This is a genomic window from Sabulicella glaciei (assembly GCF_026183895.1).
In the GTDB taxonomy this organism is placed as follows: domain Bacteria; phylum Pseudomonadota; class Alphaproteobacteria; order Acetobacterales; family Acetobacteraceae; genus Roseococcus; species Roseococcus glaciei.
Genome location: NZ_JAPFQI010000021.1, coordinates 1 through 53,608, shown reverse-complemented (window position 1 = coordinate 53,608; position 53,608 = coordinate 1). Strand labels below are relative to the sequence as shown.

Here is a 53,608-nt window from a genome sequence, read left to right as displayed (position 1 = left end):
GGTCGGTGCCGGGCAGGGAGGCGCAGCCGAACATCAGCCCGATGCGATGCGCGAAGACATAGGCCGCGATGCCCTGCCACAGCAATTGCAGCGTCCCACGCGTGCGGTAGGCGGCATCGGTGCAGGAACGGCCGAGCTCCAGCACCTCGCCCGGGAAGTCGAGCACGGGGCGGATATCGTACTCGTCCTCGGAATAGAAGCGACCCACCTCGGCCGCGGCCGCGCGGCGGATCAGCCGGTAGGTGCCGACAACGGATTCTGGCCCTTCGCCGCGGTCGTGGTCCAGCACCAGCAGGTGGTCGGCCACCGCGTCATAGGAATCGGCGTCGCGGCCGCTCTCGGCCGTCGCGGCATCGGGGCGGGCGCCCATCTCGCCGAAGAAGACGCGGAAGCGCAGGGCCTGCGCCGCCTCCACCTCCCGCGCGTCGCGGGCCAGCCGCACCCCGAGATTGCCGGCGCGCAGCTCTTCGAAGGGAAGGTCGTTCATCCGCGTTTTGCCGGTGCCTTGCGCCCGAAGATCTCAAGACGGAGCTGCACGAGGTCGAAGCCCAGGCGCCGGGCGATGGTGCGGGCCAGTGCGTCGTGCTCCGCATCGGCGAATTCGATCACCGTCCCGGTGTCCACGTCGATCAGGTGATGGTGGTGGCCGCGATCGGCCGGGTCGAAGCGGGCGCGGCCGCCGCCGAAGTCGCGGCGCTCCAGGATGCCCTTCTCCTCCAGCAGCCGGACGGTGCGGTACACCGTGGCGACGGAGACGCGGGCATCCAGGGCGGAGGCGCGGCGGTACAGCTCTTCCACGTCGGGATGGTCTTCCGCCTCGCTCAGCACGCGGGCGATCAGGCGGCGCTGCCCCGTCATCTTCAGACCGCGCTCGATGCACATGCGCTCGATCCGCGAGGGATCGGGGCGCTCGGCGGCAGGGCGTGCGGTGGCGGCGCGCAAGCTCAGCCCTTGGCGCCCTTGCGGCCCTGGGTGCCGAGCCCGATCTTCTTGGCCAGCGAGGAGCGATGCTTGGCGTAGTTCGGCGCGACCATGGGATAGTCGGGCGGCAGGCCCCACTTCTCCCGGTATTGTTCAGGCGTCATGCTGTAGGCGGTCTGGAGATGCCGCTTCAGCATCTTCATCTTCTTTCCGTCCTCCAGGCAGATCAGGTAGTCGGGCGTCACCGACTTCTTGACCGGCACGGCGGGCGTAAGCTTTTCCGGCTCCGGACGGGGCGCGGGACCAGAGCCGAGATGCAAAAGCGTGCGATGGACTTCAGTGATCAGGTTAGGGAGATCGGTCACCGAGACGGAATTGTTGGAAACATGCGCCGAGACGATTTCGGCCGTCAATCCGAGCAGGTCTGCGCCGGCCGTTGTTTCGGACATGATCAATCTCCCTCCGTCGTAGGGGGAAGGGATATTCACTTTCAGCGCCGATCCGCAAGCCTCATCTTGAGAAATTCAGCGCGATTTTCATGGGAGTTCAAATGAAAGCACCGGATCACTGCCTCGACATCACGCGCGAGACATGCCCGATGACCTTTGTGCGCGCCCGGCTGCAGCTGGACCGCATGGCGTCGGGCGAGGTGCTGGAGCTGCGCTTCGCCGGGGAGGAGCCGCGCCGCAACCTGCCCCGCACCCTGCGCGAGCAGGGCTACGAGCTGCTGGAGGAGGGCGAGGACGTGCTGTGGGTCAGGAAGCCGTGACGGGCTTCAGCGGCAGGCGCAGCACCGCCGCGTCGCGCCCCGCGCCGTAATAGCCCGGCCGCCGCCCGACGCGCCGGAAGCCCAGCGCGGCATAGAGCGCGAGGGCGGGGGCGTTCCCCTCCTCCACCTCCAGGAACAGCGCCTCCGCCCCCAGCGCCGCGGCGAAGGCGGCCGCGTCCTCCACCAGCCGGCGCCCCAGCCCGCGCCGACGCGCCGCCGGCTGCACGGCCAGGGTGATGATCTCCGCCTCGCCCCCCGCCGCGCGGGCCAGCACGAAGCCGCCCTCCGCGCGCAGGGCGAAGCAGCCGGGGCTCCCGAGCAGGCTGGCGAAGGCGTCCTCGTCCCAGGCATCGCCGGGGGGAAAGGCCTCGTGATGCAGCGCAGCGAGCAGCGGCGCTTCCTCCGGTCCGGCGAGGCGTGGCGTCACGTGGTGGCCGGCGGCTCGACATAGAGCGGTTCCGCCATGCGGGGCGCGACATCGCCGCGCAGGCGGCGCAGCGCCACGCGCGCCAGCCCCGGCGCGCCGGGCCGCCGCACCGGCGTCAGCAGGACCCGCGCCCCCCGCGCCAGGAGGCGGGCAGCCGCACGCGGCGCCGCATCCCCGGCGAGGCGTACCGGCCCCTCCGGCATGGGCAGCGCCGTCTCCGCGAGGGCCACGGCCTCGCCCGGCCCTTCCAGGAAGAGCGCGCCGCGCCGGTTGTCCGTGGCGCTCCAGACCGGCCAGCCCGGGCCGCACTCCGCGGCCATCGCCTCGCCGGCCGAAACGCCGCAGAGCGGCAGGTTCCGCGCCAGGGCGAGGCCCTCCGCCAGGGCCAGGGCGGCGCGGATGCCGGTGAAGGAGCCGGGGCCGACGCAGACCGCCACCGCCTCCGGCATCCCGGCCTCTTCCAGCACCGCCTCGACGAGCGGGGGCAGGGCGGCGGGCTGGCCGTGGCGTCCCGCCAAGCTCCGCTCGGTCAGCAAGGTTTCCCCGTCGCAAAGGGCGGCGAGACAGCGATCGCCGGCGGCGTCGAGGAGGAGGAGGCGCATCGCGCCCCGCTTCGCACCCGCACCGGCTCAGGGCAAGCGGCGCAGCCAGGCGCGCAGCGTCAGCCGTGCCGTCAGCCAGCCGATCGCCGCGGCGGCGAGGGGCAAGGCCGCCAGCCCCGTCCAGGGCAGGTCGTCCCAGGCGGCGGGGCGCGACAGGGCAACCGGCACCGCCGCCCCGGCCAGGAACCACAGCGCCAGAGCCGCGGCGGCCGTGCCCGCCGCCGCCCCGCCCAGGCACAGCACGGCCAGCCGCGTCGCGAAGCGTCCGGCGATGTCGGAATCCCGCGCGCCCAATTCGTGCAGGATCACGATGGTTTCGCGCCGCGCCGCGATGCCGGCGCGCGTCGCCACGGCCACCAGCGCCGCTGCCACCGCCGCGATCACCAGCAGCAGCAGCAGGGACAGGGCCCGGAGCCCGGCGGCCAGCGTCACCGCCTGGGCCACGCTTTCGCCGCGCCCCTCCAGCCGGGCGCCGGGCAGGGCGGAAACCGCCGCCTCCAGCCCCGCCCGGTCGGTGGGCGTCACCTCCAGGATGCGCGGCAGCGGCAGGCCCGGCACCTCGCCCACCCAGGGCGCGAGGAGTTCGCGCATCCGCGCCTCGGGCACGGGCGCGACCTCGGCATGGGGGGAAAGCGCCGCGGAGGCCGCCGCGAGGTCGGCCCCGGCGGGCAGCGTCACCAAGGCAGGGCCGGCGGCACCCGCCTGCCAGCGCTGCGCCAGCTGCCCGGCGCCATGCGCCCCGGCCAGCGCCAGGGCGGCGAGCAGCGCCATGGCCGCCACCAGCGCCGGCAGCAGCCGGTCGGCGAAGGCGCGCCGCAGTCCCAGCGGGTCGCGGCCGCGCAGCCCGCGCAGCGCGCCCCTAGCCATGCGACACCAGCCTTCCCTCCTCCAGCCGCAGGGCGGGGGCGGGGTATTCCACGGGCAGGGTCTCGCTGTGGGTGGCGACCACGACGGTGGTGCCCATGCGGTGCAATTCCCGCAGCAGGGCGATGACGCGCCGCGCCTGCGCCTCGTCCAGGTTCGCGGTCGGCTCGTCAGCCACCAGAAGGGAGGGTCGCGCCACGATGGCCCGCGCGATGGCGAGGCGCTGGCGCTCGCCGCCCGACAGGATCTCCGGCGGCTCCTCCGCCCGGTGCTCCAGCCCGACCCAGCGCAGCATCTCCCCCACATCGGCGGTGAGACGCATCTCCGTCACGCCCTGGATGCGGAGCGGCAGGGCCACGTTCTCGTAGGCCGAAAGATGCGGCAGCAGCCGGTCATCCTGGAACACCACGCCGATCCGCCGCCGCAGCCCGGTCAACGCCCAGCGCGACAGCCGCGCGACATCCTCGCCCAGCACCTCGACGCGGCCTTCCGTGGCGCGCAGCGACAGGTGCATCAGCCGCAGCAAGGAGGACTTGCCCGCGCCCGAGGGACCCAGCAGCCAGTTGAAGGAGGCCGGCGCCAGCTCGAAGGACACGCCCAAGAGCCCCCAGGCCGCCCGTCCGCGCGGCCCCCCGTAGCGCATGCCGACCCCGGTGAAGCGAACCAATCCCCTGCCCCTTTCCGTCCAGCGCCCCTTGTAGGCCACGGGGCGGGCTTGGCACATTCCGTCCCACGATGGACATCACCTGCCCGCAATGCGGCGCCGCCTACCGCGTGCCCGAGTCGCTCCTGGCGCCGGGCAAGAAGCTGCGCTGCGCCGCCTGCCGGCAGGATTGGGTGCCCGCGGCGGCCGACCCCGCCCCGCCGCCCGAGGCGGCCCCGCCCAGCCCTGCCCCGGCCGCGCCCCCAGCGCCGCGCCTGGAGGAGGCGCCCATGCCGCCGCCCGGGCTTCCGCCCCTGCCGCGCGGCCGGACGGAACTCGGCTCGCTTCCGCCGCCGCTCATGCCGGTGGCCGGGCCGCGCCCCATGCGTGACGCGCGGGAGGAAGCTCCCCGGCGGCGCGGCGGGGCGGGGCTTGCCCTGGCCTGGATCGCCAGCCTCGCCGTGCTGGCGGCGCTGGGGGCCGCGGTGGTGCTGCGCCACGGGGAGATCGCGCGCGCCTGGCCGCCCTTCGAGCGGGTGAGCCAGTTGCTGGGCGGCTGAACGCGAAAACCCCCGCGCGGCGGGGGCCACGCGGGGGTTCCGGAGGATCGGACGCTCAGGCGGTCCGGGGCAGCGCCGCCGGGCGGCCGACCGGAAGCCGCAGGGCGAAGGAGCCCGCCCCCAGCCCGGCCTGGGCCAGCGCCAGGACGGAAAGCAGGGCCGGGAACTCCCAGCCGCCGCCGGGGGAGGTGAAGAGCCAGCCCTGCCCGGCATGCTGCCAGGTGGCGCCGAGCAGGATAGGCAGCACAAGGAGGCTGGCCGGGCGCACCAGCACGCCGGCGATCAGCGCCAGCCCCGCCGCCGTCTCGCCCAGCGCCACGACGGCGCCGAGGATCGGGGGAAAGCCGAGCGAGCCGAAGAATTCCATGGTCCCGCCGAGGCCGAAGCCCAGGATCTTCAGGACGAAGCCATGGGCGAGCAGCACGAGGCCGAGGGAGATGCGAAGAAGGGCGATGGCATGGGACTGGGTGTTCATGGGGAGAAGTCTCCTGTTCCGTTGCCCAGAAGCTGACGCAGCGCCGCGAACCCTTCCAATGGGAAAGGCGAAGCTTCATCATCACCGGCGCGAATGACCGACCTGTCCCAGCTCGACCTCAACCTCCTGCGCGTCTTCGACGCCGTGGCGCGCGAGCGCCACGTCACCCGCGCGGCGGAGCGGCTGGGCCTGTCGCAGCCGGCCGTGTCCAACGCCCTGTCGCGGCTGCGCGCCGCGCTGGGGGATGAGCTGTTCCTGCGCCGCCCCGGCGGGGTGGAGCCGACGGCCTTTGCCCTCGCCCTCGCCGCCCCGGTGGCGGAGGCGCTGGACCGGCTGGCCGAAACCCTGGCCGCCCAGGCGCCCTTCGACCCCGCGACCAGCCGCCGCGTCTTTCCCGTCGCCTTCAGCGAATACGCGGAGGCTGTGCTGGCGCCGCGCCTCCTCGCCCGGCTGGGGCAGGAGGCGCCGGGCTGCCTGCTGGCCATCCGCCATGGCGACCGCACCAATGCCGAGGCGCTGCTGGAACGCGGCGACGCCATCCTCGCCGTCGCGGTGCTGCCAGAGCCGGGCGCGCTCTACACCCGCATCCGCCTGGTGCCCGAGGATTTCCGCACGTTGATGCGGCCCGACCATCCATTGGCGGAGGGCGGGCTGACGCTGGACCGCTTCCTGTCCGCGCCGCAGCTTCTCCATTCCCCCAACGGCTCGCGCGACGGGGCGCTGGACGTGGCGCTGGAGGGGACGGGACGGCAGCGGCGGCTGGGCGCGGTGGTGGCGCACCTGTCGGCCGTGCCGCAGATCCTGTTGCAGACCGACCTCCTCATCACCCTGTCCGCCCGCCTCGCCGAGGCGATGGCGGCGTCGCACGGCCTCGTCACCCGCCCGACCCCGGTGAATGTGCGTCACACGCGCCTGTCGCTGGTGTTCCACCGGCGGCTCGAGGCCGATGCCGGCCATGCCTGGCTGCGCCGCCTGATCCTGGCGGAGGCGCGGGAGGTTTGACGCTCCCACGAGAACGCCGCGCGTTTTCCGAGGGGTGCCGGTTTCTGCGCGGTTGCGCTCCTGGTGAACGCTAGGGGGTGCGTGCGGCCTTGAGAAAGGCCGCAAAGGCCGCGAGGGCGCCGGCGGCCGCGGCTTCGCGCCAGGCGGGGCCGGCGTCCTCCGCCTCCAGCAGCGCTATCACTGCGCGCCACAGCCCAGGCGGCGCGGGGGTCCGGAGAAAGGCGCCCGGCCATTCCGCCGGCACCTGCCGCGCCAGCATCGCCCCGCCGAGGCGCGAGCCCTCCAGCACGTAGATCGCGCCCAGCCGCGCCGCCTCGCCCGGCGGCAGCGCGAGGGGGGCGGGGGGCGGCATCGCCTCGCCCAGCGCCGCGAGGTCGGCTTCCAGCAAGGGCCCACGCCCGCGCCAGGGCGGCAGCAGGGCGCTAGGGTCCAGGTCGTGCTCCATCGCCGGCAGGACGCTGGCTTGGGCGCGCAGGAAACGGGTGTAGCCGTCGCGCCCGGCCATCGCGTAGGCGCCGAAGGCCTCGTCCACCGCGTCATGCGCCGCGCGCGTCGCCTGGCGCAGGAATTCGCGGCTTCCCGCCTCGGCCACGGTCACGGGCGCGCCGTGGTGGGCGTCCCGAGACGGGCGAAGGCGGCCAGCAGGCTGTCCGCCTCGAAGGGCTTCTGCAGCACCGGCACGTTCTCCATCGCGTCGGAGATGAAGGAGGCCTCGCCATAGCCCGTGGCGAAGACAAAGGGCACGCCCATCGCCTGCAGCCGCTCCGCCACCGGCACGGAGTTGCCCCGCCCCAGGTTGAAGTCGAGGATGGCGAGGTCGGGCCGCAACTCCTGCAGCAGCCGGAACGCCCCTTCGGCCGAGGCCGCCGTCTCCACCGAGCGCGCGCCGAGATTCATCAGCAGGTCCTCGGTTTCCAGCGCGATGATGAGGTTGTCCTCCACCAGCAGCACCGTGTCCGGCAGCCCGGCTCCGGAGGCGGCGGGCGCGGCGGCGGGAAGGGGCTGCGGCGTGCCCTCGCCCGTGCCGTCGCGCAGGTGCTGCGCCGGCAGGGTGAAGCGCGCCACCAGCCCGTCGGGCCGGTAGTCCAGATCCGCCGTGCCGTTCAGCTCGTGCGGGATGGTGCGCTCGATGATGGTGGAGCCGAAGCCGCGCCGCGACGGCGCCTGCACCGGCGGGCCGCCGCTTTCCGTCCAGTCCAGCACCAGCGCGCCCAGCGCGTCGCGGCCGATGGTGATGCGGATCAGCCCGTGCGAGCCGAGCAGCGCCCCGTACTTCGCCGCGTTGGTGATCATCTCGTGCAGCACGAGGGCGAGGGTGGCCACGGCGCCCGGCTCCACCGTCACGTCGCCGCCCTCGATGATCAGCCGCTCGCGCGACACGCCCAGATAGGCCTCCGCCTCGCGCAGGATCATGCTGCGCAGCGACACCGACTCGCCGCTGCCGTCGTTGATCTGGTCATGCGCGCGCGACAGCGCCTGGATGCGCTGGCTGACGATGCGCGAGAACTCCGCGACCGAGTCCGCGCCGCCGCGGCTCTGCGCGACGATGCCGCGCGTGAGGCTCAGGATGTTGCGGACGCGGTGGTTCAGCTCCGCGATCAGCAATTCCTGCCGGTCCTGCGCGGCGTGGAAGGCGCGCTCCGCGCGGTCGGCGAGGCGCAGCGCCACTTCCAGCAGGGTGACGCGCAGCGATTCCGCGAGCGTCGTTTCCGTCAGGCCCCAGGGGACCGAACGGCCGCGCACCGTTTCCTCCCAGGCCTCGAAGCTCTTGCGCGGCGACAGGCGCAGCCCGTCCGCGCTCGGCTCCAGCGCCTTGGCGGGGCGGCCGGCCCAGGTGACCTTGCGCGCCGCCTCCTTGCGGAAGAACAGGATCCAGTCGCGCGGGGAGCGCGGCAGCGGCACGGCCAGCATCCCGCTGCCGATCGCCGCGAAGGCAATGGCCGGCGGATGGATCGCGCCCAGCGAGTCCATCGCCAGCACTCGCCCCTCCGAACGCGTTTCCAGCAGGGTGATCAGCGAATGCAGCGCCTCCTGGGAGGGCACGTCGCCATCCGCCGTCACCCGCCCGCCCAGGCACAGCGCCAGCCCGTCCGCCTCCATCTGCGCGCGCAGCGGCGCGAGGTGATCGGCCAAGCCGGCCAGGCCGGAGCCGCGCGACAGCAACGCATCGGCCAGGCGGGCATGGGTCTCGTAGGCCACGCGCTCCGCCGCGCGTCCCGCCTCGCGCTCGCGGCTTTCCAGCAGCCAGGACAGCATCTGGCCGAGGAAGTCGATCGCGGAGCGCTTGGCCAGAGAGAGGGTGCAGGGCTTCAGGTTGTGGCAGGCCAGCAGGCCCCAAAGCCGTCCCTGCCGCAGGATGGACACGGAAAGCGAGGCCGCGACGCCCATGTTGCGGAGATATTCGAGATGCACGGGCGAGACGGCGCGCCCCACGCTCATGGACAGGTCGAGCGGCAGCCCCGAGGCGTCCAGCGCCGGAACGATGGGGACGGGCAACGCCGTCGCGTCGGCGATGACGCGGATGGTGTTGCGCTCGTACAGCGCCCGCGCCTGGCGCGGGATGTCGGAGGCGGGGAAGCGCTGTCCCAGGAAGGAGCCCAGCCCGGCGCGCGCCGCCTCCGCCACCACCTCGCCCGAGCCATCCTCGTCGAAGCGGTACATCATCACGCGGTCGAAGCCCGACAGGGCGCGCAGATGGCGCGTCACCGAGCGGCACAGGGCGGGGTAGTCGGCGATGTTCTGCAGCCGCCCGATCGCGTCGCGCACCGCGGCGGCGGCGCCCGCATCCTCCGGCGCGTGGCGCTCGAACTCCAGCACGAAGCCGTCGGCCGCCATGTGCACCGCCACGTCCACCGGCGCGCGGCCGGGAAAGGCGTGCAGGCCGAAGAGCGACTCCACATGCGCCGTGCCCATCAGCATCTGCAGGCGCGAGCGGATCTCGTGCACCGCCTCGCCATCCAGGATGTCGCGCGCCTCCGTGCCGATCAGCGCCTCGGGCGCGATGCCGGTCCATTCGGCGGCATTGGCGGAGGCGCGGCGAATCTCCCAATCCGGCGAGATGGCGAGCAGGAAGCCGAAGGGCTGGATGCCGCCAAGCAGGTGGATGGGTTCGCGGTCGCAGGCCGAAAGATCGGTCTGGTTGGGGGCGCCAGGGCCGGTTTCTCGCATGATCCAGCCTCCGGCGCAGCGCCGCGCGCAGGATGCGCGACGTGGCCGAATGCAGCAGAGATTCCATGCCCCGTCAAAAAAGGCGGGACCGGGGCGAAGCCTCCGGCGATGTCACTCCGCCGGCTGCACGCGCGGCCCCGAAGGCTCCGTCCACAGCTCCGGCCGCAGCTCTTCCGGGCGGTTGGGGAAGAACAGGGCGCAGAGCAGCGTCACCGCCGCCACCCCGGCCAGCACCAGCATGGTGAGGGCGAGGTTGCCCGTCGCCTCGTGCAGGAGGCCGACCAGCGGCGCGGCCACGGCGGCGCCCATGAAGCCGACCGTGAAGCGCACCGAGTACAGCTTGGCGCGCAGTTCCGGCGCGACGTAGCGCGCCGTCATCGTCTCGTTCACCGTCACCTGGCCGAAGATCGCGGCGGCGACGATCGCGGAGACGGGCAGCACCGCCCAGCCCTGGAGGAAGGACAGCGCGAGCAGCCCCGGCACCAGCACCAGTGCCAGCGGCATGAAGACAGATTTCAGCGTGCGCCGATCGATCATCCGCCCCACCGTGTACTGGGTGACGCCGCCGCAGATCGTCGCCAGGAAGGCGAGCATGCCCACCACGGGCAGGAGGTCGGGGCTGTCGGCCAGCCGCTCCTCCATCAGCTTGGGCAGCAGCAGGGTGAAGGCGTTGAAGACGAGGCCGGACACGGCGGCGATCAGCAGCAGCGTGGTGACGGCGCGGCGCACCACCGGCTGCGGGATCACCGGGAAGGGGCGCGTGGAGACGCCGGCCTTGCGGGCGTCGTAGGCCGGCTCCCGCATGTAGAGCAGCCCGATGGCGACGGAGAACAGCCCGGGCAGGATGAAGCCCCAGCGCCAGCCCAGCGCGGCGGCCAGGAAGGCGGTCACGACCGGCGCCAGCGCCACGCCGAGGTTGCCGAACACGCCGTTGATGCCCATGGCGCGGCCCACGCGGTCGCCCCCCGCCTCGGCCACGATGGCGGTGCCGATCGGGTGGTAGATCGCCGCGAAGGCGCCGAACCCGGCCAGCCCGAGCGCCAGCGAGACCGGCCCCGTGGCGAGGCCCGCCAGCACCAGCGAGGCCCCCGCGCCCAGGAAGAATGCCACCATCAGCGCCTTGCGCCCCCACCTCGCCGCGAGGTGCCCCATGGGCAGCGCCCCGATCCCGTAGACCACGAACATGGCGGTGCCGAGGGCGAGGATCGGCCCATATTCGCCCCCGAACCGCCCGGCTTCCTGCTGCGTCATCGCGAGCACGGCCGTGGCGAGGATCAGCAGCCCGTAATGGGTCAGGCTGTGCGCGGCATTGATGAAGGCGATCTGGCGGGTGGTGGCGCTCATGGGCGCCAGTCTATGCTGTCCACCTCGCGACGTCCGGACGGATCATGTCGGCAAACGGACAGAACCCGCGCACCCTGGCGCAGGAACAGGTGGACCGGCCCCTGGCCGCCTTCGCGCGCGACTATCGCGGCGGCGAGGTGACGGGCTGGCACCACCACGCCCGCGCCCAGCTCCTCTACGCCACGCGCGGGGTGATGCGCGTCGGCACAGAGGCGGCGGGCTTCACCGTGCCGCCCGGCCGCGCCCTGTGGGTGCCCGCCCGCATGGGGCACGAGGTCCGCACGGAGGGCGAGGTGGCGATGCGCGCCCTGTTCTTTCGCGAGGATGCGGCGCGGGTGGGCGAAAGCCGCGCCGCCGTGCTCGGCGTCTCGCCCCTGCTGCGGGAGCTGATCCTGGCCGCCTGCGCCGAGCCGCTGGAATGGGACGAGGCGGGACGCGGCGGCCACCTCGCCGCGCTGATCGCCGAGGAGGTGGCGCGCGCCCCGCGCCTGCCCCTCGCCGTGCCGGCCCTGCGCGACCCGCGGCTGCGGCGCCTGGCCGAGGCGCTGCGCGCCGACCCGGCCAGCAAGCTGACGCTGGAGGAGCATGCGGCGCGCTGCGGCGCCAGCGCCCGCACCCTGGCGCGGCTGTTCCGGGGGGAGACGGGGATGGGCTTCGCGCGATGGCGCCAGACGCTGCGCCTCGCCGAGGCGGCGGCGCTGCTGTCCCAGGGCGCGACCCCGGCGCGGGCCGCGGCCGCGGTGGGCTACGACAGCGCCCCGGCCTTCGGCGCGGCCTTCCGCGCCGCCTTCGGCGTCACGCCGGGGGCGGGTCGCTGACGGGCTCCAGCAGGCCCATCCGCCAAAGCTTCTCCGCCAGGGCACGGTCGGCCGGGACCGCGCCCTCGGCCAGGGCCACCACCGACTCCGCCTCCTCCGGCGTCAGGGCGAGCCGGCCGCCGCTCCAATGCAGCGAGGCCGCGCCATCCGGCGCCTGGGCCAGATGGTGATGCATCCCGTCGGAAAGCCGTAGCGCCCCCTCCGGCATGGGGGCGAAGAGGCCGCGCGCGGGTAGGGGCTGACGGTCGCGCGACAACTGCTCCAGCAGGAGGTTGGCCAGCCGCTCCGCCTGTTCCGCCCCGGCGAGCCGCGCCAGCTTCGCCGCCAGCGCCGACTCGAACTCGGTCTCGCCGATGCGCCAGGTGGGCACGGCCTCGCGCAGCGCCGGGTCGTCCAGCTCCGCCGCGTCCACCAGGGCGCGGATCGCCTGCGCCCAGGACGGCTCCAGCAGCCCGATCGTGATGTGCAGGGAGCGCTCGCCCGGCTCCGTCGCCGCGTCGTGCATCACCCCGCGCGGGAGGTAGAGCGCGTCGCCCGGCGCCAGCGACACCAGGTGCGGCTCCCCCTCGGGCGCGAGGTGGCCGGGCCAGGGGGTGCGGCGCGTCGGCCGCTCCACCCGCTCCCCGTCCCAGACGCGCCAGCGCTTGCGGCCTTCGACTTGCAGCACCAGCACGTCATGCGTGTCGTAATGGGTGCGGAAGCCCTGAGCCCCAGGCGGGGTCAGGTAGATGTTGGCCTGCACCGCGTGGAGGAACAGCTTCTCCAGCCCGCGGCAGAAGCGCTGCAGGGGCGGGTGCGTCTCGTGGAACTGCGACAGGACGAGCGACGCCCCGGCATCGAAGCGGCCAAGCAGGCGCGGCAGGTCCACCCGCCCATCGGGCAGGGCGAACTCGTCCTCCGGCACGCCGGCGCTCCCCTCGCGCGCCTCGTCTGCCATGGAAACGCGCGGCGAGCGGGCGCCGTCCGTCCGCAGATGCGCGTCCAGGTCGGAAACGGACAGCAGCCCGGCGAAGCGCGCCGGGTCGTTGCCGCGGAACAGGCGCCAGTCCCGGCCTTCGCGCAGCGCCAGCACCTCCTCCACCGCCAGCCCGGGAAAGGCGGTGGCGAAGGCCTCCTCGGCGAGGCTCACCAGCCGGTCCGGCCCCGGCCTGGGGCGTCGCGCGGGTCGCTGTCGGTCCGGCCGGTGCGGTAGGGGACGGTGACCCCGCGCCCGCGCCCCGGCGCGTCGCGCGGATCGCTGTCCGAACGTCCGCTGTAGCCGCCGCGCCCCTGGCCCACCCCGTCGCGGGGGTCGCTGTCCGTGCGGCCGGTGGCGTAGCCGAGATTGCCGCGCCCGGCGCCCACATGGTCGTTCGGGTCGCTGTCCGTCCGGCCGGACCCGTAGCCATAGCCGCGCCCCTGGCCGACGCCGTCGCGTGGGTCGCTATCCGTGCGGCCCGTGCCCACGGGACCGATCGGAACCGGCACGGGCACGGCATAGACCGGCTGCGGCTGGACTGGCACGCAGCCCGCCAGCGCCGCTGCCCCAGCGGAAAGCTTCAGCGCCAGGAGGCGCCGCCCCAGCCTGCCCTTTCCGGCCTCATCCTCCGCCATGGCTCAGCGCCTCCCCCGGCCGACCCCGTCCGACGGGTCGTTGTCCGTCCGGCCGGAGCGGCCATAGCCCGCCGCGTCGCGGGGGTCGTTGTCGGACCGGCCGGTGCCGGCGCCACGCCCGCGTCCCACCCCATCCGTCGGGTCGTTGTCGGTGGGGCCGCGCGCTCGGGCACGGCCGCGTCCCGCCCCGTCCGTCGGGTCGTTGTCGGTGCGGCCCGAACGGCCATAGCCGGCGGCGTCGCGCGGGTCGTTGTCGGACCGTCCGCTTTGCGCCGCAGCACCCCCCGCCACCACCGCCCCGGCCCCCAGGCCGAGCGCCGCGCGCGTCACGAGGAGGCGCCGCCGCAGGCGCGGGGAGCCGGAACCGGATGGATCGGAATCGCTGGACATTTCGTGCTTCTTCGAGCTTGCCTCGATGGGCAGGATGCGCCGATCCGTTGTGCTCCCGCAAGGGAGGGCTATGGTCCCCGCGCCGAATTTCCGGCAGGAGTCCCCGATGCCAGACGCCGCCGCGCCGCCCGTGATCCGCCTGCCGCCGCTTTATTCGCGGATGGAGCCGCTGAACCCGGCCGCCCACGGCAAGCTGCGGCTGCGCGACGCCGGCCACCACTTTGCCTCCGAACTGGCGGCCGTGCCCGTGGCGCTGGAGGAGTTCGCCCACGCCGCGCGCCACATGGCGATCGTCTTCGCCTCCGACGTGCCGCACATGCCGGTCGCCGTGACGGGGCTGCGCGCCAACTCCAACCACTTCGTGCAGGACGGCAAGTGGCGGGAGGGCGGCTACGTCCCCTCCTATCTCCGCCGCTTCCCCTTCTTCCTCGTGCGCATGAACGAGCAGGGCGGCGACCTTGCCTTGTGCCTCGACCCCTCCGCGCCGCAGATCTCCGAAACCGAGGGCGAGCCCCTGTTCGACGCGAAGGGCGAGGCGACGGAAACCGCCCGCCGCGCCTTCGAGTTCAGCCGCGCCGTGGAGAACGCCTTCGTCCGCACGCGCGAGATGGCGGAGGGCCTCGCGAAGATGGGGCTGCTCGGCCCCTCCTCCATCGAGTTCATCGTGAACGGGCAGCAGCGGCGCATGGACGGGTTCCATGCCGTTCAGCGCGACGCGATGGCGAAGCTTTCCGCCAAGGACCTCGCCACCCTGCGCGACAGGGGATGGCTCGAGGCCATCTACGCCCACATCGTCTCCATGGGCGGAATCCCCGAACTGGCAAGCAAGGTGACCTGACCGATGATCCCGACGCGCCGCGCCCTGCTGGGCGCCTCCCTCGCGCTTCCCGCGCTTCCCGCCGCGGCGCAGACGCGGCTCAACACGCTGCACATGTTCATCCCCGCCGGCCCCGGCGGCGGCTGGGACGGGCTGGGCCGCGCCATCGAGCAGGTGGCGCGCGGCGCCAACATGGTCGGCACCATGCAGTTCGAGAACGTGGGCGGCGCGGGCGGCACGGTGGGGCTGCCGCGCTTCGTGTCGCAGCGGCGCGGGCGCGGCGACGCGCTGATGGTGGCGGGCTCCGTCATGGTGGGCGCGGTGCTGACCAACCGCGCGCCGGTCGGGCTGAAGGACGTGGTGCCCATCGCGCGCATGACGCAGGAAGTGGGCGTCGTCGTGGTGCCCGCCTCCTCCGACATCCAGGACATCGCGGGGCTGCTGGCGGCATTCCGCGCCAACCCGGGCGGCGTCGCGGTGGCAGGGGGCAGCGCGGGCGGCACGGACCACATCACCCTCGGCCTCATCCTCAAGGCGCTGGGCCGCAACGCGCGCGAGGCGAGCTATGTCGCCTTTGCCGGCGGCGGCCCGGCCCAGGCGGCGATCCTGGGCGCGCAGGTGCGCGCCGGCATTTCCGGCTATTCCGAGTTCGCCGAGCAGATCAAGGCCGGCCGGATGCGCGCCCTGGCCACCACGGGCGAGACGCGTTCCGACCCCGCCATTCCGACGCTGAAGGAAAGCGGGCTGGACGTGGTGACGGCGAATTGGCGCGGCGTCTTCGCCCCACCGGGCATCCGCCCCGAGGCGCGCGAGACGCTGACGCGCTTCATGACGGAGATCCACGCCCTGCCCGCCTGGCGCGACCTGCTGCAGACGCGCGGCTGGGACGACGCCTTCCTCGCGGGCGCGGATTTCGAGCGCTACCTCCAGGCCGACATCGCCGCGACGGAAACGGTGCTGAAGGAACTGGGCCTGGCGTGATTTTGGGACGCGCTTGAGGCGGAGCCTCAAGCGCCCCTCAGACGCCGGGCGCGCCGCATCCGCGGCGCTTGGCTCCGCCGCGCCCCGGGTGCGTGGGTTGGCCAGTCAGTCTGGCGGCGCCAGCCGCATTGCGGCCGGTGGTGGCACGGGTGCACTGGAATAGCGGCTGACTCGCCTTTCTGTGCTGCGCGGCCTGGAAGACCTGGCCTCTCCACGCCCCATGAAGGCTGCGGCACCGGTTTCGCAGGGAGCTACTCCAGGCTGATGCCGCGCCTTTGCACCACGCCGCTCCAGCGCTCGCGCTCCGCGCGCAGCATCGTCGCGATCGCCGCTGCGTCGCGCGGCGGTTGCACGACAAGGCCGAGCGAGTCGAAGCGCTGGCGGAACCCGGCGTCGCGCTGCGCCGCGGCCAGCGCCTCGCGCAGCCGCGCCTCCACCGGCGCGGGCAGCCCGGCGGGCGCCGCGACGCCGAACCAAGTCGAGGCCTCGTAGCCGGGGTAGCCGCTTTCCGCGAGGGTCGGCACCTCGGGCAGCACCGCCAGCCGCTCCCGCGTCGTCACCGCCAGCGCGCGCAGCTTATTGTCGCGGATGAAGGGCAGCGAGGTGAGCACCACGTCGAACATCACCTGCACGTCGCCCGACAGCAGCGCGGTCAGCGCCGGGGCGCTGCCCGGGTAGACGATGTTCTGCAGCTCCACCCCGGCCGAAAGCGCGTAAAGCTCCGCCGCGAGGTGGATGGGATTACCGATGCCCACCGAGGCCACGTTCATCGGGCGCTGCTTCGCCAGCGCGGTGAACTCGGCCACGTTGCGTGCCTGCACCTGCGGTCCCACCACCATCACCAGCGGCGTTTCCACCGTGACGGAAAGCAAGGACAGGTCCCGCTCTGCGTCATAGGGGATGCGGCGCATCACCAGCGGGTTCAGGATCATGCTGGCGCCCGAGGCCATCAGCAGCGTGTGCCCGTCCGGCGCCGCCTGCGCCACGGCCTGGGTGCCGATCACCGTGTTGCCGCCCGGCCGGTTCTCCACCACCACGGGCTGACCCAGCTCGCGCGACAGCAGCTCGGCGAGGGAGCGGCCAAGCTGGTCCGTCGTGCCGCCCGGCGCATAGGGCACGACGAGGCGCAGCGGGCGCGAGGGCCAGGATTGCGCCCGCGCCTCGGGCAGCAGGAGCGGCGTGGCCAGCAGGCCGAGCGCGGCGCGGCGTGTCGTCATGGGTCGTGTCCTTCCGGTGTTCAGTTCTTGTCAGCGGCGTCGCGGGCGCGGATGCGCTCGCGCGCCGCCTGCCATTCCGCGTCGCCCCAGCCCAGGTAGTTCGTGAAATAGGCGCCGTTCGCCAGCCAGTCGCCGCCATCCAGCGCCACGGTCTGGCCGTTGATCCAGCCCGTATCCGGCGCCAGCAGGAAGGCCGCGAGGTCGCCGATCTCCTCCAGCTTGCCCACGCGCCCCAGAGGGTTGCGCTGCGCCGGCTCGCTGTGCCGCGTGTCGCCGGGCCGCAGCCGCGACGACGCGCCTTCCGTCGGGATCACGCCGGGTGCGATGCCGTTCAGCCGGATGCCGTGCCGTCCCCATTCGACGGCCAGCGACTTGGTCATCGCCTCCACCCCCGCCTTGCTCATCGCCGAGGGCACGACGAAGGGCGAGCCGGTCCAGATCCAGGTGACGACGATGGACAGCACCGCACCGCCCGTCCCGTCGGCGATCCAGCGCTTCCCCACCTCCTGCGTCACGTGGAAGGTGCCGTGGAACACGATCTCGGCGATGGCTCGGAAGCCACGCCGCGACAGATCCTCCGTGCGGGAGATGAAGTTGCCCGCCGCGTTGTTGATCAGCCGCGTGAAGGGCCGCCCTTCCTCCCAGGCAGCGGCGACGGCGCGCTCCACCGCCTCGCCGTCGCGGATGTCCACGGCGCGGAACGAGACGCGCGGCGCGCCGCCCATGGCATCCGCCGCCTCCTTCAGCACGGCGTCGCGGCGGCCCCAGATCTCCACCTCCGCCCCCAGGGCGAGCAGGCGTTCCGCCATGGCGCGTCCTAGCCCGGTGCCGCCGCCCGTCACCAGCACGCGGTGCCCCGCGAAGAGGTCGTCCCGAAACATGATATATCCGCCTCCGTCCCCCGCGCAGGGTGACAGGATGGGCCGGGATGTCGAGAGGCGGCGCCCGATGGGACGCGGCGGGATCCTGCAAGCGGCGGATGGTGAATGCCCGTTATCACCCAGGCCGATTTCCCGCAGCCGGAGATGCTTCCTATCTCCGGTGGGAACCCGACAGGGAGATTCTCGATGACCAGCCTGTTCACCCCGATCCGTCTCGGCGCGCTCGACCTTCCCCACCGCGTCGTCATGGCGCCGATGACGCGCAACCGCTCGCCCGGCGGCGCGCCCAACGCGCTGAACGCCGAGTACTACGCGCAGCGCGCCTCGGCGGGCCTCATCATCACCGAGGGCACGACGCCCGACCCCTCGGGCCACGGCTACATCGACATTCCCGGCCTCTACGATGCGCGCACCCAGGAAGGCTGGCGCGGCGTGGCGAAGGCGGTGAAGGCGCGGGGAGGTCACATCTTCGTGCAGCTCATGCATGCCGGCCGAATTTCGCACCCCGACTTCTTGAATGGCGAGGCGCCCGTCGCGCCTTCCGCCGTGCAGGCGCCCGGCGAGATCTTCACCCATGAAGGCCCGAAGCCGCATGGCATGCCCCGCGCGCTGGAGGCGCAGGAGATCGAGGCTCTGGTCGGGTCCTTCGGCCGCGCGGCGACGCTGGCCGTGGAAGCCGGGATCGACGGCGTGGAGGTGCACGGCGCCAATGGCTACCTGCCGGCGCAGTTCCTGGCGCCCAACGTGAACCGGCGCGAGGATGAATGGGGCGGCACGATCGAGAAGCGCGCCCGCTTCCTGCTCGCCGCGACCGATGCCGCCATCGCGGCGGTGGGCGGCGATCGCGTCGGCGTGCGCCTCTCGCCCGGCGTCACCTTCAACGACATCCAGGACCCGGAGGCCGAGGCGACCCACGCCCATGTCATCGCCGAGCTGGCGAAGCGGCCCATCGCCTACCTCCACGTGGTCGATGCGCGCCCGGGCTGGGACGTGGCGGGGCAGGTGCGGCGGCTCTTCCCCGGCACGCTGATCCTCAATGGCGGCTACGACCGCGCGCGGGCGGAGGCCGACCTCGCCGCCGGCAAGGCGGAGATGATCTCCTTCGGCGCGCCCTTCATCGCCAACCCCGACCTGCCGGCGCGGCTGCGCGAGGGGGCGGCGCTGAACCAGCCGGACAAGTCCACCTTCTATGGCGGCGACGCGCGCGGCTACACCGACTACCCAGCGCTGGCTGCCTGACCCTCGCGGCGGGCGAGCCACACGGTCCGCCCGCCGCATTCCACGTCCTCCGCGCGGTGCGCCACCACCGCGAAGCCCGCCTCGCCCAGCCTGGACCGGTATTCGGCCGGGTCGAGGCTGGCGTGGAACAGCGCCTCCCCCTCGAAGCTCCCGATCGCCTCGCTGGCCTCCGGGCCGCTGGTGAACATCAGCGCGGCGCCCGGCGCGGCGTGATGCGCGAAGACGGGGAACATCGCGCGCTGGTCGGCGCGCGACAGGTGGAAGAAGCTGTCCCAGGCCAGGATGCCCTCGAAGCGCCGCCCCAGCGCGAGGCCGCGCATGTCCGCCCCGATCCAGTCGCCTTCGGGCAGGCGTTTCCGCGCCAGCGCCAGCAGGGCGGGCGAGGCATCCACCCCCGTCACGCGCCGCCCTGCTTCCAGGAGGAAGCGCGCCACCGGCTCCCCCATGCCGCAGCCGAGGTCGAGCACGGCACCGCCTGGCGGCACCAGGGCCAGGAAGCGGTCCAGCCAGGCGCGCTCGAACAGGGTGCGGCCGCGCAGCCGGTCGAAGGCGGCGGCGTGGCGCCGGTAGATGCCGGGAATGGCGGCCGCCGCCAGGGAGGCCCGTCCGGCCTCGGTCAGCACCGGCGCCCCGTCGGGCCCCGCGCGCACCAGCCCGGCTTCCGCCGCCCCTTCCCCGCCTTCCGCATTCCCGGCACCCCCCTCCGCAACCATCTGGAGGAAGCGGAGCAGGCGCCCGGACGGGGCGATGGGCTCGGAATCCATGGGGCTCGCTCCTCCCTGGTTGCGCGGCGGCGCGTTTGCGGCTTGAGATGCCGCTTCGAGGATGCGCGAGGCGTCATGCGTCAGGAACCCTCCCGAGCCGATCTGGGCGCCGGGCTGTTTGTCGTCGGCTTGGGGGTGCTCGCGCTCTGGCAGGCGGCGGTGATTCCCGTCTCGCCGCTCTATGCCCAGGTCGGGCCGAAGGCGATCCCCTTCCTGGTCGCGGGGGGGCTGCTCCTGCTCGGCGTGCTGCTCACCCTCTCCGCCTGGCGCGGCGGCTGGTCCCACCGCATCGAGGAGGTGCAGGAAGCCGGGCCACCCAACCTCCGCGCCCTGGGGCTGATGGGGGCGGGGTTGCTCGCCAACCTGGCGCTGATCGGCCCGCTGGGCTTTTCGGTCGCGGCCTCGGCGCAGTTCGTGCTGGTGGCGGCGGCCTTCGGGTCGCGCCGCCTGGGGCGCGACATCCTCATCGCCCTGCCGCTCTGCCTCGGCACCTGGTTCCTGTTCGTGCAGGCGCTGGGCGTGAACATCGGCGCGGGCGTGCTGGAGGAGGCGGTGCTGCGCCTCCTCGGCCAGGACGTGCCTTGACGTGTCAGTCCTTGGGGATGCGCAGCACCTGGCCGGGATAGATGCGGTCCGGATGCTCCAGCATCGGCCGGTTCGCCTCGAAGATCTTCATGTAGGCGTTGCCGTTGCCGAGATGCGACTTGGCGATGGCCGAGAGCGTGTCGCCCTTCTGCACGGTGTAGAAGACCGGCTCCGGCCCGGCCGCGCCTTCCGTGCGGTCGTCCACCTTGCCGATGCCGGCCACGTTGCCGACGGCGAGGACGAGCTTCTCGTGCTCCGCGGGGTCCATCCCCTTGGCGCCCTCGAGCACGACCGTGTCGCCTTCCACCTTCACCGTGACGCCGGCGGCATTGATGCCCAGCCGGTTCACCTCCTGCTGCAGCATGTCGGCCGAAGGCGCCGCGGGGGCGGGTTCCTTTTCCGCCTCGGCGGCGGTGGCGGTGGTGCCGAGGCCGAGACGGCGCCCGACGCCCTGGATGAAGCTGAAGAGTCCCATGCCGCCGGAACCCGGCGCCCCACCGAAAGTTGCCCCTGATGGATGCGATCGCCGGACTTTCTCTCGGCTTCTCCCAGGCCCTGACCTTGGCGAATCTGGGCTGGGCGATCCTGGGCTGCTTCCTCGGCACGGCGGTCGGGGTGCTGCCCGGCCTCGGCCCGGCGCTCACCATCGCGCTGCTGCTGCCCATCACCTTCCAGGTGAGCGCGACGGGCGCCTTCATCCTGTTCTGCGGCGTGTTCTACGGCGCGATGTATGGCGGCTCGACCACCTCCATCCTGCTGAACGCGCCGGGCGAGTCCGGCTCCATCATCACCGCGCTGGAAGGGGCGAAGATGGCGCGCTCCGGCCGCGCCGGACCGGCGCTCGCCACCTCGGCCATCGGCTCCTTCGTGGCGGGAGTGGTGGGGACGGCGGGCATCGCCTTCCTGGGGCCCGTCATCGTGGACCTCGCCCTGCGCCTCGGCCCGGCGGAGTACTTCGCGCTGATGGTGCTGTGCTTCGTCACCGTCTCCGCCGTGCTCGGCGGCTCGGCGCTGCGCGGACTCACCTCGCTCTTCTTCGGGCTGGCGCTGGGGCTGGTGGGCATCGACCTGCAGACTGGCCAGCCGCGCATGACTTTTGGCATCCCCGAATTGCTGGACGGGGTGAACGTGGTGCTGGTGGCCGTCGCCCTCTTCGCGGTGGGCGAGGCGCTGCACATGGCTTGGCGCCATCGCGGCGGCGAGCCCACCGTGCTGCCCGTGGGCCGCGTCATGCTGTCGCGCTCGGATTTCCGCCGCTCCCTCGGCCCCTGGCTGCGCGGCGCCGGGCTCGGCTTTCCCTTCGGCGTGCTGCCGGCCGGCGGCACCGAGATGCCGACCATGCTGAGCTACTACGCCGAGCGCCGCCTCGCCTCGCCGGAAGCCAAGAAGGAATTCGGCACCACGGGCGCGATTGAGGGCGTGGCGGGGCCGGAGGCGGCCAACAACGCCGCCGCCGCCGGGGTGCTGGTGCCCATGCTCACGCTCGGCCTGCCGACCAGCGCGACGGCGGCGATCATGCTCTCCGCCTTCCAGAGCTACGGCATCCAGCCGGGGCCGCTGCTGTTCCAGACCCAGGGCGAGCTGGTCTGGACGCTGATCGCCTCGCTCTTCATCGCCAACGTGATGCTGGTGGTGCTGAACCTGCCGCTGGTCGGCCTGTGGGTTCGCATCCTGAAGATTCCCCAACCCCAACTTTATGCCGGCATCCTGGTCTTCGCGACGGTCGGCACCTACGGCATCTCCAACTCCATCACGGATCTCGTGCTGCTCTACGTGATCGGCACCATCGGCATGTTCATGCGCCGGTACGACTTCCCGGTGGCGCCGGTGGTGATCGGCATGATCCTCGGCCCGATGGCGGAGCAGGCGCTGCGCCAGGCCCTCACCATCTCCCAGGGCGACTGGAGCGTCTTCCTGACGCGCCCCGTTTCGCTCGCGATCCTGCTCATCGCGGTGCTGGGTCTGGTGGGGCCGCGGCTCTGGGTGGCGTGGCGCGTGCGCCGGGGGTAACCCATCCGGCATGGCCGAGATCGCGCCCCTCCTGAAGCCGGACGCGGCGCTGCCCGTGCGGCGCCGCTTGGTTTCGCCGCTCTTGCGCCGCATCCTGCTGGTGAACGCGCTGCCGCCGGCCCTGCTGGCGGCCTCCTTGCTTTATCTCGACCAGTATCAGGACGGGCTGCTGGCGGCCGAGGTGGAGGCGATGCGCACCCAGGCGCGCATCTATGCCGGCGCCATCGCCGAGGCCGCGGTGCGCGTGCAGGATGACCGCGCGACGTTGGTGCCCGAGCAGGCGCGGCCGCTCCTGCGCCGCCTCGTCGAGCCATCCCCTGCCACCCAGGCGCGCATCTTCGACGCCGCCGGCCTCGTCATCGCGGATTCCCGGGTGCGCGAGGGGGCGGGCGGCACGGTGATCGCCGAGCCGCTTCCCGCCCCCGCCGTGCCGGGCGGCTGGGGCCAGCGCCTGTCCGTCCTGGCCGAGCAGGTTTCCGCCCTCGTCCCGCGCCCGCGCCGCGCTGATGTCACGCTGGACCGCTCACCGGCGGCGCAGAGCTTCGAGTGGCAGCCTGATCTGGGACCGGAGCGGCAGGCGGAACTGCGCCTCGCCCTGGAAGGCGGCGTGGTCCCCTATATCCGCCGCACGCCGGAAGGGCGGCTGCTGGTCAGCGTGGCGGAGCCGGCGCGGCGCGGCGGGCAGAATCTGGGCATCGTGCTGCTGACGCGCGAGGCGCGCGAGGTGGATGCGCGGCTGCTGGAAATCCGCGTCTCGGTGCTGGGGCTGTTCCTCCTCGCGCTGGTGCTGACCGTGGGCGTGTCGCTCTTCCTCACCCGCACCCTGGCGCGCCCCATCCTGCAACTGGCCGGCGCGGCGGCGGAGATGCGCCAGGGGCGTGGCCGCGGCGGCTCCGTGCCGCGTCACCTGCGCGCGCGCGACGACGAGATCGGCATCCTCGCCCGCGACCTCCAGGCCGCCGCGCGCGCGCTCTGGGCACGCATCGACGCCAACGAACGCTTTGCCGCCGACGTGGCGCACGAACTCAAGAACCCGCTCACCAGCGTGCGCTCTGCCATCGAGACGCTGCGCCGCGTGGAGGACCCGAATCAGCGCGCCCGCCTGCTGGCCATCATCGCCGAGGATGCGGTGCGGATGGACCGGCTGATCGGCGACATCAGCGACAGCTCCAAGGTGGATGCGGAGCTGTCGCGCGCCGTGGCGGAACCGGTGGAGCTGTCGCCCATGCTCTCCGTGCTGGTGGAGCTGCACAATGCGACGCGGCGCGAGAAGGACCCGGTGATCACGCTGGAAGTGCCGCCCCGCCTCACCGTGCTGGGGGTGGAGGACCGGCTGGTGCAGGTGTTCCGCAACCTGATGGGCAACGCCGTTTCCTTCTCGCCGGAGGAGGGCACGGTCTCCATCCGTGCCCGCGCGGCGGGGGCGGAGGTGGAGGTGGTGGTGGAGGACGAGGGTCCCGGCATTCCCGAGGCCAAGCTGGACGGCATCTTCGACCGCTTCTACTCCGAGCGCCCGCGCGGCGAGCGCTTCGGCCAGCATTCCGGCCTGGGCCTCTCCATCTCCAAGCAGATCATCGAGGGACTGCGCGGCCGCATCACCGCCGAGAACCGCCGCGGCGCCGAGGGGCAGGTGCTGGGCGCGCGCTTCACCCTGCGGCTGCCGAAGGCGTAAGCGCGGCTGGAACGAGTTCCAGCTCCGGCGGGAGCGCATGGGATGGCCGCGCGAATGGGCGACAGGATTCGTCTCAGGCCTGCTCGAAATGGCGCAGAACATCCAGGAGGCTGGGCCATACCGCCGCGCACAGCGCCTCGATCTCGGCCGTCGGCGGCAGCAGATCGGGGATCATCACCGTCGCCATTCCCGCGGCTGCGGCGGCCCGGACGCCATTATGCGAATCCTCCAGCGCCAGGCACTGGCACGGACGCGCGCCCATCGCAGCCGCCACAGCCAGAAAGGTCTCGGGATGCGGCTTGCCATTGCGAACGTCGCTGCGTGTGACCAGCGCGCCAAAGAATGGGAGGAGGCCGGCCCGCGCGAGCCGGGGCACGGCCCGATCCCGGCTGGTGGAGGTCGCGACGCCCATCGGGATGCGCTTCGCCTGCAAGTGGCGCAGGAGTTCCATCGCTCCGGGCCGGAGCGGCACGCCATCCTTGCACAGCGCATCGAAATCATGGGCGCAGGCCGCGTGATAGGCATCGAGGTCGAAGGCATCGCCGAAAGAGCCGCGCAGCAGCGCGTCGCCCGTCTCCTTGGGCGTTCCGATCAGGCTGAGGTGAAGCTGATCCGGCATCGCGCAGCCCTGTTTCGCGCACGCTGCGGCGATCGCCTTTCGGTACAGTTTCTCCGTGTCGAGAAGCAGCCCATCCATGTCGAAGATCACGGCGTCGGTCGGATGCGGAATCACGCGCCGTCCCCGGTGCGGGCCGTGAAGCACGGCACCGTCATGGCCCGGCCACGGCTTCCACGACATCCCCCACGCGCACCACGCCGCCCTCGATGATCCGCGCCGTGATGCCGCCCTGGCCGCGCGTGGCGTTGTAGCCCCCCGGCCCCAGCACCTCCTCCATGCGCGAGCACGGGTGGCACTCGCCGGAATGCTCCAGCAGCGCCGCGCCGATGCGGAAGCGCCTCCCCTTCAGCGCCAACAGGTTCACGCCTTCCACCAGCAGGTTGCGGCGCAGTGCTTCCGGCGGGATGGCATCGCGCGCAAGAAAGGAGGCGATGGCCTCCAGGTGCTCGCGCGCCAGGATCGTCACCTGCCGGTTCGCCTTGCCGGTGCCACGATACCGGTCGCCCTCCACGCCGTGCCCCGCCACTAGCCGCGCCTCGGAGACGGGCAGGACCGGCGCGCGGCGCTCGGGGCGCAGCCCGATCCACAGCAGCCTTCCCGGCGCGATCGGCCCTTCCAGCAGCCGCGCCAGCGACGAGCCGGGCGGGAAGCCGCCGCTCACAGGAAGCGCCCCGGATCGGCGACCCAATCCTCGCCTTCCCAGAACATCCATTGCCGGGTGACGCGCGCCGCGCACCACAGCCAGGCCAGCACCAGGATCGGCCACAGTCCGGACACCGCGCCGCCCACCAGCCCCAGCACGCCGACCCAGAAGGTGCGGACGGCATAGGCGTGCTGCGTCGCCCAGAAGGTGCCGCGCGCCGGGCCCCACCAATGCGCCAGCACGCCGGCGGCGAACCAGGGCAGGATCAACGCCAGCCCGGCGGCGAAGAGCAGGTTCATCCACAGGACGCGCCGCCTCACTCCTCGGCCTTCCCGATCTCCAGCGCGCGGGCATAGACCTGCTTGCGCGGCATTCCCGTCGCGGCTGCGACATGCGCGGCTGCATCGCGCAGGGACAGCGTCTCCAGGGCGCGGCGCAGCAGCGCGTCCAGCGCCTCCTCGGCCGGGGCGTCGGGCGGCGGGGCGGGGCCCACCACGAGCACCACCTCGCCACGCGGCGCCCCGGCCGCGTAGTGCGACGCGAGTTCGGCGAGGGTGCCGCGTCGCACCTCCTCGAAGCGCTTGGTCAGCTCGCGCGCCAGCGCGGCCGGGCGATCGGGACCCAGCGCGTCGCGCAGCGCGGCCAGCGCCTCTGCCGCGCGATGCGGCGCCTCGTAGAACAGCAAGGTGGCAGACAGCCCCGCAGCCTCGGCGGCGCGCAGCCGCGCCAGCTCCGCCTTGCGCGGGCCGCCGCGAACGGGCAGGAAGCCGAGGAACAGGAAGGGATGCGGCGGCAGGCCGGACAAGGTCAGCGCCATCACCGCCGCGTTGGGCCCGGGCACGCCGGTCACCGCCACCCCGGCCGCGATGGCGGCGCGCACCAGCCGGAAGCCAGGGTCGCTCATCAGCGGCGTGCCGGCGTCGCTCACCAGGGCCAGCTTCTCGCCGGCCAGCATGCGCTTGACGAGCGGCGCGGCCTCCGCTTCCTCGTTGTGGTCGTGCAGCGCGGCGAGGCGCGTGGCAACGCCGTGCCGCGCCAGCAGTTTCGCCGTCACCCGTGTATCCTCGCAGAGCACGGTGTCGGCCCCGCGCAGCGCCTGGAGCGCGCGGGCCGAAATGTCGTCCAGGTTGCCGATCGGCGTGGCCACCAGGGTCAGGCCGCCGGAAGGGGGGAGAGGTGATGCCGCGTCGTCCATGGGCTCTGCTGCCGGGGGCCCTGTTCCTGCTCCTGATCGGCTGCGCCCCGCAAGCCCCGCAGGGCTTTCCCGGTTACGCCCCCGCGCCTGGCTGGGGCCCGCCCCCCATGGCCGGCCCCGTCCCGATGGAGGCGCCGCGGACCCGCGTCGCGCTGCTGCTGCCGCTGTCCGGCGGCAACGCCCCGCTCGGCCAGGCGATGCAGAACGCCGCCACCCTCGCCCTGTTCGAGAGCGGCGACCCCAGCCTCGAACTCGTGCCGCGTGACACGCGCTCCAGCGCGTCGGGCGCCTCGGAGGCGGCGCGGCGCGCCATGGCGGAGGGCGCGCAGGCCATCGCCGGGCCGCTCACCCTGGGCGAGACGGCCGCCGTGTCCGGCGTGGTGCGCGGCAGCCCCGTGCCGGTCTTCGCCTTCACCGCGGACGAGGCCCAGGCCGGGCCGCAGGTCTGGGTGATGGGCATCACGCCGACGCAGCAGGCGCGGCGCATGGTGTCCGCCGCGGCCCAGGCCGGGGCGCGCCGCTTCGCCCTGCTGGCGCCGGAGGACGCCTTCGGCCAGCGCCTCGCCTCCGCCATGCGCGGCGCCCTATCCGAGCTGGGCCTGCCGCCGCCCACCGTGCAGTTCACGGCGCCGCGCGGCGGCGACATGGCGGGGCCGGTCGAAAACCTCGCCGCCGCGCAGCCGGATGCGATCCTCCTGGGCGGGGGCGGCGCCTTTGCCCGGCAGGCGGGGCCGGCCATCGCCACCGCCTTCGGGCCGAACCGGCCGCGCCTGCTCGGCACAGTCCTTTGGGCGAACGAGGCCGGGCTGGGCAGCGAGCCGAGCCTGGCGGGGGCGTGGTTCCCCGGCGCCGACCCGCAGGGGCGCGGGCGCTTCGACGGGCACTACGCCGCCGCATTCGGCGGCCCGCCGCCGCGCCTTGCTGGCACGGCCTATGACGGGGCGGCGCTGGCGGCGCGGGCGGTACGCGAGGGCACCGCGCCGGTGGGCATGACCTTCCTGGGCGCGGACGGACCGATGCAGATCCTGCCCGGCGGGGTGGTGTCGCGTGGCCTGGCCGTCTTCGCCCTGCGGCCCGGCGGCGACCCGGTCGTAGTGCAGCCGGCCCCGGCCCCCGGCGGGGCGGGAAGCTGAGGCGCCGCACCGCCCTCCTCGCCACGCTGCTGCTCGCCGCCACCCCGGTGGCGGTGCTGATCGCCCTGCTGGGCGCGGGGGCAGTTTCCCCCGGCCCCGGCTTGGCCGCGCTGTTGGCGGTGCTGGCGGGGGCGGGGGCGATGGGGGTGGTCTGGGCCGTCGCCTCGGCCCGACTGGTCGCGGCGTTGCGCGCCGCCGCGGCGGAAGGCCCGCGCGGCGCCCCGGTCCCCCTGCCCGCCCTGCCCGGCCTCGGCGCCGTGGAGGAGGAGCTGTCCCGCCTCGCCCGCGCCACGGAGGCGCGCGCCGCCCTGGTGGGGCGGCTGCGCGCGGGGGGCGAGGCGGTGGTGGAATCCCTGCCCGACCCGCTGCTGGTGCTGGATGCGCGGCTGGCCCCCATCCGCCTCAACCGCGCCGCCCGCCTGGCCTTCGGCGACGGGGCGCGCGGGCGGCTGGGCGCGCTGCTGCGCCACCCGGCCCTGGCGGCGGCGCTGGACCGCGCCCTGGCGGGGGCGGGGCCGCAGCTCGTGGAGGTGGCGCTGCCCGGCGCCGCGCATCGCGAATACGCCGCCCAGGCCCTGGCGATGGACCCGCCCCTGGACGATGGCGGCCGCGTGCTGCTCGTGCTGGGCGACCGTTCCGGCGCCCGCGCCCTGGACCGGATGCGCGCCGATTTCGTCACCAATGCCAGCCACGAGCTGCGCACGCCGCTCGCCAGCATGATGGGCTTCGTGGAAACGCTGCGCGGCCCCGCCGCCGACGATCCTGAGGCGCAGCAGCGCTTCCTCGCCATCATGGCGGAGCAGGGCGAGCGAATGCGCCGCCTGATCGACGACCTGCTCGGCCTTTCGCGGGTGGAGGCGACGGAGCACCTGCCCCCCTGCGGCGAGGCGCCGCTCTCCCCCCTCCTGCGCGGCGAGGCGGCGGCGATGGAGCCGCTCTTCGCCCAGCGCGGCGTGCGCCTCGTGCTCGACCTGCCGGAGGAATCGCTCACCGCTGCCCCGGCCGATGCCGACCAGCTGGCGCAGGTGGCGCGCAACCTGCTGGACAACGCCCTGCGCCACGCGGCGGAGGAGGTGCGCCTCGAGGCCTTCCGCGACGGGGCGCGCGTCGGCTTCGCGGTGCGCGACGACGGGCCGGGCATCGCGCGCGAGCACCTGCCCCGCCTGACCGAGCGCTTCTTCCGCGTGGACAAGGGCCGCGCCCGCGCCCAGGGCAACACCGGGCTCGGCCTCGCCATCGTGAAGCACATCATCCAGCGCCACCGGGGGCAGCTTTCGATCGAAAGCGAACCGGGGGTGGGTGCGACCTTTCGGGTGATGCTGCCGGGGGGCTAGGCATTTCATGCCGGGCGGAAGCGCTTGGTGGCTCGACAGACATGCATGAACGACAATCTGGACCCGTTCTGCCGCATCCCGATGCGGTGGAAGGAAGGCCCAGGGACGGGCCGCCGGAAAAATCCCGTGCATCGCGCACGCACCACGATCATGGTTTCCTTCGCATAAAAAACCGGGCGAGGAGGGCGTGGCGTGGCGAAGAACATCGTCCTGCTGTCGGATGGCACGGGCAACAGTTCGGCAAGCCTTTGGAAGACCAATGTGCGGCGCTTCTACGACGCGCTGGACCTCGCGGATCCGAAGAAGCCGGAGATTCCGCGCCAGTTCGTTTTCTACGATGACGGGGTGGGCAGCACCGGCTTTCGTCCCTTCGCCGCCCTGGCTGGCGCCTTCGGCTTCGGCCTCGCTCGCAACATCCGCGAACTTTACGCCTTCCTTTGCCGGACCTATGAGCCGGGGGACCAGATCTACGGACTGGGCTTCAGTCGCGGCGCCTTCACCATCCGTGCTGTCGCGGGGATCATCAGCCGCCAGGGACTGCTGCCCTATGACGGCAGCGAGGAAAGCCTGACCCGGCGCGTCGCCGCCCTTTATCGGCGCGATCGCCGGAAACGCTACGAGGATAGCTGGTCCATCGCAGGGTGGTTCTGGTGGCTGCGCAATCGGCTCGCCAAGGCGTTTCGGCCCGGCCGCCCCGGGGAGTCGGATGCCGCGCAACCTGCGGGCAAGGAGGTGCGGATCCGCTTCATCGGTGTGTGGGACACCGTGGACGCTTACGGGTCGCCTTTCGAGGAACTGACCCATTTCATCGACCGCTATATCTTCCCCTTCACCTTCAAGGACGCGGACCTAAGCAAGAAGGTGGATTGCGCCCGACAGGCCTTGTCCCTGGACGAGGAGCGCCAGACCTTCCACCCGCGCCTGTGGAACGAGGCGGACGAGGAGGATCCCGAGCGCATCCGGCAGGTATGGTTCGCGGGCGTGCATGCCGACGTGGGCGGCGGATATCCGGACGGCAGCCTGTCCTACGTGCCGTTGCTGTGGATGATCGAGGCCGCAAAGAAGGCGGGGCTGCGCTTCAGCCCCGCCATCCTTGCCGAGCAACGAGCGCTGGCCGACGCGAACGGCCCCATTCACGACCCCCGCCGCTCCGTGGGTGGCTATTACCGCTATAGGCCGCGCGATGTGCGGGCGCTGTCGAAACAGGATCGCGGGGACAGGCCGATTCCGGGACGTCCTCTGGTGCGGATCGACCGTCCGCGCATTCATGGAAGCGTGTTCCGGCGGATGAAGGACGGGCATGACGGCTACGCGCCGCTCGGCCTCCCCGCCTGCTTCGAGGTGGAGGGGGAGGTGCCCACGCCGCCTGGGGAGGAGCCTCCCATCGCTGGGCAACAGGACTTGGCCCCGGAGTTCGAAGCGCGGAAGAGGCACGCCTGGAACCTGGTCTCGTTACGGCGCGCCGCCTACTACGTCGCCCTTTTCGGCTCGCTTGGCCTCGTCCTCGCGCCGCTTCTCCTGGAAGCGGGAGGCTGTTCCTCGTTCAACTGCTTCCTGGCGCAACCGATCCTCCTGCTCGGGGCCTTGCTGCCCGACTTCGCTTCCCCCTCGATCGCCGCGCTCTCATCGAACCCCAACTACGCCCTGACCTGCCTGTTCCTGATCGGGGCCGGCGTCTGGATGGGAAGCCTGCTCAAGACGCGCATCGCGGACGAGATGCGGCGGGTCTGCTACGGGCTGCTTCCCCGGCTCCGTCCGAACGCGGTGAAGGAGCCGCACGGCGGTGCCGCGCCGGCCGCAGCCGTGCCGGGATGGCTCGGCCGGATCGTCGGGAGGCTGCGTGAAAGCGCACGCCTTCAGGCATTCAGCCGCTTCATGAGCTGGAAGGTCATGCCGGTCGTGACTTCGCTGGGGGCGCTCCTTCTCGTCCTTGTGGTGATGAACGCTTTCCTCCTCGACATTCTCGAGGCGCGGGGCGACGTCTGCAGGGATGCCAATGCCAGCCACATCCCGGTGAACGGCGTTGCCATCCGGCACATCGACACACGTGAGCCGTGCCAGCCCCTGGCCGTGCTGCTCGACGGCGGAGCGACCTACCGCATCCGCGTCACATTGCTCGGCGGGGATGACGCAGGAGCGGGAAGGGCGTGGCGGGATGGGAGCCTCGCCGCTTCGCCGCGCGGGCTCGAAGCGCTGAGTTTGTCGGACCGTTTCCTCATGGGTGTCGCCTCCCCCCTGCGTCGCCACCTGGGCGAACCCTGGTTCAGGCTTATGGCGCGCGTTGGCGAGAAGGGGATCGAGCACTATGGGCCGGACTGGCGGCTTCTTCCGGAAGCTTCCGCCGCTGCAACCTACGAGGCGGAGCTGACGCCATGGCAGACCGGTCCGCTCTTCCTCTACGTCAACGACGCGATGCCCGTCTTTTTCTGGCGCGGCTTCTATTCGAACAACAAGGGAGCAGCCATGGTGCAGGTGGAAGAGCTGCACCGCCGGACCACGCCGCGCTGAGCCACATGACTTTGAGCCGGTTCCGGCTCGGCTGGAACGACCTCCGGCGTCGCGTTGCCGAGCGGCGGCGCCGGCGGGGCAAAGATCAGCCTCATCGCATCCCAATCGGGAACGATGGCTTCCAGCTGCAAGCCACCGCCGATGCACTGCATCCCGTCGAAACCCACGCGGTTGATCGTGGTGCCGCCCGGCGGGACGTCGAGTAGGCCGGTGAGGGGCGCGGCGCTGGCCGAGCCACCCAGCATCCCGAGTCCACAAGCGGCCATGCAGCCAGGCAACGGATCACCCCGCCTCCCTCTCGAAGGAGGCGGGGTGGCAAGTCCGCAACGAGGCGTGTCAAGAAAATCGACGATCGGGACTGCGCCGGGACGTCCGCTCAGCCCCCGACCGGCACGCCTTCCAGGGCGTGGCTGCCGGAGCGGTAGCGGTGGGTCGAGCCACCGAAGGCCACCACCTGCCCCGCATCGTCCAGCACCTGCCCCTGCGCGAAGAACACCGCCCGACCGGCGGTGACCAGTCGCCCTTCGGCCCGCAGCACCCCGCCGATCCGGCCCGGCGCGGTGAAGCGCGCATCCAGGTCGAGGGTGACGGCGGAGCGGCGCCGCCCCGGCACCGGGCAGAACAGCCCGGCAAAGGCGTTCACCTGGTCCAGCATGGCGAGCATCACCCCGCCATGGACGATCCCGCCGCGGTTGCCGTGCTGCGGACCCGGGCGGCAGACCAGGCGCGCGAAGCCGTCGCGCCATTCCTCCAGCTCGATGCCGAGCAGGTCGTGGAAGGGCGAGGCGGCCTGGGTGAGGAGATGCGATTCCATCCCCTCCGGGTGCCGCGCGCCGGCCGTGCTGGCAAGCGGGGTCAGTCCACCCATTCCGGCTCGGCGACGGCGTCGAGCTCGGGCAGGTTCACCACCACCTCCTCCGTGTCCGAGCGGACCAGGGCGCAATGCAGTTCCTCCGTGGCGGAGGCGTTGATCTCCTGATGCGGCACGTAGGGCGGCACCAGAAAGAAATCCCCCGCCTTGGCCTCGGTGATGAACTCCAGCCGGTCGCCCCAGCGCATGTGCGCCGTGCCGCTGATGATGTAGATCACGCTTTCCAGCGCGCCGTGATGATGCGCGCCTGTGCGTGAATTGGGGCGGATCCGGTTCGTCCCGGCCCAAAGCGAGGTGGAGCCGGTGCGCGAGCCGCTGATCGCCACCTCCCGGTTCATGCCCAGGGTTTCCGGCGTGTCGTTGCTCTTTTCCGCGCCCCTGACGCGGCGAATCCCCTTGTTCCGCCAATCCGCCTTGCGCACGTCGCCATCCGGCATGGTTCGTCCTCCTGTCGCCCGGCAGAGCGCCAAGCTTTCAGATTCAACGTAGGAACCATGTTCTTCCGCGTCAAATGGGCGCTTAATCAACGATTGAATTTGGTGATTAAGGCGGGGCAGGTCAGAAGGAGCCGCCGGTCCGGAACCCTCCGCCGCCGATGGTGCCACCCGTCCGGAAGCCGCCTCCACCGAAGCCGCCCCCCCGGCCCCAGGGCCCTCCGCCGCCCCAGGGGCCGCCCCCGCCGCCTGGAATGCGGTGCTGCTCCATCCGGTCCCAGAACCCGCCACGGCTCAGCGCCCCGGTCAGCACCTGCCCCAGAAGCAGCCCGAGCAGCGCCCCGTTGCCGAGGCTCCAATGGTCCTGGCCGTAGCCGCGCTGGCGCACCTCCTGCCGCAGCGCCAGGAGCTGCTCCACGTGCTCGCGCGCGGTTTGCGCCTCCAGCCGCCGCATCGCGATCTGGCGCTCCAGCTCCGCCCGTTCCTGCCGCAGCGGGATCATCTGCACCACCAGCGCGTCGTCCTCCGGCGTCGGGGTGCGTTCCGCCGCCTCGCGCAGCCCGCGTAGGCTTTCCGCCGACAGTGCCTGGGCCAGCAGGGCGGAGGCTTCCTGCGTCGCCGAGTCCTCCCCGGCGGCGAGGGCGGCGCGGCGGTGCTCCACCTCCGCCAGCGCGGCATGGGCCGCTTCCAGCGCGTCCTCCGCCTGCTCCAGCGCGGCGCGCAGCGCGGCGGCTTCCGCTTCCTCCGGCACGTTCGCGGCATGGCGGCGCTCATGCGCGAGGAGGGCGGCTTCGGTCGCCTCGGCCTCCTCCTCCATGCGGCGAGCATGCTCCGCCAAGCGCTCGGGCAATTCGTCGAGCAGAGCGAAGGCGCGCCGTGCCGGCTCGAAACGGGCCACGCGCGCGACGAACCCGTCCAGCATCCGCGTGAAAGGCCCGGCGCGGTAGCGCGCGGTGCCGTAGCCGCGCTCCCACAGATAGCGGAACAGCGGATCGGCGAGATAGGGCGCGCCCTTGGCGGCGCGGTCCTCGCGCGCGAAGCCCGCCTTCTGCGCGGCATGGCCGGCGATGCGCGCCGCTTCCGCCGCGCGGTCGCGGATCCGGTTCCATTCGGGGTCGGCGGCCAGCCGCGCGCGGGCCTCCTCCATCGCCGCCTCGATCCGGGCTTCCACCGCCCGCAGCCGCTCCGCCGCCGCATCGCGCTCGCGCGTGCGCTCCTCCATCACGACGCGGCGGGATTCCGCCTCCCCCTCCGCCGCCTCGGCGGCGCGTCCGCGCTCCTCCAGCAGCGCGCGGACGCGGCGCTCGGCATCGCCGAGGCGATGGAGGTCGGCATCCCCACCCTCGCCCAGCGCGGCGAGGCGCATCCGCGCCAGGTCGCGCACCGCGCGCGCATCGGCGGCGCGAAGCGTGTCCAGCCGGGCGGTGATGCGGTCCGCCTCGGCCTGCGCCGCCGCAGCCTCGCGCTCGGCGCGCCGGAGGCGCTCGTCGAAGCGTTGCAGGAGCTGGCGTCCGTCGAGTGTCGCTACCATTGCAGGATCGCTCCGCCCGTCGTGTTGATGCTCCATTCCGGCGCCAGCGTGCCGGCGCGCTTGCGCCCCACGACCGGGTCGCCGATCACGCCGTCCTGCAGCTTGTCGCGCCGCACGCGCTCGAACTCCTCGGCCGTGACGCGCAGGCCCCAGCGGCTGGTGACGACGCGGCGTCCATCCTCCTCCGAGGTCACGGGGATCTCCACCGGCCGCCCGTCGCGCCCCACCGCCTCCACGATCAGGTAGAAGTTGCGCGCGCGCGGATTGGCCTGCGGCACGCGCCACACGCCGGAAGGCTCGCCGGGGCGGGACACGATGCGCACCGTGTAGTCGCGCGTCAGCGTCGCCTGCACCTCGCGCAGCCGCGCCAGACGGTCGCGCGCATCCTCCAGCGCGCCGGCCTGCGCCGCGGCCTGCCCCTCGGCCGCCAGCCGGTCCGCCTCGCCCAGCGCCTCGGCATTGCCGGCGGCGGCGATGCGTTCCCGCTCGGCGCGCAGCGCCTCGGGAATGCCGGTGGAAAGCTCGATGCGCTGCGCCGCCTCGCGCCGCTCGGCCGGAAGCTGGAGGCCGAAATACCACCCCCCGCCCAGCAGGAGGACGGCCCCGAGCGCCAGGAGCAGCTTGCGCCCCCATGTGGCGCGCGTGACCCAGAGCATGGCGACGCTGCGCGCGAAGGAGGGCGGCGTGGGCTGATAGGCGAAGCGCTGCTCCTCCAGCGTGGCGACGCCCTGCTCCAGGATGCGGTCGGGCACCTCGATGCCCTGGGTGGCGTAAATCTCGCGCAGCCGGTCCTTCAGCCGGCTGCGCCGCTCCTCGCCGCGGAGTTCGCGCTCGACCAGCCGGTCGGCGTGGCGGAGCGTATCCACCACGTCCATCGCCAGCATGGTCTCGTCGAGGGCCGGGGCGTCAGGCGGCATTGGCGGGAAGCGCCGTTCCCTCCCGCGCCAGTCGGGCCAGGCGCCGCTTCGCCTCCTCGACGGAGCGGCTGATCTCCTGGCTGTTCTCCGTCGCGGAGCGGCGCATCTCCTCGATGATCTCGCGCGAGCGCTCCTGGTAGGCGACCACGGAGTCCACGAGGCGCTTCACCGCCTCCGCCCGGATGGTCGGGCCATAGCCGGCGCGCAGCGCCTCCTCCTGCACCTTGCCGCCGATCTCGGCCAGCACCTCCAGGCTCTGGTTCACGCCGGACTTCATGCCCTCCAGGGTGCGCGTGCTCTCGTGCAGCCCGTGCAGCCCGGTGAAGGTGGCGGTGAGCGCGGTCAGCACCGCCTCGTTGGTGGAGAAGAAGGCGACGGATTGCTGCCACACACGCTCCTTGGCGCTGGTGGTCTGCACCAGCCGCGCCATGATCACCTCGGAGGTGTTGTAGGAAACGGTGAGGTTGTCCGACAGGTCCTTGGCGACCTGGTACACGCCCTCCTCGGCCTGGAGCTTCCGCAGCGCCTCGTCCCGCGCCAGTTCCAGCCGGGCGCGCTCGGGCGGTGCGGCCTCGCTGGCGGCCTCGACCTGCTGGGAAGCCTGGTCCATCGCCTCGCGCGCCGTGCGCAAACGCGCCTCGGCCTTCTGCAGCACCTCATAGGCCATCACCTCGGCCTCTTTCAGCGCGCCGCGGAAGTCGCGATAGGCTTCGAGGATGGCGTGCTCGCGGTCCACCTGGTCCTTGGTGTCGCGCGTCACTTCCATGTAGGTGCGGCGGATCGTGTCGAAGCGGCCGGCGATGTCGCCGCGCGTCACCTTCTGCCAGATGTTGGACAGGCGCTCCATGGTCGAGATACGGCCGTCCTCCACCTGCTTCACCATCTCCCGCGCATCGTCGCGGATGGAGTTGAAGGCGTTGGTGATGGTCTCGTAGCGGCTGCCGATCTCCACGCCGCGCACCTGCTCGCGCACCATCTCATTGAAATGCGTCGCCTGGACCAGCACGCGCGCGATCAGGGCCACGCGGTCGGGGTCGAGGTCGCTCACCTTCTGCAGCAGGCCGGTGATCGGGTTCTGCTCCGCCATGCCGGGCTCCGGCAGGGGCAGGCCCATGTCGCGCAGCGCCATCATCGCCTTGTCGAGATAGCGCATGGGCTGCCCGACGCTGGTTCCGCTCGTTTCGTTCGCCATGGCCTGTCTCGCCCTCTGTCTCGCCGCGCGCCGTTCCGGCCGCGACGCTGAAAAGACCCCGCCGGAGCGCCGGGTTGCACGGGAGTGGGCTCCGCCGGGCGGAGGTCAGCTCAACCTCCGACAATGGCACTCCCCCGACGGAAGACTTCAATCGATGTTCTCGATGGTATCAATCATGAAAAATCGTTTCCAGCGATAACGGACCCTCCCTAGGCTGCCCGCAGCAATCCAGGGAGGGACTGACGCCATGGACACGAATCAACCGAGCGGTCCGCTGAGCTGCCCCATGAAGAAGCCGGGCGCGCTGCGCTCGCTGCTCGGGCGGACCAATCGCGACTGGTGGCCGAACCATCTTTCGCTCGACATCCTTCACCAGAAGGGTCGCACCGGGAATCCGATGGGCGACGGCTTCAACTACCGCAAGGAGTTCCAGACCCTCGACTACGAGGCGGTGAAGCAGGACCTCCGCGCGCTGATGACCGATAGCCAGCCCTGGTGGCCGGCCGATTACGGGCATTACGGCCCCTTCTTCATCCGCATGGCCTGGCACAGTGCTGGCACCTACCGCACGGGCGACGGGCGCGGCGGCGCCTCCTCTGGCGGGCAGCGCTTCGCGCCGCTGAACTCCTGGCCGGACAACGCCAATCTCGACAAGGCGCGGCGCCTGCTTTGGCCCATCAAGCAGAAATACGGCCAGAAGCTTTCCTGGGCCGACCTGATGATCCTCACCGGCAACGTCGCCATCGAATCCATGGGCGGCCCCGTCTTCGGCTTCGGCGGCGGGCGTGAGGACGTCTGGGAGCCCGAGAAGGACATCTACTGGGGCACCGAGGAGGAATGGCTCGGCGACACCCGCATCGACCCCTCGGCGGAGAAGGCGCTGGAAAGCCCGCTGGCCGCGATCCAGATGGGCCTGATCTACGTGAACCCGGAAGGTCCTGGCGGCGTGCCCGATCCGGCCGGCTCGGGCCGAGACATGCGCGAAACCTTCGCGCGCATGGGCATGAACGACGAGGAGACGGTGGCGCTCACCGCCGGCGGCCACACCTTCGGCAAGTGCCACGGCGCGGGCGACGCCAAGAAGGTGGGCGCGGAGCCGGAGGGTTCCGATATCGCGCAGCAGGGTCTGGGCTGGCAGAGCGGCCATGAGAGCGGCTTCGGCGACCACACCATCACCAGCGGACTGGAAGGCGCCTGGACCCCCACGCCGATCGAGTGGGACAACAGCTACTTCCACATGCTGCTCGACTACGAGTACGAGCTGGTGGAAAGCCCGGCGGGAGCCAAGCAGTGGCAGCCCGTCAACCAGAAGCCCGAGGACATGGCGCCCGGCGCGCACAGCCCGGACAAGCGCCTGCCGACCATGATGACCACGGCCGACATGGCGTTAAAAGTGGACCCGGAATACCGCAAGATCTCCGAGCGGTTCCGCGCCAACCCCGGCGAGTTCGCCGACGCCTTCGCCCGCGCCTGGTTCAAGCTGTGCCATCGCGACATGGGGCCGAAGATCCGTTACCTGGGCCCCGAGGTCCCGGCGGAGGACCTCCTCTGGCAGGACCCGATCCCGCAGGCCGACTACGCGCCGATCGACGAGGCCGACATCGCCGCGCTGAAGCGCAAGATTCTCGATTCCGGCCTGTCCACCGCCGAACTCGTGGCGACGGCCTGGGCCTCGGCCTCCACCTATCGCGGCTCGGACCATCGGGGCGGCGCCAACGGCGCGCGCATCCGCCTCGCGCCGCAGAAGGACTGGGAGGTGAACGAGCCGAAGCGCCTGGCCAAGGTGCTGAAGGCATATGAGGGCATCAAGGCCGAGTTCGACGGCGCGGCCCAGGGAGGCAAGAAGGTCTCGCTGGCCGACCTGATCGTGCTCGGCGGCACCGCCGCGGTGGAGAAGGCGGCGAAGGATGCCGGCCACGACGTCCAGGTGCCCTTCGCCCCCGGCCGCACCGACGCCAGCGCCGAGCAGACCGACGCGGCGAGCTTCGACGTGCTGGAGCCCAAGGCGGACGGGTTCCGCAACTACCTCCAGGTGTCGTTCAACGTGCCGACGGAGGAGCTCCTTCTGGACCGCGCGGCGCTTCTCGGCCTCAACGGGCCGGAGATGACGGTGCTGGTCGGCGGGCTGCGCGTGCTGGGGGCCAACCACGGCGGCTCGAAGCACGGCGTCTTCACCGATCGGCCAGGGCTGCTCACCAACGACTTCTTCGTGAACCTGCTCGACATGGGCACGGCGTGGAAGATGGTGGATGGCCACGCGGACGAGGTCTTCACCGGCACCTGCCGCAAGAGCCACGAGGAGAAGTGGACGGCGACGCGCACCGACCTCGCCTTCGGCGCCAACTCGCAGCTTCGCGCGCTGAGCGAGGTTTATGCCTCGGCGGATGCGGGACGGAAGTTCGTGGGTGACTTCATCGCCGCCTGGACCAAGGTGATGAACGCCGACCGCTTCGACCTGCGGCGGCCGTGAGGCGACGCGGCGCGGCGGGCATCGTCCCGCCGCCCGCACCCCTTGCCACAGGATGACCGCAGTCGCTCACCTCCTCAGTGGCTTGACCATCGGCGGCAAGGAACGCGCGGCGCTTCGGCTCGCGCGAAGGGGACTGCGCGAAGGGCAGGACCACGCGCTGGTGCTGTTCGACCAGCCTTTCCGCGGCCCGGAAACCGATTTCGACCCAGGCGAGGTCCCAACCCATTTCCTGCCGCGGGGTGGCGGGCTGGACCTGCGCTTCGCCTGGCGGCTGGCGCGCTTGCTCCGGCGCATGGGAGCGGGCGCCATCCATGCGCACAACGACACGGCGCTGTTCTATGCCGCCCTGGCATCCCGGCTTCTCCTCCGGCGGCCGCCGAGGGTCGTCGCGACCTTCCACACCTGGCCCAGCCATCCCACTTCCCACGCGCGGCGACTGAATCGCCTGGCGTCCCGCGTGGCCGAGGTCGCGGCGGTTTCCGACGAGCTGTCGGAGCGGCTTCGCGTGGCGGGTTGGCTCGGCCCGTGTTCGACGATCTGGAACGGGGTGGACCAGGGCGAGTTCTTTCCCGCCCCCGCGCCTCCATCCTGGCGACGCGAAATGGGCATAGGCGACGACGCGATCCTCGTTGGACATGTGGCGCGTCTCGATCCCATCAAGCGGCACGCGGATCTTCTGGAGGCTGCCGCCACGCTGGCCCGCACGGCACCGCGGGTGGTCTTCCTGCTCGTGGGCCAAGGGCCATTGGCGGAGCAGGTCAGGCGGGATGCGGCCGGTCTGGGGAATATCCGCTTCCTTTCCCAGGCGGCGGACATGGCGGCGCTGATGCGCGGCCTGGACCTGATCACGCTGTGCTCCGCCCACGAAGCGGCACCGCTGGTGCTCCTCGAGGGCATGGCCTGCGGCGTGCCAGTCGTCGCGACCCATGTCGGCGGCATCCCCCACATGGTCGGGACGGGCGGCGATGCGGCCGGGCTGCTCGTGCCGCCCTTTGACCCTTCCTCGCTTGCTGCGGCCATCGGGCGCTTGGCGGCGCATGCGGAAGAGCGGGCGCACTTCAGCGCTGCTGCGGCGCGCCGGGCCGCGGCCTTCTCCTTCGAGGCCGAATGGTCCGCCTATGACAGGCTGTATCGCGGCGAGGCCTAGGTCACGCGCTCTCCTTGGGCAGGCTCGCATAGCGGAGGCGGCTTGGAAGATGCTTCTGGATGCGGCTGTCGCGTTCGCAATGGCAGTTCGGGCAGTTTAGCTGGAAGGCGTCGCGTGCCGCTTGCCGATGCGTCGGAGTGAAGAGCATGTCCCTCAGCGGGCTTTCGCGGATATTGCCCAGCTTGAAGGTGACGTAGCACAGCTGCACCGAGCCATCGGCGCCAACCCAGATCAGATTGCTCACGTCGCAGGGCACGCGCATGTCCGGGCCCTTGAGCAGCCAGTCCGGGATGGAGTGGATGCTGGCCAGGCTTTCGCGCACCCGCAGCGGATTCGCTTGCTTGAGACGGCTGAGTTCCGCGACGACGCGGCGGATCTCGGGTTCCTGCTCCTGCGTGAAGTGCAGCCCGCCTTGCTGGCCATCGGTGAAATAGGGCAGGGAGTAGTGGACGAGGTCCGTGTGGAAGCTCATGTCGAAGCGCTCGGCGAAATCCCATGCCGTGCGCAGCGCCTCGACCGTGCAGGTCGGACGCATGATGAGGTAGTTGAGCTGCAGCGACAGCGCCGAGCCGTAGCGGGCACGTGCGTAGGTCAGCCCCTCCTCCAGCCGCGCGAAGGAGGCCTTGCGGTTGACGTAGCTGTCGTAGCCCTCCCCCGTTCCGTAGAAGCCGATCGTGATGTTCCGCAGCCCGGCCTCGAACAGCGCGTCGATCTTCTGCCGGAGCAGGGTGCCGTTCGTCGTGACATAGGTCGCGAGGCCAAGCCCTACCGAATGCTGGACCATCTCCGGCAGCTGCTTGTGCAGCAGCGGCTCGCCGCCATAGAGCCGCACCAGTTCGACCCCACCTGCCTTGGCGTCGTCGAGGAGGTTGCGCACCTCGTTCAGCGAAAGCTGGTGGCCCGGCATGAAGTCGCGGCCATAGCGGCAGCCAGTGCAGCGCAGGTTGCAGTTCGCGGTGACCGCGACGGTGATGCGCCGCGGCCGGGGCTGGATCACCGAAGGGACCATCTGCCCAATTGAGTGCTCCACCAGGCCCACGCCCTGCTCGATCTGCCGCAGGCTCCGCTTGAGGGCCGGCATGGAGCGGGTGGCGGCGCGGGCCGATTCCCGCATGGCGTCCGTCAGGCGCCGGAGCGCGGGTCCGGAGCGATGGTCGATCGTGATGATCCGGGTCAAGCCTGTGTCGCCTCCCCTGCGAGCATGCGGCCGTAGCGGCGCATGGATGGGACGTCTTTCTGGATGCGCGTCTGCGCCTTGCAGGTGCAGTTCGGGCAGTTGAGCTGGAAGCCGTCGCGAGCGGCCTGCGCGTGCGCCTCGGTGAACAAGAGGTCGCGCAGGCGGTGCGTGTTGACGTTGCCGAGCGGCAGCGCGACGTCGCAAAGCTGCAGCGTGCCGTCGGCGCCGAGCCAGAGCAGTTCATAGGCGTCGCAGGGGACGCGCATGGCAGGCCCCTTCAGCAGCCAATCGGGCACCGAGCGGATGAATTCGGGTGAGTGCAGGAAGCGCTCTGGCTCCGACCTCTTGAGGTCCAGCAGGGCGCGCGTCACGGCCTCGACGCGCGGACGGTCATCGGGCTGGAGCTGCAGATCGGCCTCGCGGTCCTGGACAAAGAACGGAGCCGCGTAGTTCGCGAGGTCGATGTGGAAGAACATGTCGTATTTGCGGGCGAAGGACCAAGCCAGCTCGAGGTCGGCGAGGTTGCAGGTTTCGCGGATGAGGACGAAGTTGAGCTGCAGCTCGAAAGTGCTTCCGTACCTCTCCCGGACCTGGGAAAGGCTGCGTTCGAGACGCTCGAAGTGACCCCGGCGCCGCGTGTAGTCGTCGTAGCGCGCGCCGATGCCGTAGAAGCCGATGGTGGCGAGGCGCAGCCCCGCGTCGAAGAGCGCCGGGATCTTCGGGCCGAGATGCGTGCCGTTGGTGGTCACGTACGGACGCATGCCGAGGCCGATCGTGTGCCGCACCATGGCCGGCAGGTCGGGATGCAGCAGGGGCTCGCCGCCATAGAAGCGGACGCGGTCGATCCCGGCCTCCCGCGCATCCTCCAGCACGGAGCGGATCGTCTCGAGGGAAAGGCGCTCGCCGGCCATGAAGTCGCGCCCGTAGCGGCAGCCCTTGCAGCGCAGGTTGCAGTCCGCCGTGACGGCAATGGTCAACTGACGCGGCTTGGGCTGGATCACGCCGGGGGCCCAACGCGCGACGGAATGCCGCAACTGGGCTGCGGCCTGGTCAACGCGCTTGGCGGCCGTCCTGATCAGCGGAAAGGGGCCGAGGGCTTGCGCCGCCGCTCTCGAAATAGAGATGCGCCTCACCGACAACGGCGCGTCTTACGGTTATTGTGTCGAGTGGCGGATTGCCGAGGCGCTGTTCTAAGCATCGCCGCAACGCTCGGGCAAGATTAACGGCAGATCAAGCCAATAAATGCGATTATCTGCCATCTTTGATGCTTATATGCGGGCACATTATTTTTTTTGGAAGCGAGATTCTTTTTTCTTCTGTTGTTGCTTGCTGGGGTCTGTCATCTCTTGAAATGATCGATCGGGACGGTGAGGCACGGCGCGCTGAGGAAGGGACTCGGCGGTTTTCGCGAATCGCGTGGCAACGGCTTGCCATTCCTTGAGCCTCTCCTGACCTGCCCCCTTGGAAGCGGGCCGCCGGCGGAATGAGTTCGACGGAGCCGAGGAGAGCACTGAGAATGGCGAGGAAGCATCACAAGCCGAAGGAAATCGTGCCGAAGCTGCACCCGGTCGAGGTTTCGCTCGCATAGGGAAAATCCGCTGTTGAGGCGGTGCGGACGATCGGGGTGACGGCGCAGACGTATTCTCGGTAGCGGATGGAACTCGGCCGGCTTGAAGCTGGACCAGGCGAAGCGGCTGAAGGAGTCGGCGCGGGAGAAGGCGCGGCTTCGGAAGGCGGTGTCGGACCTGACGCTCGAGAAGGTCATCCGAAGGAAGCCGCCTCGGGAAAGTGGGAGCCCGCGCGGCGGCGGGCCTGAGTTGGGCACGTCATGCGCGAGCTTGGCGTGTCGAACGCAAGATTCCCTATGGGGCGCGAGGCGCTGGATCGAAGAGCGCGGCCAACAACCTCGACGCACACGGTCGGCATAACGCGTCAGCACGCCGTAGTCGCGAAGGTAGTTGGGAAAGCGGAGCAGCGGCTTTCTAAAAGCCAGCTCATTCAAGTGTTTAAAATGGAATGGTGGTGGAGCTGAGGGGAATCGAACCCCTGGCCTCGTCATTGCGAACGACGCGCTCTCCCAACTGAGCTACAGCCCCGTATCCACGCGCCGCGATGGGGCGCGGCGTGGGGCCGGTGTGTGACCCGTTCCGCGCGCGGAGTCAACAGCGCCCCTTGCGGCAAACCCCCCTATCCGCGACAAACCGGGCCACGCCACGGAACCACCGGACGCCATGATCCTCGATGCCTTGTTCTTTCTCGTGATGGCTGGCCTGAACCTGTTTTTCTGGGCCATCATCATCGCCGCCGTGCTGTCGCTGCTGACCGGCTTCGGCATCCTGGACACGCGCAACCGCGTGGTCTGGACCATCGGCGACTTTTTCTACCGCGTGACCGAACCGGCCTTGCGCCCGGTGCGCGACCGGCTGCCCAATCTGGGCGGCATCGACCTTTCGCCCCTCGTGGTGCTGCTGCTGATCCAGGCCGCCATGCTGCTGGTCGCGGCCATCCAGGGCTACCTGATCCGCGGCGGGGTGTATTTCTGACCATGGCGCGAATCCTCGACGGCAAGGCCGTGGCCGCGCGGCTGCGCGCCGGGCTGGCCGAGCGCGTCGCCGGAATTGGCTTCCGCCCCGGCCTCGTCGTCGTGCGCGTGGGGGAGGACCCGGCAAGCGGCGTCTATGTCCGCAACAAGGACCGCGCGGCGCGGGAGGCGGGGTTCGAAAGCCGCACCCTGCACCTGTCCGAGGACACCGCCGAGGACGCCCTGCTGCGCGAGATCGCGGCGCTGAACGCCGACCCGGCGGTGGACGGCATCCTGGTGCAGCTTCCCCTGCCGGGCCACATCCGGGCCGAGGCGGCGATCGCCGCCGTGGACCCGGCAAAGGACGTGGACGGGTTCCACCCGATCAATGCCGGGCGCCTCGCCTCCGGCCTGCCCGGCCTCGTGCCCTGCACGCCGCGCGGGGTGATGCACCTGCTGCGGGAGGCCGGGGTGAAGCTGCGCGGGGCGCGCGCCATCGTGCTCGGCCGGTCGCAGATCGTCGGGCGGCCCATGGCGCAGCTCCTGCTGGGCGCCGACTGCACCGTCACCATGGCCCATTCCCGCACCGACGACCTGCCGGCTGAATGCCGCCGCGCCGACATCCTGGTGGCGGCGGTCGGGCGGCCGGAGATGGTGCGCGGCGGCTGGATCAAGCCTGGCGCCACTGTGGTGGATGTGGGCATCAACCGCCTGCCCGACGGGCGCCTCGTCGGCGACGTCGCCTTCACTGAGGCCGAGACGATGGCCGCCGCCATCACCCCCGTGCCGGGCGGCGTTGGCCCCATGACCATCGCCTGCCTGCTGGAGAACACTCTGGAAGCCGCGCTGGCGAGGCGCGCGTGATCCTCCACCGCTTCCTGCAGGTCGTGGGCGCGCTGGCGGTGCTGATGTGCCTCCAGCTGGCCTGGGAGGCCTCGCCGCTGGGCGGCGATGGCTGGTCGCGCGCGCGGATGCTCTACGCCATGGCGGGCCTGGTTTCAGCCCTGGCGCTGATCGCGATCGGGGGCCTGGGCATTGCCCTGGCACGGGCCGAGAGGCAGGCGGCCGAGATGCGCGAGGCGCTGGCGCGGCTGGAGGCATTGCTGCGCGACCGGGCCGGGTGAGCCTCCTCCTCGCCGCTTCCTACATCCTGATCTGGGGCTCGGCCTTCAACGCGGCGCGGGTGGTGGCGCTGGAATGGCCGCCGCTCTGGGCGCTGGCCCTGCGCTTCGTCCTGGTGGTGCCGGCCCTGGCCCTGATCTGGTCCCTTCGCCGCGCCTCCTTTCCGCGCGGCGGCGATGCGTGGCGGCTCTTCGGCATGGGGGCGCTGGGCATGGGCGGCTACCTCGCCTGCGCCTGGGTGGCGTCCAAGCACGTGCCGTCCGGTCTCGTCGCGCTGCTGGCCGCCACCTCGCCGCTCTTTGTCGCCCTGGGTTCCGCGCTGCGCGGCGAGGCGATGGCGCGTCTGGGCTGGCTGGGCCTCGCCCTGGGCTGGCTGGGTGTCGCGGTGCTAGGGCTGTCGCGCTCGGCGGATGGGCTGGCGGCGGCGGAGGCCTGGGGCCTCGGACTGACGCTGCTGGGTGCCCTGCTGCAGGCGGCTGGGGTGCTGATCTACGCCCCGGCGCGGGCGCGCATGGATCCCTGGGTGGCGAATCTCGGCCAGACGGCGGTGGCGGCGCTGGTGCTGGTCCTGCTGGCCGTGCCCTTTGGCGGCCCCCTGCCCACGAGCGCCTCCACCCCCTTCATCCTGGGCATGGTGTATTCCTCCGTCGTGGTGGGGATGGGCGGCTACGCGCTGTTCTTTGTCGTGATCCGCCGCTTCGGGCCGAGCAACGCGGCGGCGCTCCAGCTCCTCTCGCCCCCAGTGGCCGCGCTGATCGGCTGGTCCCTGCTCGGCGAGCGGCTGATCTGGGGCGACCTCGTGGGCGGCGCGCTAACCCTGGGCGGGCTGCTGCTGATGTTCCGGGCGCGGGCGCGGGGCTGAACCCACGCCCGCGCGGCCGGCTGGCGCTACTGGCGGCCGGCCAGCCGCATCGCCCGCTCGATCGCCTGCTCCGGCGACATCTGCGCCCATTCCAGCGGGTCGGGCATCAGCGGCGCCTCGCGCGGGCGCGGGGCGGCCTCGGGTGCGTCGGCGATCACCCGCTCCGGGTCGGCGAGGCCCCAGGCGGCGGCGCTGTGCCAGGTGGAGTGGATCCCGGCATCCAGGATGAAGGGACCGGCCACGCCGCCACGGCGCACCGCTTCCTCCACCCCCGGGCCGATCGGCGCGCCATGCGCCAGCCCTTCCAGCGTCCAGGCCTCCACCGCCGTCCGCCCCGCCCCGTCGTGCCATTGCAGGCGGCGCGCGCCATCCACCGTCACGCTCGAGCGCGGCGCGCCCGTGATGCCGTGCAGGTCGAGCCATTGCGCGGCGAGGTCGGCGGCGTTGCGGGGGGCCACGGTGGTGTCGGCGGCCCCCTGCCAGATGGACACGCTGGGCCACGGGCCGCGATGGTTGGAGGCGCGGCGGACCAGGTCGCCCCATTCGCGCGGCGCGTGGCGGACGCCGCCGCGCATCGCCAGCAGCGCCTCCTCCATCGTGCGGGCCGCGCCGAAGGGCAGCCCGGCCAGGACCGCGCCGCCGGCGAACAGCGCCGGATGGGCGGCGAGCAGGAAATTCGCCATGGCGCCGCCGGCGGAAAGCCCGGACACGTAGACGCGCCGCGCGTCTAGCCCCTCGGCGGCGACGAGGTGGCGAACCATCTGCGCGATGCTTTCCGCCTCGGCGCGGCCGCGCTCCATGTCGAACCAGTTGAAGCAGCGCATCGGGTTGTTGGGGCCGCGCTGCTCGGGCGCCAGCACGGCGAAGCCCTCGCGCTCGGCCAGGGTGGTCCAGCCGGTGCCGCGGTCATAGCCGCGCGCATCCTGCTGGCATCCATGCAGGATGACCACGAGGCCGCGTGCCCCGGGCGGCACGAAGCTATAGCCGTCCAGCGCGCCCGGATTGGCGCCGAACCCGACCAGGCGCGACAGGGGGGAGGGACCGGAAGGACCGGAAGAAGCGACGTGCCGGCGAACCAGATCGTCAAGCGAGGCAAAAGGCTTGCGCACCGGCATGTTCCTTATCAATGGGCGGCGCGAGAAGGCGCCCTGGGAGGAACGTGACGTGGGGCCGGTCGTTGTGCGCTGCAACATAAAAAGGGAGGGGGGCGCCCCGCGCCAAGCGCGCCCCTCCCTCCCGGGTCAGGCGCTTTCGTAGAGGCGCGTGAGGCTGAACTCGCGGTGGCCGAGCAGCTCGGCCGCCGTCAGCTCGCCATCGGCGGTGCGCAGCATGCAGTCGAGCAGCGCCTCGCCCGCGTCATCCATGTTCATGCGCTTCTGCAGCAGCCCGGTCACGTCCACGTCGATATGCTCGCCCATGGTGCGCTGGGTGCGCGGATTCGCCGTGATCTTGATGACCGGCAGGATCGGGTTGCCGATCACGTTGCCCTGGCCCGTCGGGAAGAAATGCACGGCATAGCCCGAGGCGGCGCAGAGCGTGACCATCTCGGCCGCGGCGGAGGATGAGTCCATGAACCACAGGCCGGGCCCGTCCGGACGCTCGGCCTTGTCCAGCACGCCGTCCACGGTGCACTTCTTGCCGATCTTCTGGATGTTGCCGAGCGCCTTCTCCTCGATGGTGGTGAGCCCACCCTCGATGTTGCCCTTGGTGGGCTGGCTTTCGCTCAGGTCGTTGGTCTTGTTGGTCTCGACCACGCGCTGGTAGCGGTCGAACATCGCCTGGAACTTGTCGGCGATCTCGGGCGTCTTGCAGCGCGCCTTCACCAGGTGCTCGCCCCCCGTCAGCTCCGTCGTCTCGCCGAACACCAGCGTGTGCCCGTTCTCCCACAGCTTGTCGAAGGCGTTGCCGACAGTGGGGCAGGAGGCGAGGCCGGAGGTCGTGTCGCTCTCGCCGCACTTGGTCGAGACCCAGAGGTCCACCAGCGGCGCCTTGGACTTCTTCAGGCGGGAGGCGTGCTTCACCATCTTGTAGGCGGCGCGCGAGGCGTTCGCGATGGTGTTGATGTCGCCGTTCTGCTCGATGGCGAAGCCCTCGACCGGCTTGCCCGACTTCGCAATGCCCTCGACGATCTTGCCGGTCCAGCCCGGCTCGATGCCGATCACGATCACGGCGGCGACGTTGGGGTTGCAGCCGGTGCCGATCAGCGTGCGGAAATGCAGGTCCAGATCGGCGCCGAACTGGAGGCGGCCATAGGCGTGCGGGATCGCCATCGCGCCCTTGATGTTGTTCGCCACCGCCTCGGCGGCCGCATTGGACAGGTCGTCCACCGGCAGGATGATCACGTGGTTGCGGACGCCCATGCGCCCGTCCTCGCGGCGCCAGCCCTCGAAGCTGGAACCCTTCAGGTCAATCGCCATTGCTCGCGTCTTTCCTTACCAGCGCTTGGTCTTGACGTTGTGGACGTGCAGGTGCTCGCCGGGCTGGATGTCCGACACGGCCTTTCCGATGTCCACGCCGTACTTGATGATGGCCTCGCCTGCCTTGATCGGCTTGATCGCCAGCTTGTGGCCGATCGGGATGTCCGACTTCGCGTCGAACTCAATCATCTTGTCCTGATCCATGATCCAGCCGTTGATGCGGTTGGAGGCCTTCAGCCCCTCGACCACCACAACCCCCACCGAATCCCCCTCGTCATGCACGACGAAATGGATGGTCATCGCGCGCCCTCCTCTTTGACTGAGTTACAAGACTGGACCCATTCGGCCAGGGCGGCAACATCCCCCCGGAACGCGGTCGGCGCCCCGCGTGGTGCCTCTTCACGCCGCAGAGAGGGCTTCAAGGCGCCCGGCTGACATGGCAGGATCGGGCCAGAGACAGGAGAGCGCGCATGGCCGGCGTGTATTGGTATGACGGGCAGTGGAGCAGCGAGGAGCCGAAGATCATCGGCCCGATGGACCACTGCTTCTGGCTCGGCTCCGTCATCTTCGACGGGGCGCGCTCCATCACCGGCTGGGCGCCCGATCTGGAGAAGCACTGCGCCCGCGCCGTGCGCTCCGCCCGCGTCATGGGCATGAAGCCGACCAAGACGCCCGAGGAGATCGAGGCGCTGTGCCGCGAGGGCATCCGCCGCATGGGGCCGGAGGCGACGCTCTACATCCGGCCGATGTTCTTCATCCGGCGGGGCCTGGGCGCGTCGCGGCCCGATCCCGACAGCACGGATTTCCTGCTGGCGCTCTACGAGGCGCCCATCCCTGCCTGGGCCGGGTTCTCCGCCGTGCTGGCGCCGTTCCGCCGCCCCGCGACGGACATGGCCCCCACCGACGCCAAGGCGGCCTGCCTCTACCCTAACGGCGCCCGCGCCACGGCCTGGGCGGTGGAGCGCGGCGCCGAGATGGCGGTGCTGTGCGACGCGCTGGGCCATGTGGCGGAGTTCGCCGCCTCCAATATCTGGCTCGTGAAGGACGGGGTGGTGGTGACGCCGGCCGCGAACCACACCTTCCTGGCCGGCATCACCCGCTCCCGCGTGCTCGGCCTGCTGCGGGCGGATGGGATGACCGTGGAGGAGCGGGCGGTGCGGCCGGAGGAACTCGACACGGCGGACGAGATCTTCTCCACGGGCAACTACGCCAAGGTGCAGCCCTGCAATGCGATGAACGGCCGCGCCCTGCCGGTCGGCCCCGTGGCGACGCGGGCGCGCGAGCTTTACTGGTCCTGGATGCAGTCGCAGCCTAAGGTGGTGAGCGAGGCCCAGGCCGCGGAGTAGCGCCGCGGCTTGACGCCCCGACGCAACCCAGGGTTACCCTGATGGCAGGGTAAGCCGGGGGGCTTGGGGTGGATTATCCGGAAAGCGGCGCGGGAACCGTGCCTGCAGGCGTGGCCGAAATCAGCGCGGGCTTCCGTCATGCCGTGCCTGACGAGCGTCCCTTCGCCCCGCCCGAAGCCTATGCCGACGCGCCCTCGGGCGCCCCCGCTCGGCCTTTCCCCGGCACCGGGCCGCAGGGCCACCGCCAGCGCATGCGCGACAAGCTGGTGCATCGCGGCCCCGACTCCCTGGCCGACTACGAATTGCTGGAGATGCTGCTCTACGCCGCCTTCCGCATGGGCGACACCAAGCCCCTCGCCAAGGCGCTGATCAACCGCCACGGCTCCTTCAGTCGGGTGCTGGCGGCGCGGGCGGACCATCTGGCGCGGGAGCCGTCGCTGGGGGTGAACGGGGCCGCGGCGATCAAGCTGGTCCATGCCGCCGCGCTGCGCCTCGTCCAGGCGGAGGTGATGGAGATGCCCGTCCTGTCCAACTGGGACCGGCTGATGGAATACCTCACCGCCGCCTTGGCGCGGGAGCGGACGGAGCAGTTCCGCGTACTGTTCCTGGACCCGCGCAACCGCCTGATCGCCGACGAGGTGCTGCACCGGGGCACGGTGAACCACGCCCCGGTCTATCCGCGCGAGGTGGTAAAGCGCGCGCTGGAGCTGCACAGCACCGCGCTGATCCTGGTGCACAACCACCCGAGCGGCGACCCGACGCCGAGCGGCCCCGACATCGAGATGACGGCGGCGGTGAAGGCGGCCGCCGCCGTGCTCGACATCGCGGTGCATGACCACGTCATCATGGGCAGCGGCAATTGGACCAGCCTGCGCCAGATGGGGATGATGTAGGGCGGGCCGACGCCCCGATCGGCAGGCGGGCGGCGCCGCAAGGCATCCTTGGCGCGATCTGTGGCCCCCACGAAACCTGCGATGCAGGTTTCGTGGGGAGAGTTTTCAGTGTCCCCGCAGGATCTGCGACAGGAACAGCTTGAGGCGGTCGGTCTGCGGGTTGCTGAAGATCGCCTCGGGCTCGCCCTGCTCGACGATTTCGCCGCGGTCCATGAACACCACGCGGTCCGCCACTTGGCGGGCGAAGCCCATCTCGTGCGTCACGCAGATCATGGTCATGCCGGTGTCGGCCAGCATCACCATGGTGTCCAGCACTTCCTTGATCATCTCGGGGTCGAGGGCCGAGGTCGGCTCGTCGAAGAGCATGATCTTGGGTTGCATGCAGAGCGCGCGCGCGATGGCGACGCGCTGCTGCTGCCCACCGGACAACTGGCCCGGATACTTGCCCGCCTGCTCCGGGATCCGGACGCGGGTGAGGTATTCCATCGCCAGCGCCTCGGCCTCCTTCTTGGGCATCTTGCGGACCCAGATGGGGGCGAGGGTGCAGTTCTCGAGGATGGTGAGGTGCGGGAAGAGGTTGAAGGACTGGAACACCATCCCGACCTCGCGCCGGATGGCGTCCAGCGCCTTCAGGTCGTCGGACAGCTCGATCCCGTCCACGCTGATGCGGCCTTCCTGATGCTCCTCCAGCCGGTTGATGCAGCGGATCAGCGTGGACTTGCCCGAGCCCGAGGGGCCGCAGACCACGACGCGCTCGCCCTGCGCGACGCTGAGGTTGACGTCGCGCAGCACGTGCAGCGACCCGAACCACTTGTTCACCCGCTCCAGCAGGATGGCGGGCGGCGCATCGGCCTTGACGGCCGAGGTGAGGGTTTCGGCAGCGGACATGCGGGGTCTCCTCAGCGGCGGCGGTGGCGGTTGAACTCCGCCTCGAGCCCGGCGCTGTACTGGCTCATCGCGAAGCAGAACATGAAGTAGATCAGGCCGAGCGTGATGTAGACCTCCACGCCGAAGCCCTGCCATTGCGGCTCGATCAACGCCGTCTTGCCCGCGGTCAGCAGGTCGAAGATGCCGATGATGAGGACGAGGGAGGTGTCCTTGAAGAAGCCGATGAAGGTGTTCACCAAGGGCGGGATCACGAGGCGCAGCGCCTGCGGCAGGATGATGAGCCCGGTCTTCTTCCAGTAGGACAGGCCGAGCGCATCGGCCGCCTCGTACTGGCCCTTGGGCAGGGCCTGGAGGCCGCCGCGCACCACCTCCGCCAGGTAGGCGCCGGCGAAGAGGATGATGGCGATCTGCGCGCGCAGCAGCTTGTCGATGTTGATCCCCTCGGGAAGGAAGAGGGGGAACATCACGCTCGCCATGAAGAGCAGCGAGATCAGCGGCACGCCGCGGATCAGCTCGACGTAGAGGACGCAGAGCGCCTTGATGGCCGGCAGCTGCGAGCGCCGTCCCAGCGCCACCAGGATCGCCAGCGGAAAGGCGAAGGCGAGGCCGAACGTGGCGAGGATCAGCGTGATGGGCAGCCCGCCCCAGCGCTCCTGCGGGACAAAGGAAAGGCCGAACACCCCGCCCCACATCAGGATGCCGATGACGGTGAGCGTCACCGCCCAGATCACCGCGAGGCGCCAGTTCCAGAAGCGCCGCATGGCCGAGACGATGTAGAGGCCGACAAACAGCGCGCAGACCAGCAGCGGCCGCCAGTGCTCGTCATAGGGGTAGGTGCCGAACAGGATGAAGCGATGCTTGTCGGCGATGATGGCCCAGCAGGCGCCGACGCCCTTGTTGTCGCGGCAGGCGCTGGTGTCAGGCTGGCCGGCGGCGTTGTAGGGCACCGTCCAGATCGCGTTGACGAAGGCCCAGTCCACGAAGGACACGGCATAGCGGATCAGCAGGTAGCCCAGCGCCAGGGTGATGGCCGTGGACCACCAGTTGCTGAACAGGTTCTCCCGCGCCCAGGCCGCGGGGCCGAGGAGGCGCTTCGGCGCGGTGCGCGGCAGCGCGTCGTTGGGCATGTTCTCGTTGAGGGCGACGTCGCTCATGGCTCAGCGCTCCACCAGCGCGATTCGGGCGCGCGTCACTGGCCTGCGGCCAGCGAAGCAGGAAAGGGACAACGCGCTCATCGGCGTCACCTTTCCACCAGCGCGATGCGCGCGTTGTACCAATTCATGAACAGGCTGATGCTCAGCGAGATGGTCAGGTAGACCAGCATGATGATGGCGATGCCCTCGATCGCCTGGCCGGTCTGGTTCAGCGTCGTGTTGGCGATGGACACGATGTCCTGGTAGCCGATGGCGACGGCGAGGGACGAGTTCTTGGTGATGTTCAGGAACTGGCTGGTCATCGGCGGGATGATGACGCGCAGCGCCTGCGGCAGCACCACCAGCGACATGACGCGCCCGCGCGGCAGGCCCAGCGCCTGCGCCGCCTCCCACTGGCCCTGGTTCACCGCCAGGATGCCGGCGCGCACGATCTCGGCGATGAAGCCGGCGGTGTAGAGGGTGAGGCCCAGCAGCAGCGCGAAGAACTCGGGGCTGACGGTCAGCCCGCCCTGGAAGTTGAAGCCGCGCAGAAAGGGGATGTCGGGCTGGAAGGGCGCACCCAGCGCCCACCACACCGCGAGCGGCAGCGCGCCCATCAGCGCCACGCCCACCGGCCAGACCGGCCGGGGCTGCCCGTCCTGCATCTGCCGCGCCCGCGCCCAGCGGCGGTACAGGAAGGTGCCCACCACGCCGAGCACGAAGGCGATCAGGGCCCAGCCATGCGCGTCTTCCCAGCGGAAGGAGGGCAGCTTGAGGCCGCGATTGGACAGGAACACGCCTTCCACCGGATTCAGCGCCTGGCGTGGCCCGGGCAGGGCCTGCAGCAGCGCGTACCAGAAGAGGAGCTGGAGCAGCAGGGGCAGGTCGCGCACGATCTCCACATAGGCGCCGGCAATGCGCGCCAGCAGCCAGTTGCGCGACAGCCGCGCGATGCCGAGCAGCGTGCCGAGGATCGTCGCGAGCACGATGCCCACGACGGCGACCTTCAGCGTGTTCAGCACGCCGACCAGCAGCGCGCGGAAATAGGTCATCGAGGGGTCGTACTCGATCAGGGATTCGGCGATGGGCAGGCCCGCCTCGCGCTCCAGGAAGCCGAAGCCGGTGGCGATGCGCCGGACTTCCAGGTTGTAGGAGGTGTTGCGGTAAAGCCAGTAGAACACCGCCAGCACCGCGCCCACGACCAGCACCTGCCAGACGATGTTGCGGACGCGCTCGTCCGACCAGGACAGGCGCAAGGGACGGCGGGGCGCCTGTCGCGCAAAGCGCGGGTCGGCGGAAACGTCGGACATGGAAAGCCTTATCCCTGTTCACGTCGCCGAGGCGTTTTCGCCTTCGGAAGAAAGTGGCGGGGGGGGGGGGGCCCCCCCCCCCCCCCCGCCGCTCGCGCGGGTGGCGCAAGCACATGCGCAAGGTGAAGGCGCAGCAGCGCCGGAGCTGAGTCCGGCTCCCGCGGCCTCGCCGCGGGACCATGGTGCCATCGCCCGGGAAAGGC

The 53,608-nt window shown here is 71.5% G+C and carries 56 protein-coding genes, 1 tRNA gene and 1 pseudogene (1 of these 58 cut by a window edge); 22 read left to right on the top strand and 36 right to left on the bottom strand.

Translation table 11 applies throughout. From position 1 onward, the window contains the following. From OF850_RS19405 to OF850_RS19395, 3 genes are all read right to left on the bottom strand, one after another. On the bottom strand, nt 1-487 hold the 5' portion of the coding sequence (locus tag OF850_RS19405; protein WP_301591987.1) for a GNAT family N-acetyltransferase. 308 nt of this gene lie to the left of the window's left edge; the window shows 487 of its 795 coding nt (coding positions 1-487); the start codon lies at nt 485-487; its stop codon lies beyond the left edge, outside the window. Beyond that, entirely contained in the window at nt 484-882 is a 399-nt protein-coding gene (locus tag OF850_RS19400) for a Fur family transcriptional regulator (protein ID WP_301592007.1), read from the bottom strand. The genes OF850_RS19405 and OF850_RS19400 overlap by 4 nt, the downstream gene beginning before the upstream one ends. A gap of 62 nt (nt 883-944) precedes the next feature. Then, nucleotides 945-1,370: a MucR family transcriptional regulator gene (locus OF850_RS19395; RefSeq protein WP_301591986.1), complete on the bottom strand. Its 426-nt coding sequence runs from the start codon at nt 1,368-1,370 to the stop codon at nt 945-947. A gap of 101 nt (nt 1,371-1,471) precedes the next feature. Here OF850_RS19395 and OF850_RS19390 point away from each other — a divergent pair, with 101 nt between their 5' ends. Continuing rightward, a complete protein-coding gene (locus OF850_RS19390; RefSeq protein ID WP_301591985.1) occupies nt 1,472-1,690 on the top strand; it encodes a sulfurtransferase TusA family protein in 219 nt (72 codons plus the stop codon). Here OF850_RS19390 and OF850_RS19385 read toward each other — a convergent pair. The 4 genes from OF850_RS19385 to OF850_RS19370 are packed head-to-tail and all read right to left on the bottom strand — an operon-like array spanning nt 1,677 to nt 4,250. Then, nucleotides 1,677-2,117, bottom strand: coding sequence for a GNAT family N-acetyltransferase (locus OF850_RS19385; RefSeq protein WP_301591984.1), 441 nt, complete (start codon nt 2,115-2,117; stop codon nt 1,677-1,679). The two genes, OF850_RS19390 and OF850_RS19385, sit on opposite strands and share 14 nt — an antisense overlap. Beyond that, nucleotides 2,114-2,719, bottom strand: a complete 606-nt coding sequence (gene tsaB / locus OF850_RS19380) for a tRNA (adenosine(37)-N6)-threonylcarbamoyltransferase complex dimerization subunit type 1 TsaB (protein WP_301591983.1) — start codon at nt 2,717-2,719, stop codon at nt 2,114-2,116. Before tsaB ends, OF850_RS19385 begins: the two co-directional genes overlap by 4 nt. A 27-nt stretch (nt 2,720-2,746) precedes the next feature. Beyond that, entirely contained in the window at nt 2,747-3,586 is an 840-nt protein-coding gene (locus OF850_RS19375; RefSeq protein WP_301591982.1) for an FtsX-like permease family protein, read from the bottom strand. Beyond that, complete coding sequence (locus OF850_RS19370; protein WP_301591981.1) at nt 3,579-4,250, bottom strand: cell division ATP-binding protein FtsE; 672 nt, start codon at nt 4,248-4,250, stop codon at nt 3,579-3,581. The genes OF850_RS19375 and OF850_RS19370 overlap by 8 nt, the downstream gene beginning before the upstream one ends. 68 nt (nt 4,251-4,318) lie before the next feature. On the opposite strand from OF850_RS19370, the gene OF850_RS19365 reads away from it, so the two are divergent. Next, nucleotides 4,319-4,786, top strand: a complete 468-nt coding sequence (locus tag OF850_RS19365; protein ID WP_301591980.1) for a zinc-ribbon domain-containing protein — start codon at nt 4,319-4,321, stop codon at nt 4,784-4,786. 55 nt (nt 4,787-4,841) lie between these two features. On the opposite strand, the gene OF850_RS19360 is transcribed toward OF850_RS19365, so the two are convergent. Continuing rightward, nucleotides 4,842-5,261: a DoxX family protein gene (locus OF850_RS19360; RefSeq protein WP_301591979.1), complete on the bottom strand. Its 420-nt coding sequence runs from the start codon at nt 5,259-5,261 to the stop codon at nt 4,842-4,844. A gap of 93 nt (nt 5,262-5,354) precedes the next feature. On the opposite strand from OF850_RS19360, the gene OF850_RS19355 reads away from it, so the two are divergent. Beyond that, nucleotides 5,355-6,263 carry a LysR family transcriptional regulator gene (locus OF850_RS19355; RefSeq protein ID WP_301591978.1) on the top strand — a complete coding sequence of 303 codons (909 nt, stop codon included), beginning with the start codon at nt 5,355-5,357 and terminating at the stop codon, nt 6,261-6,263. A 70-nt stretch (nt 6,264-6,333) separates the two neighbouring features. Here the strand turns inward: OF850_RS19355 and OF850_RS19350 are convergent, their stop codons facing one another. The 3 genes from OF850_RS19350 to OF850_RS19340 form a co-directional block, all read right to left on the bottom strand. Next, complete coding sequence (locus OF850_RS19350; protein WP_301591977.1) at nt 6,334-6,861, bottom strand: biliverdin-producing heme oxygenase; 528 nt, start codon at nt 6,859-6,861, stop codon at nt 6,334-6,336. Then, nucleotides 6,858-9,431, bottom strand: a complete 2,574-nt coding sequence (locus OF850_RS19345) for an HWE histidine kinase domain-containing protein (RefSeq protein WP_301591976.1) — start codon at nt 9,429-9,431, stop codon at nt 6,858-6,860. Before OF850_RS19345 ends, OF850_RS19350 begins: the two co-directional genes overlap by 4 nt. Before the next feature lie 111 nt (nt 9,432-9,542). Beyond that, nucleotides 9,543-10,775 carry an MFS transporter gene (locus tag OF850_RS19340; RefSeq protein ID WP_301591975.1) on the bottom strand — a complete coding sequence of 411 codons (1,233 nt, stop codon included), beginning with the start codon at nt 10,773-10,775 and terminating at the stop codon, nt 9,543-9,545. A 44-nt stretch (nt 10,776-10,819) separates the two neighbouring features. Between OF850_RS19340 and OF850_RS19335 the strand changes: the two genes are divergently transcribed. After that, nucleotides 10,820-11,593 carry an AraC family ligand binding domain-containing protein gene (locus OF850_RS19335; protein WP_301591974.1) on the top strand — a complete coding sequence of 258 codons (774 nt, stop codon included), beginning with the start codon at nt 10,820-10,822 and terminating at the stop codon, nt 11,591-11,593. On the opposite strand, the gene OF850_RS19330 is transcribed toward OF850_RS19335, so the two are convergent. Genes OF850_RS19330 through OF850_RS19320 form a run of 3 tightly spaced genes read right to left on the bottom strand, consistent with a single transcriptional unit; the run spans nt 11,571 to nt 13,576 of the window. Next, on the bottom strand, nt 11,571-12,722 hold the full coding sequence (locus OF850_RS19330) for a cupin domain-containing protein (RefSeq protein ID WP_301591973.1): 1,152 nt from the start codon (nt 12,720-12,722) through the stop codon (nt 11,571-11,573). The two genes, OF850_RS19335 and OF850_RS19330, sit on opposite strands and share 23 nt — an antisense overlap. After that, complete coding sequence (locus OF850_RS19325) at nt 12,719-13,186, bottom strand: hypothetical protein (RefSeq protein WP_301591972.1); 468 nt, start codon at nt 13,184-13,186, stop codon at nt 12,719-12,721. The genes OF850_RS19330 and OF850_RS19325 overlap by 4 nt, the downstream gene beginning before the upstream one ends. Before the next feature lie 3 nt (nt 13,187-13,189). Then, nucleotides 13,190-13,576 carry a hypothetical protein gene (locus OF850_RS19320; protein ID WP_301591971.1) on the bottom strand — a complete coding sequence of 129 codons (387 nt, stop codon included), beginning with the start codon at nt 13,574-13,576 and terminating at the stop codon, nt 13,190-13,192. 106 nt (nt 13,577-13,682) lie between these two features. Between OF850_RS19320 and OF850_RS19315 the strand changes: the two genes are divergently transcribed. Continuing rightward, nucleotides 13,683-14,414 (top strand): SapC family protein, encoded by a 732-nt coding sequence (locus tag OF850_RS19315; protein WP_301591970.1) that lies wholly within the window; start codon nt 13,683-13,685, stop codon nt 14,412-14,414. A gap of 3 nt (nt 14,415-14,417) precedes the next feature. Beyond that, nucleotides 14,418-15,374 (top strand): Bug family tripartite tricarboxylate transporter substrate binding protein, encoded by a 957-nt coding sequence (locus OF850_RS19310; protein ID WP_301591969.1) that lies wholly within the window; start codon nt 14,418-14,420, stop codon nt 15,372-15,374. A 251-nt stretch (nt 15,375-15,625) separates the two neighbouring features. Here the strand turns inward: OF850_RS19310 and OF850_RS19305 are convergent, their stop codons facing one another. Together OF850_RS19305 and OF850_RS19300 are read right to left on the bottom strand one after the other, a co-directional pair. After that, nucleotides 15,626-16,591 carry a Bug family tripartite tricarboxylate transporter substrate binding protein gene (locus OF850_RS19305; RefSeq protein WP_301591968.1) on the bottom strand — a complete coding sequence of 322 codons (966 nt, stop codon included), beginning with the start codon at nt 16,589-16,591 and terminating at the stop codon, nt 15,626-15,628. Between the two features lie 20 nt (nt 16,592-16,611). Next, nucleotides 16,612-17,472 (bottom strand): SDR family oxidoreductase, encoded by an 861-nt coding sequence (locus OF850_RS19300; protein WP_301591967.1) that lies wholly within the window; start codon nt 17,470-17,472, stop codon nt 16,612-16,614. Between the two features lie 186 nt (nt 17,473-17,658). On the opposite strand from OF850_RS19300, the gene OF850_RS19295 reads away from it, so the two are divergent. Beyond that, nucleotides 17,659-18,711, top strand: a complete 1,053-nt coding sequence (locus OF850_RS19295; RefSeq protein WP_301591966.1) for an alkene reductase — start codon at nt 17,659-17,661, stop codon at nt 18,709-18,711. On the opposite strand, the gene OF850_RS19290 is transcribed toward OF850_RS19295, so the two are convergent. Then, nucleotides 18,690-19,475, bottom strand: a complete 786-nt coding sequence (locus OF850_RS19290; RefSeq protein WP_301591965.1) for a class I SAM-dependent DNA methyltransferase — start codon at nt 19,473-19,475, stop codon at nt 18,690-18,692. The genes OF850_RS19295 and OF850_RS19290 overlap by 22 nt on opposite strands. 75 nt (nt 19,476-19,550) lie before the next feature. Here OF850_RS19290 and OF850_RS19285 point away from each other — a divergent pair, with 75 nt between their 5' ends. Then, nucleotides 19,551-20,060 (top strand): tripartite tricarboxylate transporter TctB family protein, encoded by a 510-nt coding sequence (locus tag OF850_RS19285; protein WP_301591964.1) that lies wholly within the window; start codon nt 19,551-19,553, stop codon nt 20,058-20,060. 4 nt (nt 20,061-20,064) lie between these two features. Here OF850_RS19285 and lysM read toward each other — a convergent pair whose 3' ends face one another. Further along, nucleotides 20,065-20,535 (bottom strand): peptidoglycan-binding protein LysM, encoded by a 471-nt coding sequence (lysM, locus tag OF850_RS19280; RefSeq protein ID WP_301591963.1) that lies wholly within the window; start codon nt 20,533-20,535, stop codon nt 20,065-20,067. A 38-nt stretch (nt 20,536-20,573) separates the two neighbouring features. On the opposite strand from lysM, the gene OF850_RS19275 reads away from it, so the two are divergent. Both OF850_RS19275 and OF850_RS19270 read left to right on the top strand, forming a co-directional pair. Next, the gene (locus OF850_RS19275; protein ID WP_301591962.1) at nt 20,574-22,070 is read left to right on the top strand and encodes a tripartite tricarboxylate transporter permease; all 1,497 of its coding nucleotides are present in this window, start codon (nt 20,574-20,576) and stop codon (nt 22,068-22,070) included. Nucleotides 22,071-22,080: 10 nt separating this feature from the next. After that, nucleotides 22,081-23,742 carry a stimulus-sensing domain-containing protein gene (locus OF850_RS19270; protein ID WP_301591961.1) on the top strand — a complete coding sequence of 554 codons (1,662 nt, stop codon included), beginning with the start codon at nt 22,081-22,083 and terminating at the stop codon, nt 23,740-23,742. A 73-nt stretch (nt 23,743-23,815) separates the two neighbouring features. On the opposite strand, the gene OF850_RS19265 is transcribed toward OF850_RS19270, so the two are convergent. The 4 genes from OF850_RS19265 to rsmI are packed head-to-tail and all read right to left on the bottom strand — an operon-like array spanning nt 23,816 to nt 26,199. Continuing rightward, entirely contained in the window at nt 23,816-24,475 is a 660-nt protein-coding gene (locus OF850_RS19265; protein WP_301591960.1) for an HAD family hydrolase, read from the bottom strand. 37 nt (nt 24,476-24,512) lie between these two features. Then, the gene (locus OF850_RS19260) at nt 24,513-25,049 is read right to left on the bottom strand and encodes an MOSC domain-containing protein (RefSeq protein ID WP_301591959.1); all 537 of its coding nucleotides are present in this window, start codon (nt 25,047-25,049) and stop codon (nt 24,513-24,515) included. Then, nucleotides 25,019-25,324 (bottom strand): hypothetical protein, encoded by a 306-nt coding sequence (locus OF850_RS19255; protein WP_301591958.1) that lies wholly within the window; start codon nt 25,322-25,324, stop codon nt 25,019-25,021. The genes OF850_RS19260 and OF850_RS19255 overlap by 31 nt, the downstream gene beginning before the upstream one ends. Further along, a complete protein-coding gene (gene rsmI, locus OF850_RS19250; RefSeq protein ID WP_301591957.1) occupies nt 25,321-26,199 on the bottom strand; it encodes a 16S rRNA (cytidine(1402)-2'-O)-methyltransferase in 879 nt (292 codons plus the stop codon). The genes OF850_RS19255 and rsmI overlap by 4 nt, the downstream gene beginning before the upstream one ends. Here rsmI and OF850_RS19245 point away from each other — a divergent pair. The 3 genes from OF850_RS19245 to OF850_RS19235 all read left to right on the top strand — a co-directional run bounded on the left by OF850_RS19245 (nt 26,184) and on the right by OF850_RS19235 (nt 31,174). Then, nucleotides 26,184-27,332 (top strand): penicillin-binding protein activator, encoded by a 1,149-nt coding sequence (locus tag OF850_RS19245; RefSeq protein WP_301591956.1) that lies wholly within the window; start codon nt 26,184-26,186, stop codon nt 27,330-27,332. The genes rsmI and OF850_RS19245 overlap by 16 nt on opposite strands. A gap of 47 nt (nt 27,333-27,379) precedes the next feature. After that, on the top strand, nt 27,380-28,666 hold the full coding sequence (locus OF850_RS19240) for a sensor histidine kinase (RefSeq protein ID WP_301591955.1): 1,287 nt from the start codon (nt 27,380-27,382) through the stop codon (nt 28,664-28,666). 192 nt (nt 28,667-28,858) lie between these two features. After that, nucleotides 28,859-31,174: a DUF2235 domain-containing protein gene (locus OF850_RS19235; protein ID WP_301591954.1), complete on the top strand. Its 2,316-nt coding sequence runs from the start codon at nt 28,859-28,861 to the stop codon at nt 31,172-31,174. A 376-nt stretch (nt 31,175-31,550) separates the two neighbouring features. On the opposite strand, the gene OF850_RS19230 is transcribed toward OF850_RS19235, so the two are convergent. The 5 genes from OF850_RS19230 to OF850_RS19210 form a co-directional block, all read right to left on the bottom strand. Then, the gene (locus tag OF850_RS19230; protein ID WP_301591953.1) at nt 31,551-32,042 is read right to left on the bottom strand and encodes a PaaI family thioesterase; all 492 of its coding nucleotides are present in this window, start codon (nt 32,040-32,042) and stop codon (nt 31,551-31,553) included. Next, nucleotides 32,030-32,482: a cupin domain-containing protein gene (locus OF850_RS19225; RefSeq protein ID WP_301591952.1), complete on the bottom strand. Its 453-nt coding sequence runs from the start codon at nt 32,480-32,482 to the stop codon at nt 32,030-32,032. Before OF850_RS19225 ends, OF850_RS19230 begins: the two co-directional genes overlap by 13 nt. Before the next feature lie 121 nt (nt 32,483-32,603). After that, a complete protein-coding gene (locus OF850_RS19220) occupies nt 32,604-34,010 on the bottom strand; it encodes a coiled-coil domain-containing protein (protein WP_301591951.1) in 1,407 nt (468 codons plus the stop codon). Then, nucleotides 34,004-34,927 carry a DUF6384 family protein gene (locus tag OF850_RS19215; RefSeq protein WP_301591950.1) on the bottom strand — a complete coding sequence of 308 codons (924 nt, stop codon included), beginning with the start codon at nt 34,925-34,927 and terminating at the stop codon, nt 34,004-34,006. Before OF850_RS19215 ends, OF850_RS19220 begins: the two co-directional genes overlap by 7 nt. Continuing rightward, entirely contained in the window at nt 34,917-36,119 is a 1,203-nt protein-coding gene (locus OF850_RS19210; RefSeq protein ID WP_301591949.1) for a hypothetical protein, read from the bottom strand. Before OF850_RS19210 ends, OF850_RS19215 begins: the two co-directional genes overlap by 11 nt. 247 nt (nt 36,120-36,366) lie before the next feature. Here OF850_RS19210 and katG point away from each other — a divergent pair, with 247 nt between their 5' ends. Both katG and OF850_RS19200 read left to right on the top strand, forming a co-directional pair. Next, a complete protein-coding gene (gene katG, locus OF850_RS19205) occupies nt 36,367-38,589 on the top strand; it encodes a catalase/peroxidase HPI (RefSeq protein WP_408906481.1) in 2,223 nt (740 codons plus the stop codon). A gap of 52 nt (nt 38,590-38,641) precedes the next feature. Beyond that, nucleotides 38,642-39,736, top strand: coding sequence for a glycosyltransferase (locus OF850_RS19200; protein WP_301591947.1), 1,095 nt, complete (start codon nt 38,642-38,644; stop codon nt 39,734-39,736). Between the two features lies 1 nt (nt 39,737). Here OF850_RS19200 and OF850_RS19195 read toward each other — a convergent pair whose 3' ends face one another. Beyond that, nucleotides 39,738-40,913 carry a radical SAM protein gene (locus tag OF850_RS19195; protein WP_301591946.1) on the bottom strand — a complete coding sequence of 392 codons (1,176 nt, stop codon included), beginning with the start codon at nt 40,911-40,913 and terminating at the stop codon, nt 39,738-39,740. Further along, the gene (locus OF850_RS19190; RefSeq protein WP_301591945.1) at nt 40,910-41,947 is read right to left on the bottom strand and encodes a radical SAM protein; all 1,038 of its coding nucleotides are present in this window, start codon (nt 41,945-41,947) and stop codon (nt 40,910-40,912) included. The genes OF850_RS19195 and OF850_RS19190 overlap by 4 nt, the downstream gene beginning before the upstream one ends. A gap of 482 nt (nt 41,948-42,429) precedes the next feature. Between OF850_RS19190 and OF850_RS19185 the strand changes: the two are divergent. Further along, nucleotides 42,430-42,726 (top strand): annotated as a pseudogene (locus OF850_RS19185) (IS3 family transposase); the annotation flags it as partial. 207 nt (nt 42,727-42,933) lie between these two features. Here the strand turns inward: OF850_RS19185 and OF850_RS19180 are convergent. Further along, nucleotides 42,934-43,009 (bottom strand) — tRNA-Ala (locus OF850_RS19180). Nucleotides 43,010-43,144: 135 nt separating this feature from the next. On the opposite strand from OF850_RS19180, the gene OF850_RS19175 reads away from it, so the two are divergent. From OF850_RS19175 to OF850_RS19160, 4 genes are read left to right on the top strand one after another with little or no spacing between them, the layout of a single operon-like run. Further along, entirely contained in the window at nt 43,145-43,456 is a 312-nt protein-coding gene (locus OF850_RS19175) for a YggT family protein (protein WP_301591944.1), read from the top strand. Between the two features lie 2 nt (nt 43,457-43,458). Then, a complete protein-coding gene (folD, locus tag OF850_RS19170) occupies nt 43,459-44,298 on the top strand; it encodes a bifunctional methylenetetrahydrofolate dehydrogenase/methenyltetrahydrofolate cyclohydrolase FolD (protein ID WP_301591943.1) in 840 nt (279 codons plus the stop codon). Next, a complete protein-coding gene (locus OF850_RS23765) occupies nt 44,295-44,558 on the top strand; it encodes a hypothetical protein (protein ID WP_301591942.1) in 264 nt (87 codons plus the stop codon). Before folD ends, OF850_RS23765 begins: the two co-directional genes overlap by 4 nt. Further along, nucleotides 44,555-45,418 carry a DMT family transporter gene (locus tag OF850_RS19160; RefSeq protein ID WP_301591941.1) on the top strand — a complete coding sequence of 288 codons (864 nt, stop codon included), beginning with the start codon at nt 44,555-44,557 and terminating at the stop codon, nt 45,416-45,418. Before OF850_RS23765 ends, OF850_RS19160 begins: the two co-directional genes overlap by 4 nt. A gap of 26 nt (nt 45,419-45,444) precedes the next feature. Here OF850_RS19160 and OF850_RS19155 read toward each other — a convergent pair whose 3' ends face one another. From OF850_RS19155 to OF850_RS19145, 3 genes are all read right to left on the bottom strand, one after another. Continuing rightward, nucleotides 45,445-46,527 (bottom strand): extracellular catalytic domain type 1 short-chain-length polyhydroxyalkanoate depolymerase, encoded by a 1,083-nt coding sequence (locus OF850_RS19155; protein WP_301591940.1) that lies wholly within the window; start codon nt 46,525-46,527, stop codon nt 45,445-45,447. A 132-nt stretch (nt 46,528-46,659) separates the two neighbouring features. Beyond that, complete coding sequence (locus OF850_RS19150) at nt 46,660-47,835, bottom strand: UxaA family hydrolase (RefSeq protein WP_302474491.1); 1,176 nt, start codon at nt 47,833-47,835, stop codon at nt 46,660-46,662. Between the two features lie 15 nt (nt 47,836-47,850). Continuing rightward, nucleotides 47,851-48,135, bottom strand: a complete 285-nt coding sequence (locus OF850_RS19145) for a UxaA family hydrolase (protein ID WP_301591939.1) — start codon at nt 48,133-48,135, stop codon at nt 47,851-47,853. A 170-nt stretch (nt 48,136-48,305) separates the two neighbouring features. On the opposite strand from OF850_RS19145, the gene OF850_RS19140 reads away from it, so the two are divergent. Together OF850_RS19140 and radC are read left to right on the top strand one after the other, a co-directional pair. Then, nucleotides 48,306-49,181, top strand: a complete 876-nt coding sequence (locus OF850_RS19140) for a branched-chain amino acid aminotransferase (RefSeq protein ID WP_301591938.1) — start codon at nt 48,306-48,308, stop codon at nt 49,179-49,181. Between the two features lie 110 nt (nt 49,182-49,291). After that, nucleotides 49,292-50,074, top strand: a complete 783-nt coding sequence (radC, locus tag OF850_RS19135; RefSeq protein WP_301591937.1) for a RadC family protein — start codon at nt 49,292-49,294, stop codon at nt 50,072-50,074. A gap of 105 nt (nt 50,075-50,179) precedes the next feature. Here the strand turns inward: radC and OF850_RS19130 are convergent, their stop codons facing one another. The 3 genes from OF850_RS19130 to OF850_RS19120 all read right to left on the bottom strand — a co-directional run bounded on the left by OF850_RS19130 (nt 50,180) and on the right by OF850_RS19120 (nt 53,405). Beyond that, nucleotides 50,180-50,962, bottom strand: coding sequence for an amino acid ABC transporter ATP-binding protein (locus OF850_RS19130; RefSeq protein ID WP_301591936.1), 783 nt, complete (start codon nt 50,960-50,962; stop codon nt 50,180-50,182). Between the two features lie 11 nt (nt 50,963-50,973). Then, nucleotides 50,974-52,116, bottom strand: coding sequence for an amino acid ABC transporter permease (locus OF850_RS19125; RefSeq protein WP_408906480.1), 1,143 nt, complete (start codon nt 52,114-52,116; stop codon nt 50,974-50,976). 86 nt (nt 52,117-52,202) lie between these two features. After that, nucleotides 52,203-53,405 (bottom strand): amino acid ABC transporter permease, encoded by a 1,203-nt coding sequence (locus OF850_RS19120; RefSeq protein WP_301591935.1) that lies wholly within the window; start codon nt 53,403-53,405, stop codon nt 52,203-52,205. Nucleotides 53,406-53,608 lie beyond the last annotated feature (203 nt).

Excerpts from the sequence above, each read along its gene's own strand:
- OF850_RS19400 (WP_301592007.1), bottom strand. The coding sequence starts at position 882 with ATGTGCATCGAGCGCGGTCTGAAGATGACGGGGCAGCGCCGCCTGATC.
- OF850_RS19395 (WP_301591986.1), bottom strand. The coding sequence starts at position 1,370 with ATGTCCGAAACAACGGCCGGCGCAGACCTGCTCGGATTGACGGCCGAA.
- OF850_RS19390 (WP_301591985.1), top strand. The coding sequence starts at position 1,472 with ATGAAAGCACCGGATCACTGCCTCGACATCACGCGCGAGACATGCCCG.
- tsaB (WP_301591983.1), bottom strand. The coding sequence starts at position 2,719 with ATGCGCCTCCTCCTCCTCGACGCCGCCGGCGATCGCTGTCTCGCCGCC.
- OF850_RS19375 (WP_301591982.1), bottom strand. The coding sequence starts at position 3,586 with ATGGCTAGGGGCGCGCTGCGCGGGCTGCGCGGCCGCGACCCGCTGGGA.
- OF850_RS19365 (WP_301591980.1), top strand. The coding sequence starts at position 4,319 with ATGGACATCACCTGCCCGCAATGCGGCGCCGCCTACCGCGTGCCCGAG.
- OF850_RS19360 (WP_301591979.1), bottom strand. The coding sequence starts at position 5,261 with ATGAACACCCAGTCCCATGCCATCGCCCTTCTTCGCATCTCCCTCGGC.
- OF850_RS19355 (WP_301591978.1), top strand. The coding sequence starts at position 5,355 with ATGACCGACCTGTCCCAGCTCGACCTCAACCTCCTGCGCGTCTTCGAC.
- OF850_RS19345 (WP_301591976.1), bottom strand. The coding sequence starts at position 9,431 with ATGCGAGAAACCGGCCCTGGCGCCCCCAACCAGACCGATCTTTCGGCC.
- OF850_RS19340 (WP_301591975.1), bottom strand. The coding sequence starts at position 10,775 with ATGAGCGCCACCACCCGCCAGATCGCCTTCATCAATGCCGCGCACAGC.
- OF850_RS19335 (WP_301591974.1), top strand. The coding sequence starts at position 10,820 with ATGTCGGCAAACGGACAGAACCCGCGCACCCTGGCGCAGGAACAGGTG.
- OF850_RS19325 (WP_301591972.1), bottom strand. The coding sequence starts at position 13,186 with ATGGCGGAGGATGAGGCCGGAAAGGGCAGGCTGGGGCGGCGCCTCCTG.
- OF850_RS19320 (WP_301591971.1), bottom strand. The coding sequence starts at position 13,576 with ATGTCCAGCGATTCCGATCCATCCGGTTCCGGCTCCCCGCGCCTGCGG.
- OF850_RS19315 (WP_301591970.1), top strand. The coding sequence starts at position 13,683 with ATGCCAGACGCCGCCGCGCCGCCCGTGATCCGCCTGCCGCCGCTTTAT.
- OF850_RS19310 (WP_301591969.1), top strand. The coding sequence starts at position 14,418 with ATGATCCCGACGCGCCGCGCCCTGCTGGGCGCCTCCCTCGCGCTTCCC.
- OF850_RS19305 (WP_301591968.1), bottom strand. The coding sequence starts at position 16,591 with ATGACGACACGCCGCGCCGCGCTCGGCCTGCTGGCCACGCCGCTCCTG.
- OF850_RS19300 (WP_301591967.1), bottom strand. The coding sequence starts at position 17,472 with ATGTTTCGGGACGACCTCTTCGCGGGGCACCGCGTGCTGGTGACGGGC.
- OF850_RS19295 (WP_301591966.1), top strand. The coding sequence starts at position 17,659 with ATGACCAGCCTGTTCACCCCGATCCGTCTCGGCGCGCTCGACCTTCCC.
- OF850_RS19290 (WP_301591965.1), bottom strand. The coding sequence starts at position 19,475 with ATGGATTCCGAGCCCATCGCCCCGTCCGGGCGCCTGCTCCGCTTCCTC.
- OF850_RS19285 (WP_301591964.1), top strand. The coding sequence starts at position 19,551 with ATGCGTCAGGAACCCTCCCGAGCCGATCTGGGCGCCGGGCTGTTTGTC.
- lysM (WP_301591963.1), bottom strand. The coding sequence starts at position 20,535 with ATGGGACTCTTCAGCTTCATCCAGGGCGTCGGGCGCCGTCTCGGCCTC.
- OF850_RS19275 (WP_301591962.1), top strand. The coding sequence starts at position 20,574 with ATGGATGCGATCGCCGGACTTTCTCTCGGCTTCTCCCAGGCCCTGACC.
- OF850_RS19270 (WP_301591961.1), top strand. The coding sequence starts at position 22,081 with ATGGCCGAGATCGCGCCCCTCCTGAAGCCGGACGCGGCGCTGCCCGTG.
- OF850_RS19245 (WP_301591956.1), top strand. The coding sequence starts at position 26,184 with ATGCCGCGTCGTCCATGGGCTCTGCTGCCGGGGGCCCTGTTCCTGCTC.
- rsmI (WP_301591957.1), bottom strand. The coding sequence starts at position 26,199 with ATGGACGACGCGGCATCACCTCTCCCCCCTTCCGGCGGCCTGACCCTG.
- OF850_RS19230 (WP_301591953.1), bottom strand. The coding sequence starts at position 32,042 with ATGGGTGGACTGACCCCGCTTGCCAGCACGGCCGGCGCGCGGCACCCG.
- OF850_RS19225 (WP_301591952.1), bottom strand. The coding sequence starts at position 32,482 with ATGCCGGATGGCGACGTGCGCAAGGCGGATTGGCGGAACAAGGGGATT.
- OF850_RS19220 (WP_301591951.1), bottom strand. The coding sequence starts at position 34,010 with ATGGTAGCGACACTCGACGGACGCCAGCTCCTGCAACGCTTCGACGAG.
- OF850_RS19215 (WP_301591950.1), bottom strand. The coding sequence starts at position 34,927 with ATGCCGCCTGACGCCCCGGCCCTCGACGAGACCATGCTGGCGATGGAC.
- OF850_RS19210 (WP_301591949.1), bottom strand. The coding sequence starts at position 36,119 with ATGGCGAACGAAACGAGCGGAACCAGCGTCGGGCAGCCCATGCGCTAT.
- katG (WP_408906481.1), top strand. The coding sequence starts at position 36,367 with ATGGACACGAATCAACCGAGCGGTCCGCTGAGCTGCCCCATGAAGAAG.
- OF850_RS19200 (WP_301591947.1), top strand. The coding sequence starts at position 38,642 with ATGACCGCAGTCGCTCACCTCCTCAGTGGCTTGACCATCGGCGGCAAG.
- OF850_RS19175 (WP_301591944.1), top strand. The coding sequence starts at position 43,145 with ATGATCCTCGATGCCTTGTTCTTTCTCGTGATGGCTGGCCTGAACCTG.
- folD (WP_301591943.1), top strand. The coding sequence starts at position 43,459 with ATGGCGCGAATCCTCGACGGCAAGGCCGTGGCCGCGCGGCTGCGCGCC.
- OF850_RS19150 (WP_302474491.1), bottom strand. The coding sequence starts at position 47,835 with ATGGCGATTGACCTGAAGGGTTCCAGCTTCGAGGGCTGGCGCCGCGAG.
- OF850_RS19145 (WP_301591939.1), bottom strand. The coding sequence starts at position 48,135 with ATGACCATCCATTTCGTCGTGCATGACGAGGGGGATTCGGTGGGGGTT.
- OF850_RS19140 (WP_301591938.1), top strand. The coding sequence starts at position 48,306 with ATGGCCGGCGTGTATTGGTATGACGGGCAGTGGAGCAGCGAGGAGCCG.
- OF850_RS19130 (WP_301591936.1), bottom strand. The coding sequence starts at position 50,962 with ATGTCCGCTGCCGAAACCCTCACCTCGGCCGTCAAGGCCGATGCGCCG.
- OF850_RS19125 (WP_408906480.1), bottom strand. The coding sequence starts at position 52,116 with ATGAGCGACGTCGCCCTCAACGAGAACATGCCCAACGACGCGCTGCCG.
- OF850_RS19120 (WP_301591935.1), bottom strand. The coding sequence starts at position 53,405 with ATGTCCGACGTTTCCGCCGACCCGCGCTTTGCGCGACAGGCGCCCCGC.